General features: G+C 43.5%; 39 protein-coding genes, 1 tRNA gene and 1 pseudogene. 11 read left to right on the forward strand and 30 right to left on the reverse strand.

The window, feature by feature from the left end:
* Positions 1–88: 88 nt before the first annotated feature.
* From Q0C11_RS04440 to Q0C11_RS14680, 7 genes and pseudogenes are all read right to left on the reverse strand, one after another.
* Complete coding sequence (locus tag Q0C11_RS04440; RefSeq protein WP_293006112.1) at positions 89–1,090, reverse strand: DUF4832 domain-containing protein; 1,002 nt, start codon at positions 1,088–1,090, stop codon at positions 89–91.
* On the reverse strand, positions 994–1,707 hold the full coding sequence (locus tag Q0C11_RS04445) for a DUF4874 domain-containing protein (RefSeq protein ID WP_367273733.1): 714 nt from the start codon (positions 1,705–1,707) through the stop codon (positions 994–996). Before Q0C11_RS04445 ends, Q0C11_RS04440 begins: the two co-directional genes overlap by 97 nt.
* Entirely contained in the window at positions 1,704–1,958 is a 255-nt protein-coding gene (locus tag Q0C11_RS14675) for a tetratricopeptide repeat protein (RefSeq protein ID WP_367273734.1), read from the reverse strand. Before Q0C11_RS14675 ends, Q0C11_RS04445 begins: the two co-directional genes overlap by 4 nt.
* Positions 1,959–1,965: 7 nt before the next feature.
* Positions 1,966–3,813 (reverse strand): glutamine--fructose-6-phosphate transaminase (isomerizing), encoded by a 1,848-nt coding sequence (gene glmS / locus Q0C11_RS04450; RefSeq protein ID WP_293006114.1) that lies wholly within the window; start codon positions 3,811–3,813, stop codon positions 1,966–1,968.
* 253 nt (positions 3,814–4,066) lie between these two features.
* Positions 4,067–4,648 (reverse strand): M10 family metallopeptidase C-terminal domain-containing protein, encoded by a 582-nt coding sequence (locus Q0C11_RS04455; protein ID WP_293006115.1) that lies wholly within the window; start codon positions 4,646–4,648, stop codon positions 4,067–4,069.
* Positions 4,629–5,438, reverse strand: coding sequence for a calcium-binding protein (locus tag Q0C11_RS04460; protein WP_293006116.1), 810 nt, complete (start codon positions 5,436–5,438; stop codon positions 4,629–4,631). Before Q0C11_RS04460 ends, Q0C11_RS04455 begins: the two co-directional genes overlap by 20 nt.
* An 83-nt stretch (positions 5,439–5,521) precedes the next feature.
* Positions 5,522–5,602 (reverse strand): annotated as a pseudogene (locus Q0C11_RS14680) (KGG domain-containing protein); the annotation flags it as partial.
* Between the two features lie 247 nt (positions 5,603–5,849).
* On the opposite strand from Q0C11_RS14680, the gene Q0C11_RS04465 reads away from it, so the two are divergent.
* From Q0C11_RS04465 to Q0C11_RS04485, 5 genes are all read left to right on the forward strand, one after another.
* A complete protein-coding gene (locus Q0C11_RS04465) occupies positions 5,850–6,002 on the forward strand; it encodes a hypothetical protein (RefSeq protein ID WP_293006118.1) in 153 nt (50 codons plus the stop codon).
* 68 nt (positions 6,003–6,070) lie between these two features.
* On the forward strand, positions 6,071–6,283 hold the full coding sequence (locus Q0C11_RS04470) for a hypothetical protein (RefSeq protein WP_293006119.1): 213 nt from the start codon (positions 6,071–6,073) through the stop codon (positions 6,281–6,283).
* A gap of 403 nt (positions 6,284–6,686) precedes the next feature.
* Positions 6,687–7,031 (forward strand): hypothetical protein, encoded by a 345-nt coding sequence (locus tag Q0C11_RS04475; protein WP_293006121.1) that lies wholly within the window; start codon positions 6,687–6,689, stop codon positions 7,029–7,031.
* A 112-nt stretch (positions 7,032–7,143) separates the two neighbouring features.
* On the forward strand, positions 7,144–7,272 hold the full coding sequence (locus Q0C11_RS04480) for a hypothetical protein (protein WP_293006123.1): 129 nt from the start codon (positions 7,144–7,146) through the stop codon (positions 7,270–7,272).
* A gap of 622 nt (positions 7,273–7,894) precedes the next feature.
* Positions 7,895–8,134 carry a hypothetical protein gene (locus Q0C11_RS04485; protein ID WP_293006125.1) on the forward strand — a complete coding sequence of 80 codons (240 nt, stop codon included), beginning with the start codon at positions 7,895–7,897 and terminating at the stop codon, positions 8,132–8,134.
* Between the two features lie 338 nt (positions 8,135–8,472).
* Here the strand turns inward: Q0C11_RS04485 and Q0C11_RS04490 are convergent, their stop codons facing one another.
* The 6 genes from Q0C11_RS04490 to Q0C11_RS04515 all read right to left on the reverse strand — a co-directional run bounded on the left by Q0C11_RS04490 (position 8,473) and on the right by Q0C11_RS04515 (position 18,230).
* Positions 8,473–8,799, reverse strand: coding sequence for a helix-turn-helix transcriptional regulator (locus tag Q0C11_RS04490; protein ID WP_293006127.1), 327 nt, complete (start codon positions 8,797–8,799; stop codon positions 8,473–8,475).
* A 182-nt stretch (positions 8,800–8,981) separates the two neighbouring features.
* Positions 8,982–10,952 (reverse strand): integrin alpha, encoded by a 1,971-nt coding sequence (locus tag Q0C11_RS04495; RefSeq protein ID WP_293006128.1) that lies wholly within the window; start codon positions 10,950–10,952, stop codon positions 8,982–8,984.
* A 119-nt stretch (positions 10,953–11,071) separates the two neighbouring features.
* A complete protein-coding gene (locus Q0C11_RS04500) occupies positions 11,072–12,292 on the reverse strand; it encodes a PEP-CTERM sorting domain-containing protein (protein WP_293006130.1) in 1,221 nt (406 codons plus the stop codon).
* 320 nt (positions 12,293–12,612) lie between these two features.
* A complete protein-coding gene (locus Q0C11_RS04505) occupies positions 12,613–15,786 on the reverse strand; it encodes a BTAD domain-containing putative transcriptional regulator (RefSeq protein WP_293006132.1) in 3,174 nt (1,057 codons plus the stop codon).
* 163 nt (positions 15,787–15,949) lie between these two features.
* The gene (locus Q0C11_RS04510; protein ID WP_293006134.1) at positions 15,950–17,233 is read right to left on the reverse strand and encodes a dicarboxylate/amino acid:cation symporter; all 1,284 of its coding nucleotides are present in this window, start codon (positions 17,231–17,233) and stop codon (positions 15,950–15,952) included.
* A 166-nt stretch (positions 17,234–17,399) separates the two neighbouring features.
* Complete coding sequence (locus tag Q0C11_RS04515) at positions 17,400–18,230, reverse strand: inositol monophosphatase family protein (protein ID WP_293006136.1); 831 nt, start codon at positions 18,228–18,230, stop codon at positions 17,400–17,402.
* A 456-nt stretch (positions 18,231–18,686) separates the two neighbouring features.
* Between Q0C11_RS04515 and Q0C11_RS04520 the strand changes: the two genes are divergently transcribed.
* From Q0C11_RS04520 to Q0C11_RS04540, 5 genes are all read left to right on the forward strand, one after another.
* On the forward strand, positions 18,687–19,412 hold the full coding sequence (locus Q0C11_RS04520; RefSeq protein WP_293006138.1) for a response regulator transcription factor: 726 nt from the start codon (positions 18,687–18,689) through the stop codon (positions 19,410–19,412).
* A 224-nt stretch (positions 19,413–19,636) separates the two neighbouring features.
* Positions 19,637–20,632, forward strand: coding sequence for a multicopper oxidase domain-containing protein (locus Q0C11_RS04525; RefSeq protein WP_293006140.1), 996 nt, complete (start codon positions 19,637–19,639; stop codon positions 20,630–20,632).
* Positions 20,633–20,667: 35 nt separating this feature from the next.
* On the forward strand, positions 20,668–23,433 hold the full coding sequence (locus Q0C11_RS04530) for a multicopper oxidase domain-containing protein (protein ID WP_293006142.1): 2,766 nt from the start codon (positions 20,668–20,670) through the stop codon (positions 23,431–23,433).
* Between the two features lie 640 nt (positions 23,434–24,073).
* Positions 24,074–24,457 carry a hypothetical protein gene (locus tag Q0C11_RS04535; protein ID WP_293006144.1) on the forward strand — a complete coding sequence of 128 codons (384 nt, stop codon included), beginning with the start codon at positions 24,074–24,076 and terminating at the stop codon, positions 24,455–24,457.
* 355 nt (positions 24,458–24,812) lie between these two features.
* Positions 24,813–26,195, forward strand: a complete 1,383-nt coding sequence (locus Q0C11_RS04540; RefSeq protein ID WP_293006146.1) for an SLC13 family permease — start codon at positions 24,813–24,815, stop codon at positions 26,193–26,195.
* A gap of 59 nt (positions 26,196–26,254) precedes the next feature.
* Here Q0C11_RS04540 and Q0C11_RS04545 read toward each other — a convergent pair whose 3' ends face one another.
* The 16 genes from Q0C11_RS04545 to Q0C11_RS04620 all read right to left on the reverse strand — a co-directional run bounded on the left by Q0C11_RS04545 (position 26,255) and on the right by Q0C11_RS04620 (position 42,649).
* Positions 26,255–26,803 carry a phosphatidylglycerophosphatase A gene (locus Q0C11_RS04545; RefSeq protein WP_293006148.1) on the reverse strand — a complete coding sequence of 183 codons (549 nt, stop codon included), beginning with the start codon at positions 26,801–26,803 and terminating at the stop codon, positions 26,255–26,257.
* Positions 26,784–27,755, reverse strand: a complete 972-nt coding sequence (thiL, locus tag Q0C11_RS04550; RefSeq protein WP_293006150.1) for a thiamine-phosphate kinase — start codon at positions 27,753–27,755, stop codon at positions 26,784–26,786. Before thiL ends, Q0C11_RS04545 begins: the two co-directional genes overlap by 20 nt.
* 9 nt (positions 27,756–27,764) lie before the next feature.
* Positions 27,765–28,265, reverse strand: a complete 501-nt coding sequence (gene nusB, locus Q0C11_RS04555) for a transcription antitermination factor NusB (RefSeq protein WP_293006152.1) — start codon at positions 28,263–28,265, stop codon at positions 27,765–27,767.
* Positions 28,262–28,744 (reverse strand): 6,7-dimethyl-8-ribityllumazine synthase, encoded by a 483-nt coding sequence (ribH, locus tag Q0C11_RS04560; RefSeq protein WP_293006154.1) that lies wholly within the window; start codon positions 28,742–28,744, stop codon positions 28,262–28,264. Before ribH ends, nusB begins: the two co-directional genes overlap by 4 nt.
* 50 nt (positions 28,745–28,794) lie before the next feature.
* A complete protein-coding gene (gene ribBA, locus Q0C11_RS04565; RefSeq protein WP_293006156.1) occupies positions 28,795–29,895 on the reverse strand; it encodes a bifunctional 3,4-dihydroxy-2-butanone-4-phosphate synthase/GTP cyclohydrolase II in 1,101 nt (366 codons plus the stop codon).
* 21 nt (positions 29,896–29,916) lie between these two features.
* Positions 29,917–30,516 (reverse strand): riboflavin synthase, encoded by a 600-nt coding sequence (locus tag Q0C11_RS04570; protein WP_293006158.1) that lies wholly within the window; start codon positions 30,514–30,516, stop codon positions 29,917–29,919.
* A 268-nt stretch (positions 30,517–30,784) separates the two neighbouring features.
* Positions 30,785–32,737 carry an amylosucrase gene (locus Q0C11_RS04575; RefSeq protein WP_293006160.1) on the reverse strand — a complete coding sequence of 651 codons (1,953 nt, stop codon included), beginning with the start codon at positions 32,735–32,737 and terminating at the stop codon, positions 30,785–30,787.
* 21 nt (positions 32,738–32,758) lie between these two features.
* A complete protein-coding gene (locus Q0C11_RS04580) occupies positions 32,759–34,918 on the reverse strand; it encodes an HAD-IIB family hydrolase (RefSeq protein WP_293006162.1) in 2,160 nt (719 codons plus the stop codon).
* Between the two features lie 2 nt (positions 34,919–34,920).
* Positions 34,921–35,835 carry a carbohydrate kinase gene (locus Q0C11_RS04585; RefSeq protein ID WP_293006164.1) on the reverse strand — a complete coding sequence of 305 codons (915 nt, stop codon included), beginning with the start codon at positions 35,833–35,835 and terminating at the stop codon, positions 34,921–34,923.
* 431 nt (positions 35,836–36,266) lie between these two features.
* Positions 36,267–36,343 (reverse strand) — tRNA-Arg (locus tag Q0C11_RS04590).
* Positions 36,344–36,479: 136 nt separating this feature from the next.
* Positions 36,480–37,763, reverse strand: a complete 1,284-nt coding sequence (locus tag Q0C11_RS04595; RefSeq protein WP_293006166.1) for an HlyC/CorC family transporter — start codon at positions 37,761–37,763, stop codon at positions 36,480–36,482.
* A 191-nt stretch (positions 37,764–37,954) separates the two neighbouring features.
* Positions 37,955–38,710, reverse strand: a complete 756-nt coding sequence (gene zapD, locus Q0C11_RS04600) for a cell division protein ZapD (RefSeq protein WP_293006168.1) — start codon at positions 38,708–38,710, stop codon at positions 37,955–37,957.
* Between the two features lie 121 nt (positions 38,711–38,831).
* Positions 38,832–39,428, reverse strand: coding sequence for a dephospho-CoA kinase (gene coaE, locus Q0C11_RS04605; protein WP_293006170.1), 597 nt, complete (start codon positions 39,426–39,428; stop codon positions 38,832–38,834).
* A gap of 3 nt (positions 39,429–39,431) precedes the next feature.
* Entirely contained in the window at positions 39,432–40,292 is an 861-nt protein-coding gene (locus Q0C11_RS04610; RefSeq protein WP_293006172.1) for an A24 family peptidase, read from the reverse strand.
* A gap of 36 nt (positions 40,293–40,328) precedes the next feature.
* Positions 40,329–41,552: a type II secretion system F family protein gene (locus Q0C11_RS04615; protein ID WP_293006174.1), complete on the reverse strand. Its 1,224-nt coding sequence runs from the start codon at positions 41,550–41,552 to the stop codon at positions 40,329–40,331.
* A 200-nt stretch (positions 41,553–41,752) separates the two neighbouring features.
* Entirely contained in the window at positions 41,753–42,649 is an 897-nt protein-coding gene (locus Q0C11_RS04620) for an SDR family oxidoreductase (RefSeq protein WP_293006176.1), read from the reverse strand.
* A 52-nt stretch (positions 42,650–42,701) separates the two neighbouring features.
* On the opposite strand from Q0C11_RS04620, the gene Q0C11_RS04625 reads away from it, so the two are divergent.
* Complete coding sequence (locus tag Q0C11_RS04625; protein ID WP_293006178.1) at positions 42,702–43,766, forward strand: CDP-6-deoxy-delta-3,4-glucoseen reductase; 1,065 nt, start codon at positions 42,702–42,704, stop codon at positions 43,764–43,766.
* A 168-nt stretch (positions 43,767–43,934) separates the two neighbouring features.
* Here the strand turns inward: Q0C11_RS04625 and Q0C11_RS04630 are convergent.
* Positions 43,935–44,472: heme biosynthesis protein HemY (locus tag Q0C11_RS04630; protein WP_367273732.1), on the reverse strand; the 538-nt coding region annotated here is incomplete at its 5' end.

A 44,472-nucleotide genomic window follows, 5' to 3' on the forward strand; every position in this document is an offset into this window, starting at 1 on the left:
ATAACGAATCATAGTGCACGGTTTTTGGTGTTAATTCACATATTTAAGTGCACTATTCTACCAAAATATACACTATTATTCAATTCAATCAGTTATTTATGATTTTTGAGTAAGCTCTACCTACGCTACGAGTGTCCATCAGATCCCAGTTTGCACTATTATAGTTGTACAAATAGATTTTCTGCTTCACACTTTTCTTGGAATATTGTCCCCCATAGATTAAATTAAGTTCCGAAACCTTGTCGGGTGGAAGAGCTGTGATGCTAGTCGTGGCGTACCAATCGGTAGCTTTGCCGCCAGATACATTGAGGGCTTTAATATCATAGGTATCAGCATCGATATCCTTGAAACTAGCGAGACTACCCGTGTCATATTTACCAACTGTAATCCCAACTGAGTCTGCGTAATAAATAGGGGGCTCAGAGATGGATATATGATTTAACCTGTTATAACCTGTCGCCGCTTCCCAAATGTTTGCATTAGCTAGTTGGATGGCGTACTCCGGTCTTGGGTATAGTTTAGGCTCAGGATCAGGCAAATTAAGTAGCAACTCATAATCACCCGCCCGAAAATCCGCTGGAATACTGATCTCACCGGCGATGGTATGTATCTTGCCAGGCAACCATAATCTTGGGTCAGTTGATAACTTAAATGTATGCAATGATCCATTGGTGTGTCGCAAGATTAACTCCGCCGCACGAGGATTAAATGGCGCAGAAAATCCCTCATTCTTTAGTTGTAAACTGAATCTGAATTTATTGCCTGGTATGATTTGGTTATCGAAAACGCTTTGCAAAAGGATCAGGCGATAGCCCAGCCGCTGCTCGATTTCAGCATAACAACTACCATCTACCCATTTCCGCAATAGCGGCTTATACCAATCAAGATTGAGAAACGACCAATGAAACCTAGCTAGTTCATTTAATGCAGTCGCACAACTAAGTCGGGCAGGATCCGGATCAGAAAGAGAATTATAGTCACACGTTTCGCCACTCATAGGCACCCATTTTGTCTCCTCTTCAAGATAAGAATACTCTGTAGCGTTGACAAATGTCCCACCATCCGATTTACTAGAAACAAAACAATCCAATCGTTATGGTGCCCGATACGAGCCAAGTAGGAACCATTATGGGCTGCATCTAGATCTACCGGCGAGGTATTACTGAGAATATTTTGCTTGTAACGCGGCGTTCTGAGTAGGATCATACGGTTGGCAGGTAACATATCAAGCATACCAAAGATTACATCGGCGCGATCATTCCAGTCCGCATCGGGTTGAAAATGGTCCGAATACCACCACTCCCCCCAAAGCCCAATGAAACCCGCTTCCATTACAGCAATCAAATCACTATTGTTGTTGAGCGTACTGGATAATTGATTTAAGTGAGACAATATCCTTTCTTTGGATGCATCATTATAAGGCGGAGTTAGGTTTGGTCCCGAAGATTCAGAATAAGAAAACCGGGGAATCACTTTTAATCCTGCTTGGCGGATTTTATTAAAATCAGCTTGCATCAAATCCAGATACTGTTGACTGATATCGCTGTTTACAAAATCTTCAAGATAGAAATAGCGGTGAATTAGACTAATTCCCTCATTTTTACGGTAACACTGAAGGGTGGCTAAATCGAGCGGTTTATAATTGCCAGATTTCACTTTAGCGCTTGCAAAGAAACCGCGTTCAGGATTTGCAATAACTCCCTTTATGGGTGTGTAGTTAAAGCTATACGTATTAAAACCGCCTGCATCTCCTTGAAAACCACTATCTGGATAGAAATTCTATGATAACCGCCGGATAGTCTGCCCAGGCAACCCAATGCGATGCCATAAACACCCCATAACGACTGATTTTCTGATGCAGCCTCTCGCCAAGTTTTAATGTAAGTTTGTAGTGATCGCTTATCATCCTGGTCAATGAGATTCCACAGAATTCCTTCTTTAGCGTATGAGTAAGTAATCTTTTGATTATTCCACTGTTACTGCTTTAGCCAGATTTCTTGGTTTGTCAACATCAGTACCTTTCTGCAAAGCAACATGATAAGCAAGTAACTGTAGTGGAATCGTGTGGAGTATAGGGCTAAACATTCCGGCGTGTTCTGCAAGCCGAATAATATGCACTCCTTCACTTTCCTGGATGCTAGAATCCGCATCAGCAATAACATACAATTCTCCACCTCTTGCGCGAACTTCTTGCAAATTCGACTTGAGTTTCTCCTGTAGTGAATCATTGGGTGCAATCGCTACTACTGGCATTTCTTTATCTACTAATGCAAGTGGCCCGTGTTTCAGCTCCCCCGCAGCATAGGCTTCAGCATGAATATAGGAAATTTCTTTGAGCTTGAGCGCACCTTCCATAGCAATAGGATAATGTACACCCCGCCCAAGAAATAAGGCATGTCGTTTATGTGAAAAATTCTTTGCCCATTCTATTATCTGCGGTTCAATCTGGAGCGCCAACTGCATTGCTATGGGTAAATGTCGTAATCCATCAATCAATTTTTGTTCTAGTTTTTCCGAGATTTTTTTACGTAGCTTTGCAAAAACTGCCGCTAGTAACATCAACGCAACCAATTGAGTGGTAAATGCCTTGGTTGAAGCCACTCCTATCTCAGGTCCTGCACGAGTAAGAAAGCGTAAATCGGTTTGCCGCATTAAAGCACTTTCCGGAACATTGCAAATAGCTAAGCTATACCGATGTCCCCGTGATTTTGCATATTTTAGTGCAGCTAGTGTATCAGCAGTTTCACCTGACTGCGAAATTCCCACAACAAGCGTATCAGGATTGGCTATCGGCTCTCGATAGCGGTACTCACTTGCTATTTCAACACTACAGGGCAATCCAGAAATGGCTTCCAGCCAGTGCATAGCTACAAGGCCTGCGTGATAGCTGGTTCCACAAGCAAGTATTAGAATACCGGAAGTCTTCTGGAAAACTGACTCAGCTTCACTACCAAACAACCGGGGTGACAAAGAATGCGCATTAAAAACCATTTCCAATGTGTTTGCTATCGCAACAGGTTGCTCAAAAATTTCCTTTTGCATAAAATGTGCATAAGGTCCTAGCTCTACCGCTTCACGGGTCAAATCAGTTTCTAGTTCTACACGTCTTACTTTTTCACCTAATTTATTTTTAGTAATATTTATGACATGATAATTGCTACTAGTTAATTCCGCCACATCGCCTTCTTCTAGATAAACCATTCGTCGAGTTACCTGCAACAACGCTGAAGCATCCGAAGCAGCATAATTGCCATTTTTACTCAGACCTAGTAGCAAAGGCGCTCCATTACGTGCAGCTATAATGCGATCTGGACGTTCCTCTTCAATCACTACAATAGCATAGGCACCTTGCAATTCTGCAGCAGCCAAACAGACAGCTTCGCGTAAATCGCGCGTTATTTCGAGATGCAGTGAAATAAGGTGGCCAATCACCTCTGTGTCCGTATCAGAAAGAAATTCAAATCCTGCTTCTTGTAAACGTCGCCGTATAACCTCATGGTTCTCAATAATGCCATTATGTACAACAGCTATTTTTTTATCATTTCCAGCAAAATGTGGATGAGCATTACGCTCACAAGGCACTCCATGAGTTGCCCACCGTGTGTGCGCAATACCGGTTAGCCCCTCTGTTTTTTCGATACTGACAAGTTTTGCTAATTCTGCCACACGCTCTGTTGTTCGTACTCTATGCAATTTACCATTCGCAACAACTATGCCAGCAGAATCATAGCCTCGATATTCCAGTCTGAGCAGTCCTTCCAATAAAACCGGCACTATATTATCTTTTGCTACCGCACCAACTATTCCACACATACTACCACCCCTTTTTCTAATTTCATTTTATTCTTAGTTAGCTTCACTTCAAAGATGTCAATTCAGCGATATTTAACTTCATTTGGTCATATCTGTATTTTTATCCTCATGACTACGGCGGAATGTCCGTAAAAGTCTTTTGTCTAATCCAACTATCGCAAAAAACGTGAATAAACTCACTTGCAGCGGTTGCAAGCACTCATCACGACAATTACCGTCTGATTAGTGCGCGCAACAATGACTTATAAAATAATCAGGCAATCATATCGGTTGCAACGAATGTCGGAGCACCCGTCAATGTGATCGAGAAGTCGGCGGTATTGCCATTAGTTCCACCCACGTTAGCTTGCAACATACCACCCGCATAGCGCACTTGCCCGGCAGCCGTAAAAGCAGCATTACCAATAAAGATGAAAGCCTGATCACCGGCTACATTAGTGTTGGCATCAAGTGCACTGAGATCGATTTTATCCAATCCACTCGCAAAATTGGCGATACTGTCCCGATTCGTTGCATTAAAGGGAGATTGATTGAGCGCAGTATAAAGAAAAGTATCAGTTCCAGCCCCACCCACTAAAGTATCGGCCCCTAATCCACCAAACAATATGTCATCACCAGCGCCGCCTGAAAGCGTATTGACGCCATTATTACCGATCAAGATGTTGTTCTCACCATTGCCAGTACCGTTGATTGCACTACCACCTGTCAGCGTAAGGTTCTCAACGTTTGCAGCTGTCGCCAACGTAAATGTGACCGAGCTAAAAACTGTATCGTTACCACCCAGAGCGAGCTCTGTAACCGTGTCAGAGAGGCTATTAACTATATAGGTACACACCCATACCACCTTGCATGCTATCATTTCCGGCGCCGCCATCCAGGGTGTGATCACCGTCACCGCCAATGAGCGTGTCGTTGCCATTCGCTCCTATTAATTCATTATTGTTGGCATTGCCAGTGATAATGTTAGCCAGATCATTACCCGTACCATTAATAGCCAATGTTCCAATTAAATTGAGATTCTCAACATTGGCAGGCAATACATAGCTCGCGCTGCTTCTGACTAAATCAACACCTTCATTGCTATTCTCAATGACAATACCGTTCACATTGTCAATAACAAAAGTATCATCCCCCAATCCACCAATTAAAGTATCTGCTTCAGGGCCTCCATTGAGTATATCGTTGCCAGCTCCTCCATCCAGAATATTGGTCTTGAAATTTCCTCTCAAATTATCGTTATAATTACTGCCAATTAAATTCTCGATATCCGTAATAGTGTCTCTACCTGCACCAATCGTATTTTGCTGAGTAGTAATAGCTAGGGAAACTGTCACCCCAGCAGTAGCAGTAGCGTTAGCATAAGATACTGTATCGTTGTTGGATGACGTACCAGTCAGAAAATCTTTTCCTGCTGTACTAAATAACAATGCACCGTTGGAACTTAAAACCGCCGCTGTCGCTGCACTGGTCAGGCTTTCCAATGTTCCATGACCGTCGGTATAGCGAGCTTGAACACTGATGTTTTTACCAACGTCGGCATTGATCAGCATATAGTTACTGTTAATGGCATTGGCAATGGGTGCACCATTGCGTATCCATTGATAACCAAGGCGGCTGCGCCGCAACTTCGTTCTTGCGGTCGCATCCGCTCCCGCTCAAACGCATTTTGCTATGCCTAATGGTCGGCGATTTATCCGCTGTACATTTTTCAATACGCCATTGACACAGTTCTTTCGTGTGCAGTATTTCCTCCTTTTCTCGCAATTTCTCTTTGCTTATCTGCATCCCTTCAAGCAAAACTATTGTTTAATTCATTAACATTTGTGCTAGTAGATCGAGAAGTAATCTTATTAATTTTCCAAAAAAAACATAATAACCCTTAAAGAATCACATTTAATATATTCCTTCATATTTCAATCATATATGCAGATTTCAATATTACAAAGACATTAAAAAAACTTTCTAAGTTAGCAATCGCACATACATTTTTTGTAGAAATAATCATGATAAGCCTCTTGCTGAAAAAGGAGGATTTTATGTTAACCCGAGACAAAATCTTTGAGTTCGATTTCGCAGATTCTAATTCTTATTTTGATAACTCAGCACTTAGCTTTGACATACCACCTCTTGAAGTACACGCAGAAGAAGATTTTATTTCATTAGATGGCAAATATCATATTGAAGAGTAATAGATATATTTATCAAAGCTATGGCGATAAAAACCACTTATTTACAATTTTTTCAGGAGTAAGCTAGTATGAAAAATAAAAGAGAACTTAACGATAATAAGAAAATATTTATAGAAAAAAATGATTATAAATCAGCTTTTTCGATGATTGGATCGATGGATTTTATGCCTTCAGCCCTTCCGCAAAAAAAGAATTATACAAATAGTAATTTCTCTAAAATAAGACCTGTTAGCTATTCTTACGGAAAATATCAGTCTTGTATAAAATGCACTCCTTCATAAGAAGCTACGATGAGGGCAGGATGTAAGAAAAGGAATCCTCTCTAAATTATCTAACAAAAAACTTCACAAATAATCAGAAGAATGAACGACATAATTAACCCGCTTCGGCGGTTTTTTATTTCTAGCAGGTAATGAAAGCTGTACGGAGGCATAAAGATATAAGTCCATTTTCGCACAGAAGCAAGATTATGAATTCCCAATTCATTAAAAGGATACATATCATGCAATGTACGAATTGGTTTCTATAAACCTTCACACAAGAAAATCTTTCAACTCAATAAAATTGAACAAATAAATTTACGGCATCAAATCAATGTTATCTACCGCACAGATAGTACTTCAATATACGAGCATGATTCTAGGGTACTTTTTCGTACAATTTTAATCATGGAGATATACTGAAATGAAAATATTTAATTTGTTATTAATAATAACTGCAGGCTTATTCTTTGCTTCACCTTTAATTTCTGCTGCTGAAAAAGATCCCGATTTTCAAACTGAAAAAAATAGAGAAATCGGAAATGTAAAAGAAAGAATACAGATAATAGAAGGGCGACTAAATTGTATGCAAAAATCGAATGATTTTGAATCTTTGAAAACTTGCAATCAAGGTGCCGACAAAAAAATGGATGCTTTAGAAGCTAAAATTAATGCTCAAGAGCGTAATAAAAAACAAGCTGATAACAAAACACCCGCTAATCAACAACAAGATAACAAAAAACTCGATGCTGATATTAAGCCTAACTAATTTATAGCAAGAAAATCTTAGGAAAAACTCCAGCTCTAATGCTGGTTTTTTTTCAATTAGTTTTTTTTAAATTGTGCAATTCATTGTCAACAAATATAAGGATAAGATATGAATGAAAGGTTCGAGACTGAAAGGATTGATGTGGCTTTTACGCCATGCAACAGCAGCTTCAAAGTTTTCAGTATCCGCGCTCTTTCTCTCAATTACAGAATTGGTGGCTTATGCCAAGCTGCTTTACTAATTCTTTTGTTTCCATAGTTTGATTGCCCCGTGAAACATTATGGTGAAACCAATTTGTAAAACTGGTGGACTAAAATTTTGATGACCGTCGAATTACTCCCGCCACAAAACACCCGATCAGTACCTTTTCATTCAGGGATTTTCTAATCTCTACATTGTTTTCGTAAGTAATTCTACTAGAAACTGATATAACCACGATCCACCGTAGGCTATAACGATGATCATTAATATCGCTGTAATGCCGTATAAAATATTGTTAATCATTTAATGGATTCCTATTCTTGCATGTGCCGATTTCATTTTATTCAGATTATAGATTTTTTATTAACATGATTTTACCTATGAAAAAAAATAATTTGAAACAGTTACATAATACTTATCAAGGGCTTGCCGTTCTTGAGAACAGTTTCTTATTATGCTGATTTACTTGCTCTTAAAAGACTGCCACCCCTCAAAGTGCAACTCGTTCAATAATATAGAGATTCCCTATATTCCATATAGGAAAATTAAGAAATGTGAATATTTCATAAATATATTGTGAACTTTTTGTGAAGTATGCTATCTTAAATATAACAAGTAAATTTTGAAGATAGCATCGATAAACATCCCACCAGGAGATTCACATGAAAACAAGTCAAAATACAATTTACTCAGCAGCAAAAATTACGTTCGTTTTATTTGTCATTGTGCCTCTGATTGGACTTATGATGGTTGGAGATTCACCCTCGTTTACAGTAATGCAAACTGAAGTATCCTGGATTGAAGCTGATATCGTTTTAGGAACACTATTTTTTATAGGCTACCTTGTATTTGCCAGCGTATCTAATAAAGCACGTGCTTCGCAGAAAAAAATTCATGCCTAAATTTTCTTAGGCTAAAAGAAGGCCAATGTTGTTATACATTGGCCTTTTTCTATTTGGAAACGAAGGAATGTAGAATTTCTTTGCAAGAATAGGGTAGATATATGCTCAATTGGTTTTCATAAACGTTCTACATCGTTGACGATAAAACTTGCGATCACACCGTTGATCATTTTTTGATTCACCAACCGTTTGAGTGCAAAAATTGGAATCTCAATACTCTTAGCGATGCGCTTCAATCAGATAACCTGCTGTTCCATAACCAACCACAACATATTCACAATCTGTCTCAGCCTTTCGAGGCCAAGGCCAAGCATAAAAAATAGGATTTAACTAGATATTCACACTCTGTGAATAGCATTACTTGCCCGCTCAAGCATTTTATTGGTTATGTTGCTGCGGCGCTCAATCTGAGCTAACGCTTGACTGACGCCCAGCCGCTGTGCAAGTTGTTCTTGTGTGATACCTGCCTTAATGCGCGCCAAAGCCACAGGATTATCAACATAGTCCTCAAGGACAAATGGAACATAGGCTTGTTCCGCATCCTGATCGGCTTCATAAACAGTCAACTCTTTCTCAATTTGATCTTTCAGTGTGTGATAAACCGCTATAGGTAACAAGATATATTCATCTTTACCTTGAATGGATTTTATTTTTTGAAGTGTCATTTGCAAGCATCTCCACGCGGTATCAACAGCCAAGTGGAGCCGTCGAATCCACGCGAAAACCATTATTGCCATCGAGACTGGATAAATTAATTGTTGAGATAGCCATGATAAGAACTCCTTCAAAAGAATAATTCAATAAACTGCTTGAAGAATTGCCGCAACGCTGCTTTCACAGCTTTTCCCTAGGCAAAATCAGTCATCACATGAACCCCAACCAACAGCACAGCCGCACCATTGGTGAAAGTATGATAACCATCATCAATGCCGCCGTCCGTCCAGCCGCTGCTGAGTCCAACGACGCTATCATTGTTATTGCCGTCCACGGTCAAGGTATTGCTGGTACTCGACAGATTGAGCACATTCAGCGCGGTTAAGGTTAGCGTATTGTGACCGTTGCCCTTCATATCGATAGCTTCGATATCGCTGATCCTGCCGTACACGCTGGACAGATCCAAGTCCAGGTGGCTGCGGTCAAGCTTCAAGGTGTCGTAGCCGGCGCCGCCGTCCACTAATTGAAATTTAACATCGCGGATCTCAATCGTGTCGTCACCAGCACCGGCATGAAATACATCCGCGCCGCCACGGCCGATCAGCGTATCGTCGCCGTCACCGGCCACCATACGATCTACTGCCTTACTGCCCTTGAGTTTATCTGCGCCAGATGTGCCCAAAGCAGTCACCGCGCCGTTAAAGTTACCGCCAAACACCACGTAACTGGAGCCGGAAGCAATAACGCCACCCGGGCTAGCTTGAACTGCACCGACCATCACATCAGCAAACCCGTCGCCGTTGACATCTCCAGCACTGCTGACCGATTCGCTCGAGAAATCATACGCCGCCCCATCCAGGCGGAAACCGCTATCGCTGTCGAGGCTGGATAAATCCATCGTAGCGCCAAAACCGGAAGCCTTGCCAAACACCACGTAACTGGAGCCGGAATAACCGCCATTCAGGCTACCCCCAGGAGCACCGATAATCAAATCAGCAAAACCGTCGCCGTTCACATCCCCCGCGCCGCTGACTGAGAAACCTGCACCGTCTAACTCGCCTTCCAGGCGGAAACCGTTGCTGCCATCAAGACTGGATAGATCCAGCGTGGCACTGAAACCGGTAGCTTTACCAAACACTACGTAGCTGGACCCAGCATTAGGAGCACCAACAATCACATCAGCTAAACCGTCGCCGTTCACATCCCCAGCGCTGCTGAGTGAAGCACCCGATATGTCATATACCGCCGCTCCATCCAGACGGAAGCCGTTGCTGCCATCAAGACTGGCTAAATTCATCGTGGCATCGAAACCGGCAGCCTTGCCAAACACCACGTAACTGGAGCCGGAAAAATCACCGTTCGGGTCAGCACTAGCAGCACCGACAAACACATCAGCAAAACCGTCGCCGTTCACATCCCCTGCACTGCTGAGTGAACCACCTGAAACATCACCCGCCGCCACCCCATCGAGGCGAAAACCGTTGCTGCCATCCAGGCTGGATAGATCCAGTGTGGCAGCAAAACCAGAAGCTTTGCCAAACACCACGTAACTGGAGCCCGAAAAATCACCATTCGGGTCAGCTCCAAAGGCACCGACAAGCACATCAGCAAAGCCATCGCCGTTGACGTCCCCGGCATTGCTGACCGATTGGCCCGATAAATCACGCGCCGCCACTCCATCCAAGCGAAAACCGTTGCTGCCATCGAGACTAGATAAATCTAGTGTGGCGTCAAAACCGGAAGCCTTGCCAAACACCACATAACTGGAGCCGGAAGGGATGCCGTTCGGGGCAGCACCGAGAGCACCAACGATCACATCGGTAAACCCGTCGCCGTTGACATCTCCCGCACTGCTGACTGAACTTCCCAATGAGTCACTCGCCGCCACCCCATTCAGAGAGAAGCCATTGCTGCCATCGAGGCTGGACAAAGCTAGTGTGGCATCGAACCCGTCAGCCTTGCCAAACACCACGTAACTGGAGCCAGAATTATAGCCGTTCGAGTCAGCGGCAGCAGCACCGACAAGCACATCAGCAAACCCGTCGCCGTTGACATCCCCAGCACTGCTGACCGGTCTGCCTGAAAAATCAAATGCCGCCACTCCATCCAAGCGAAAGCCATTTTTGCCATTGAGACTGGATAAATTAATTGTTGAGATAGCCATGATTAAGTACTCCTTAAGAAAAAGTAAATTCACTACGATAATTCGCTGAGATTTCTCCTGCCAGTTTCAAAATAACTCATAGAGTAGGGTAAGGATTCCATCGTACAATGCGTCAATCGTCAGGATTTTTCAGTAGACAACTCATTAGTCTCGCTCCCTACCTTTCTACGCCGCGCCACGAATCCCAGCAGCCCTAAACCAGCCAGCAGCATCGCGTAGGTTTCTGGTTCGGGTACAGGAGGTATATAAATCGGTTTAGGATCAAATACAGTATCGGGGGTATACGACAGCAAAAATGCTTCTTGATTACCTTGACTATTAGTTCCAAATCCGACCATCTGGCCACTGTTATTGATGTCTCTGATGGTAAGATTAGTCCATTCGCCTGCAATGACAACATCCAGCAACGAAAGGTCGGTAATTCCGCCGTGGCTAAAGATGAAAGCATGGGTTTCGCTGTTATTAGTAGTACTCGCAAATCCTGCCGCTTCTCCGGCATCGTTGATGTCAGTGGCAAAACCGAGAGTTCCACCTAAAGTACCCAGATCGGTCATACCAACACCGTTTGGGCCGGTAATATAAGGGTGACTATCGCCACCCACAGCATCAGCACGCCCCACTACCTGTCCGGAATTATTTATGTCAAAGGCGGAGCTGGTAGGGCCACCCAAGGTGCCCAGATCGGTCATGCCGACACCATCAGGGCCCGTGATAAAGGCGCGAGCTGCTAACTGAGAACGATCAAATTCTTGAGCCCCTACCACTTGTCCGGAAGCATTGATGGCATTGGCAACGCTTTGTATTCCACCAATAGTAGTAGGCAGATCGGTCGCCCCAACACCATTAGGGCCTGTCTTGAAAGCCAGGAAGTTAAAATCAGCACCGATAGAGAATCCCACTATCTGCCCAGAGTCATTCATGCCTTGGATGGCGGTGTTAGCTTCACCGAATGTACCCACGAGGTCGGTCATGCCGACACCGTCAGGGCCGGTAATAAAAACGTGAGTAGCAGAGTCACCGGCAATTTGAGACTTTCCAACCACTTGCCCAGAATCGTTAATAGCATTGGCGCCACTGGATGTTCCACCCAAGGTGCCCAGATCGGTCATGCCGACACCGTTAGGGCCGGTAATAAAAGCGCGATTATCTCCACTCGCACTGGAAGTGTTTCCCACTATCTGCCCGGAATCATTGATACCTTGAGCGGTGCTGGATGTTTCACCTAAAGTACTCAGTCCAATAATTGACCAGTCCGCATGGGCCATTGCGGGTATTGAAACAACGGCGATGCTGATTAGAAAAATTACGACACGCTTGAATCCTGATTGTTGAGTATTCATGATTACCTCCAAAAGATGAGTCCGCTTGTTAATACAACCCATTGTTGTTACATCACAAAACATAAAACATCAGATCTCACAATAATTCATTGAGTGAAAACAGTTCGTAAGCCGCGTTGGGTTGCTTTGTTGAAATCAACCCTTAACGAAATCAGCATATCAACAAGGACGTTACAGATGAGTTACAGATTCGAAAATAATTTGCATTAAATTGATTTTAAGAAAAATAAGGTTAGTCGATGCAGGCGCAGATTCATCGGGAAACTCATGTTGTGGCTAAATCATGAAGGGAAAGCAAATTGACCTGAAAATGCGAGGAATTAATTTTTGACGAGTGTTTGATAGATGGCTTGAAAGCTTTGGGAGGGGTTAATACCCAAACGGGTCAACAGAGCCTGGTGGCAGCGTTGATAGATAGCCAGCGCTTCGATGCGCTGGCCCAGTTGCAAATAGACATTCATGAGACGGCAGTAGAACAGTTCTACGATAGGTTCAATCTCAATAGCTTTAAGGTAACACTCAGCTGCATTCAGCCAGTCGCCATCCTGCTCGAGCATAGCGCCATATTGCTCAATTAATCTCCGATAGTGGATACGCAGCCGGTCGCGAAAAGTTAATACCCAGGGTGAAGTATCACCCTCCAAAAAGTGGCCACGATACCAATTCAATGCACGCTGCAACGAAGCTCTATCAGTCATGTCTGGATGATGTGCGACGCGATCAAAGGCCAGGCAATCCACCCAGATATAGCCCCGATCCAAGGATAAGTGGCGGTCTTCGAATCGAACTGCCTCAGCATGTTGCAACAGTTTGCGCAAACGATGCAGTGTAGTCCTGAGTGCTTGTTCCGCGGTACCGCTTACTGAATCAGGCCACAGTGCGTCAATTATCCGATCCTGGTTAATTGCCTGGCCTCCATAGGAACATAAACATTTTAATAATTCCAACGGCTTGTGCTGGGCTTTTCCCGAAGTGCGGAATGGGTTGCCGTCGAATGTTATTTCAAACCGCCCGAGTGTGTAGATCTTGATTGGCCACGGCCAATTATCCGGTTCCGGCGGCTCGGCTTTGATGTTGCGTCGTCGAATCACACTTGTCACATAGGATTCCTCGATGCCGGATTTAAGAGCGAGGGAAAATAAGCGCGCCATAACTTGTGGGCGCCACCACAGATTGAGAACGATATAATCGTTCTCACGGCCAAGTTGCAGTCCTTCACTCAGCAGTGTCAAGGCTTTCGCCTCCTCTCCCTGTTTTAACCATGCATGCGCTTTTATTAACAAGCATTGATGTTCTAAAAATGTACTTTTCATCACACGACTGTACTGGATCACTTGATCAAGATGAGAATGAGCAATTTCAAATTGATTCAATTCAACCAGAATTTGCGCCAAACCAAACCGAGCTCCCTCGGTCAGAAATTGCCTTCCCATTTTTTCATGAAGATTAAACGATGTTGACGCGTCATCGAGTGCGCCCAGCAAATTTCCTTCCAGCAATTCAATGCCTGCTCGCAAGAATCGATATTCCGCTAAAGTATGTTTACCTTGTACATCCAATGTCGCTTCAACTTTCTCCAGAAAAAATTTCGCTTGGGTTAATTCACCAGCGGAAAGCGCGCTGTATACGGCATTTCCCCATTGCATACAATCCAAAATTGTAATACCCGCTTCACGCGATATATTAATACCTTCCAGAATCTTTATTTCTGCAATCTGATAAGACGCTGTAGTAGACCAGGCGTAGGCGGCCTCAATCACCCGCCAGCGGATAAGATCAAGAGGAGGCACTGTCATGGCAGTCATAAGAAGGTTGGTTTCTTCTATGATCTTCCGAGCCTTGTAAATATCACCACGCCAGAGTGGAAGCCATATGAATGCACAAGCAATTCCGAATCGCAAAAATGGATCAATCGCAGTTTCGACTACAATTTCTGCTCGCTTCTCAAGCATTTCTAACAGCGGGTGATGGGGCGCGGCATATATCAAACCTTGCATACTGGCTAATACCTTGGCCTCAACGTTAAGTGACGGGAAGCCGTGGTATTGAATCAAAAGATCTTTTAATTGCTCGGCCCACGTTAAGACGAGCGCCATATCATCTTCGATTAAAACATAGGCGTCGATTATGCTGCCACAGGTCAGAAACAGTCCGACAAGGTCATTTTCACGCTGAAACATAACATATGCCTGCTCAAAATCTGCAATAGCCTCCCGAGGATTCAGCAGGACATGACTCATTCCACGCCAGTAAAGCAACCAGGATGTGGTTTGGCTTACTTCAGCGGGTAGATAATCTATCAGATTTTGTAGAGTCTGATGCCGCCCTTGGCTGAGTAGAATGGTTGCGTGCCTGATGATCATTTCGACAAGCCTTGTCCATTCTTTTATCTCTGCATATAACTCAGCGGCGACTTTGAATTTGCCATTTTGCTCGGCGAGGCTAGCAGCCATGTGCTTGATGTCGAGAAGCTCAGATCCGGAAAAATGTTTATTCGCCCGAGCCAGCAAAAATTCACGGAACAAAGTGTGGTATTGATAACTGATTTCATCACCGTTACGCAGGTCAATAAATAGCCGACGACGATAGAGAAAATCAAGCAATTCATGGGCGCTTGTATTTCCGCTAATATCTTGCGCCATCTGAACAGTCAGGTACGGCAAAGTAGCAGTGCTCATCAGGAATCTCTGCATGTCCACAGATAATTTATCGAAGATCTGGTTAGCAAAATAATCAAATATGGGCTCCATGGTTTCTGTCTGGAGAACATAATTGACTGTACCCGCTAGCCTGAAACGTTCCAACATCAACACTAATCCTGCTGCCCAGCCATTAGTTTGAACTTTCAACAATTGCAGTGTGTTTTCATCGAATTCCTGTGGGCTGGATGCTGTAATAATTGCCTCAACTTCCATCGGTGTCAGGCGGAGAGCTTCCCAATCAATTTGCCCAATAAGGTTGCATGCCAGCGATCGTGCAAAATGAGGCGGAGATTCGAGGTGGCTGATGACAATGATGTGGATGCCTTTTGGTAGTTCTGCGATAGCACCTTGAATCGCATTATGGAATGCCGATGTTGGAATCATTTCCTGATAATTGTCGAATACCAGTATGGAGATTTCAGGAATTGCAGCGAAAAGTTTGCGAAAGAAGCGACGGAAAAATTCTGACAGATCTGGCAGATATTCTGGCATTAAAAGGGGCAATGAAAGGTGCTTGCTAGTGGAAGCTTGTTGTCCGGCCAACCTCATGTAATGAAAGAATGTCGCGAGATCAGAGTCGCCACTATCAACTTGATACCAGATGGCTGGCAACTGACGTTCTTCAAGATAGCTTGCCACAAGCGTTGTTTTCCCTGCTCCGGGCGGCCCCTTAATCCATACAACAGGATGATCGTTACATTCTTTATCTAACAGTATAAATAAACGATCGCGAGCAACAACTCTATAGAGATTTGGTCGGCTCAGCTTCGCAATATTAGACCATTTTGACATGAGATAATTGATTAGCTATGGATTCATCTTAAAAGATGATGCCATATTTATACTCAATGTGGTTGAGTATAAACTGAGGTGCTTCTTTGAATCGCTCCGACTGTTCCGGAGATAAAATGATAAGTTGAATATAACGTTTTGAGACGATACTAACCCGCCCGTTTTACTTTTTATCGTGTGGCAATTCTATCTGCGTCAATGTTCCCGCATCGGGATCATTAAATATTTCCATTGCCACATTGTTTTCACTGCGTGCAACAATTAGGGTTACAACAGCGTCTCCCGTGACATTGATCGCAGTGCGCATCATGTCCAGCAAACGATCCACGCCCATAATCAATGCAATGCCTTCCACCGGCAAACCCACTTGATTGAAAACCATGGCCAGCATAATGAGCCCGACGCCAGGCACGCCTGCAGTTCCGATAGATGCCAGCACCGACATGCCAATGACGGTCAGATAACCCATTAAGCCCAGCTCAATCCCATAAATATTGGCAATGAACACCGTTGCAACTCCTTGCATAATGGCTGTGCCATCCATGTTGATGGTTGCGCCAAAAGGCACAACAAATGAAGCCGTCGAATTATCCACGCCCATACGTTTTTCGACTGTTCTGAGTGTGACGGGTATGGTTGCATTGGAGCTGGATGTACTGAAAGCAAAAACCTGTGCAGTACGCATTTTCTTAAGAAACTGCATCGGACTGACCCGTCCAAAAAACTTCAGTAACAACATAAGCGTGCCGGTTACATGGCAGATTAACACCAGAATAACGATACCAAAATAACCGATCATTGGCAGAATTAGGTCTATTCCTTGTAACGCAAAAGTCTTCGCCATTAACGCAAACACACCATAAGGTGCAATAGACATAACAACGTTTACTAACTGCATCATGACATCATTCAGTTTTTCTGCGCCATCAACCAGGCTGCGCCCACGCTCACCGACCATCAGCAAGCAAATTGCAAACAGAATGGTAAAAAAAATGATTTGCAGCATGTTGCCTTCTGCAAAGGCTGTCACTGGATTACTGGGAATAAGATCAATAAAGACTTGTGAAATAAGTGGTGGCTCAGGTGCTACAAATTCCGTCTGAGTACTTTGAGTCAAATTAAAATCTTTGCCAGGGTTTATCGTGACAGAAACAAGGAGTGCTAATGAAATGGCAAGCGTAGTGGTTAGCAGAAAGAGACCGAAAGCTTTAATACCCACCCGGCCCAGTTTTTTAACATCGCCAATGCCGCAAACGCCGCAAATCAATGAAAAAGTCACCAATGGAACAACCAGCATTTTCAATAAATTAATGAAAATCGTACCTACCACATGAAACAAACCATGAACCAAATAATCCTGAATGAACGCGACATCGTAGGCGAAGGTATTAATCAAACTACCCAGCAATAAGCCAGCAATCATCCAAATTATTATTTTTGTGGTCATGTTCATGGGCTATTGGGAAGTGCAGCGCAACCTGTTATCGAGTAAGTGTCTGACAAACTATCAAACAGCCGGCTAAAGCCATCAAGAATGCCTGATACATGGGGATTGAGCACTCGGAATTGGATTATTCTGCGTGGATGCCGAATGCAGATCAACCGTCGTTATGCTAAATTGGCTTGGCAGAACGTTGCGCTTCGATCAACTCAGGCGTGAGATGCGGCGCAATCACCTGCAGCAATTGACTAAAAACTTTTGGATTTCCAGCAATAATTTGTCCGCTTTCCAATTGCGTGTCATTGCCTTCCAAATCACCCACCAATCCGCCCGCTTCAGTAATCAGCAAACAACCGGCGGCCATATCCCACGGCGCCAGTCCGATTTCCCAGAAACCATCATAACGCCCGGCCGCGACATAAGCCAAGTCCAGCGCAGCAGAGCCCGGTCGCCGAATTCCCGTGATACGGGGCACGATATCCCGTAGCATCGCAAAATAAGCATCAATGTGCGTCAAGTCACGGAATGGTAATCCGGTACCAATCAAGCACTCTTCAAGCTTGGTGCGTTTACTGACACGAATTCGGCGATCATTTAAAAAAGCGCCACTGCCTCGACTCGCGGTAAATAACTCATTATTGTTCGGATCGTAAACCACCGCATGCATCAGAACACCTTTATACCTCAATCCGATAGAAACCGAATATTTTGGAAAGCCATGCAGAAAATTAGTCGTGCCGTCCAGCGGATCAATGATCCACTGATATTCTGACTGCTTATGATCACCCTGGCGTCCACTTTCTTCCGCCAGAATTGCATGATTTGGGTAGGCCGCAAGCAAGACCTTGATAATAGCTTCTTCAGCTGCGCCATCCACTTCACTGACATAGTCACTGTGTGATTTTTTTGACACTGTAAGCAAATCCAGATTCTGGGAAGCCTTATTAATGATATTACCGGCACGACGTGCAGCTTTCACCGCAATACTCAACATTGGATGCATGATCTTGATTCAGAATTTAACGAAAGGAAAGGCTGTGATTTTAATATGAATTGCTCTCACCCGCTTTCATAATTCAAACGAAAGCGCAAATACCAGTGAAATAACCGACATCACCAATATCCTCCAAAATGCTTGCCGCTGGTTAGTGCCGCTGATTCTGCTTGTATTGACAAGAAGCAGCTCGAATTATAACAAAAATCACGCTTCGGAATTATTCCCACAATCCTGCAAAACCAGGGTGCTTAATCAGAAAATTACTAGGTAATTACGGTATATTCAGGGACAAACGCCTTCTATTTAACCATAAGTAAATCTGTTAGAATTTCAAGTAAGTGAGAATTAGATAGATAGCTACAATATGTCGCGCAGATAACCATCTGATTTAATTGAAATTTGATATGCTCAAATGCCGTCCTTTTAGCTAGGACTCTTTGTAACTTACGGACAATAAAAAACGTGATTGAGCATCCTGATTCAAGAATACGCGTTCTGGTAGCCGAGAGCTTCGAGCTCGTTCGTTTAGGACTGCGCTCGCTGTTTGAAAACCACGCTAACATCAACTTAGTTGCAGAAACCCATAAAATACAAGACTTATTCAATCTTGCAGAACAGCATAAGCCGGACATAATCCTTATGGATCTACTCTTGAGCGGCAATGACTACGTGGAACATGTTGCCCAGTTACTGCGTACTTGCCCGCAAAGTAAAATACTGGCTTTTTCTAATTACAATAACGAACAAACTCATTTACGAACTTTTCGCTCAGGCGTGGCAGGGGTGATCAGAAAAAGCCATTCAACAGATCTATTAATCAAGGCCATTATTGCAATCCATAAGGGTCATCTCTGGTTTGATCGCAATATCACCAAGTTGCTCTGGCAAGCGCAATTCGATTCCGATCCAGCTGCAGAAATCAAACCGCAAACTGATGCTTCAACATCTCAACAGCCCAGATTAAGCGATAGCGAACGTCACGTTGCCCATCTCGCATGCAAAGGTTTGTCCGCCAAGGAAATCGGCGCGCAACTGTCTGTAACAGAAAAGACCGTACGAAACCAATTATCTAGTATCTACAGAAAAACTGGCGTCAAGAAACAAATCGAACTATGTCTCAAAGCACCCTTATATGATTATTTTAAAGAATCCTGCTTGATCGGGACATTTATCCCAAAAGATAGCTAAATTTAGATAGGTTTTAAGGACAAATGCCTTCTATTTAGAAAAAAACAGTTTTGATACAATGCCGCCCAGCTTGGATTGCATTCCCCCTTTGCAATCAGCTTGCTAAATCTTACATTACAAGTGAATTGTGAACCCCAAATGAAATACCTGCATTGATCCACCAAGATGCATGTTCCATATACGCTTCACTTGATATGCACTTTTCACATGAGGAGGTTCATTAAATGCTGTTTCAATCCAACCGAGCCGAGTGCGACACGAAGCTCATAAAAAATTCCAATACCTCGCCGACTATCACACAAAGATCCTTAATAAAACTGGGTGCTATGACATTCGCACTTACCCTGACGCTATCTACTTTTTCTGCAAGTTTCGCAGCCGAACATATTATTCAACTGACCGCAGAAGAAACCCAAGACGATGGATTTGGTAACAAGTTACTGGCTTACAAAATGCTAAGCCATAAAGTTAACGGTACGGATATTACATCACGCTATAGCGCGGAAGCCACCATTCCCGGCCCTACCATTGAGCTAACTGAAGGAGACACGGTTAAGATATCGATTCAAAATGCAATTCCTGGCAATAATACGCCTATTCCTGGAATCAGCAGACAGGTCAGCATTCATGTGCATGGCGTACATTACGATATTCTTAGCGACGGAACCCTCAAGGTCATCAATAAAAACTTTGACGAGGGAGCAGGTGCCGGGCTTGAAGAAACCTATGTCATCTACGAATATCAATGGAATGTTGCAGCTGGAACTGCTGGCACCTGGGCCTACCACGATCATAATTTTGAAACCCATAATGGAGCAGAGCACAAAGGTCTTTTTGGAGCAATCATCGTCAACAAAATCGGCGCTCCAAATTTTGACAAAGATTATGTACTTTATTTAGGCGACGATGCTTTCTGGGGCATGGAAATCGACGGAGCAAGCAAAACTCAGTCAAAACATGGCACCAATCCAACATTGGCTGCAACAAAAAACTCCAATGTCAGGTTTCATCTGATTGCTTTAGGCACCGATATTCATACCTTTAAGCTAGACGGCTATAAATGGGTCGACCCCGGCACTACTAATCTTATTAATCACATTGCAATCGGTCCGCTTGAGAAACATGTTTTCAATGTTATCGCCAAAAATAGCGCTCATTACGAAGACAACGATTTCTCCAACAAGCTACTGGGTATGAGAGGAAAGTTTCTAGTCCGGTAAGCAAATGTTAGGCCCCTCAATAATAAGGATAGAACATGAAGATTAAAAATGCATTTAGTCTGAAGAAATCAATCACTACAATTTTGTTTCTTGTAATCACACTTTTAATTTCACAATTCGCTCTGGCTGCGACGCATAACATTGCGCTTACGGCCGAAACATTACCTAACGGACAGATAGCGTATGCACTGGCAGGAAACGAAGCAGTCATACCTGGACCAACTTTGTTCGTAAGGAAAGGTGATACAGTTAATGTGTCATTAACAAATAACACCAGCATCAAAATTGGGTTTAGGGTGCCTGATCTTGCGCGATCAGGCTCTGGTAGGATTCAACCCGGGAAAACAAAAAATTACAAGATTAAGGCTAGCAAAACGGGCAGCTTCGTTTATCACGGTGATAGTGATGGCAAAGAACTACTGGGTCTGTTTGGCGCAATCATTGTGGATAAAGCACATGGGCCTGTCGACAGTTATGTGAATGCAGATGGAAGCATAATTCCTGTCACATCAGCAGATATCGATAAACAATTTGTTCTATTCATGGTGGGTTCAACTTTCTGGGGAACCGAAATCTCCGGAGATGGTATGCAACAAAAACCCCTCTGGGCGAATCCTAATCCTGGCGCCGTTGAGAACGACATTATACGCTTTCACATCTTATCGATTGGGCCTGGACATACCTTTCACTTACATGCGCATCGATGGTTAAAAACAGGTACCAGCGAAGTGATTGATACCAAATTACTCGAAGAAAAAACCGATACCCATTCCTTTACCGTCAAAGCAGGCACCGGTGTCGGCACCGGGAGCTGGCAATATCATTGCCACTTAATTGCACATATGGAAGCCGGCATGCACGGTAGTTTCAGAGTTGACCCAATCGGCGGTGACGGGGCCAGTGAAGTCGGCGCATCACCTTATGGTCGAATTTTACTCGGGCCAAAGGATGAGCCAGGCTTGGTAACATTCGAAATAACTGATGAACCAGCCAGTTGGTTTAGAAGCGCACGTGGAGATGCACTCGTGGGACTGGGTCTGGGTATTAAAACTAAATCATTGGAAGTTATTGCTCCGGGTAGCAGCGTTAATTTTATCATGTCGGACACCAATGCCGTGCACACCATCAGTTCTTTGTTATGGCCTACGGGAGCGCATCATATGCCTTTCAATCAAACCGATGCTTACCGGGGAGGCGGAATCCTCAGATTAGATACGCCGGGCCTGTATGTATTTACTTGTAAGGTTCACCCCTATATGTTTGGTGCAGTGATTGTTGATGATCCTGAAACTACGCACGCGGAAGGAATACTTGGTCTTGCACTTGACTTAGGTGATAAAGCTTCGGATTTTAAAATCGATCTCGTGACTGGAATTAAAGGATTACCCACCAATAGCGATTTAGCCATTCGGTTATTGCGAACATTCTTTGTCGCTACTGCACCAGATAACTGGCAAGACTATTCATCCGGGAGTTGGAATGTCAAATTTCCTGATCTTTCAGTCGTGATCTCGGGAGCCCCATTCAGTAAGGAATTAACCGATGGAGGCGTTGCTGCTCCTTTAAGCATCTTGGATATCAGCGGTGAACTTCTTCCAACGCCAATTCCACCAACAGAACACGGTGTCGGTGAAGTATGGATTAATACACAGTTTGAGAAAACTGCAAGCAAATACAAACCAGGTACCATTACCGTGGTTGATGCAACTGATTGGACGGTTAAACGCAAGATTGGGCTACCTGAGATTGATATGAATAATCCACATAATATGTGGCCTAACCGAGATCAGTCAATCATTTATCAGACCCAGTGGTTTGATAACAAATTAACCATGATCAAGCGTAAGAACGGTCAATTGATCAAAAACATTCGAGTGGGATATGCACCTTCTCATGTTATGACATTACCTACGAACGATGACGCAACGATTGCTATCAATGGTGAAAACAGCATTGCAGTTATTCCTGCTGGGACTACGCATGTTACCAAAATGATGCCAACACAAGGACGCGGACATACCTCTGCAAATCCTCATGGGCATTGGGTCAGTGCAGATGGATCCAGAATCGTAACCCCCAACATCAATACGGGTGATATCGGAATTTATGCTGCCGATGGCGACATACACGCCAGAACCGTAACAGGTCAAGGTGCTCCCGGTGCACATCCAATCGCAATCGGTATGATGCCGGATTCCAGCAAAATTTATGCAACCAACCTTCTGCACCATTCATTAAGCGTACTGAATGGCAATACCGGAGAGCTGATCAAAACTGTTAATCTCATTGCCGATTACGACCCGATTGACGGTAGTTTTTCTGATAATGATGGGAATGGAGAAATTGCAGTCGGCGTATTACCCATCCAAACACCCGTTTCTCCCGATGGCAAAGCAGTTGTAATCGCCGCAACAGGCGGACAAATTGTTATCGTAGATACCGCTACCGATAGCATCGTTAAAATGCTCCCCTGCGATCCCGGTTGTCACGGTGCAAACTTTGGTGCCAAACAGGGTGGTGGATATTATGCCTACGTTACAAGCAAATTTTCCAATCGTCTGATCGTGGTAGATACTGATCCGAATGGCGATGGCAATCTGAGCGACGCGGCAATTGTAGGAACGATTTCTCTGGTTTCCAGAGAAGATACAGTTAGTGATGACGCGATAAGTCATCTGCCAGGATTTGGTGGTCAGGGAGTGCTTCCGATTCCCAATGTGTACAACGGTTGGGTACAAAATCTGCCAGAAAATTGGAAAGCTGGCTTAACTGCCGCACAAAGAAATCCGATCGGAGACTAATATCAATACAGCTACCAGGATGGAACTGGTAGCTGTATTTTTTGAGCACTCTCGCCTTATGTTACAAACAGGCAGCGCTTCAGTTTCCTCCAGCGAACAAGAAATTGCAGAAACATCGGCATCTTTTTAAAAAGCAACGTCCATTCATCACTCGAAGTAATCATTTCGTTTTTCGATTTACACATGAAGCGAAATGTGGTTAAGCAAACCTGAAAGTAAATTCAAATCGACCAATCGAGTTGCCGCAAAACCAAAACACACCAGCGATACCCTGATCGATTTCTTGGTCGCATAAAACGTAAAACTCAGACTCGACATACAATGCGAATTTTGCAAAGGTCTCAGCCTTTAAAAATAAATGCTAACCCACAGATAAACAAGCACCGAGGCAGGAAATCCGGTCAAAAGAGAAATTGCGGGTGCATGAGCTAGTCAATCATGCATTTGATTGATACCTCTATCAAGCCCGATAGCCCCATCATCGGGCAAAGATGACTACCAGATTAAGCCCAGAATAGCACCTTACAAACCTAGCTGCCAATGGAAACCATTAGATAAAAAACAGGGTTTCCCCAATATACTCATTGCATTAAGGGCAGTTATTATTACAGTCATCAATTTATCACTGAAGGAACTGATCATGAAAGCACAAAAATTCTTAGCATTAATCTCTGTTTTGACATTTAGCTTAACTATTTCGTCAGTATTCGCAGTAGAAGGTATTGACGACAACAACCATGCCGCATTGGCGCAATATTATGAAAGTGTTGCCAAGGAAGCCGAAACAAAATTACAAAAGAATATAGCAGCACTTGAAGATTACGAAGCACATCCTTATTACTATGGTAGACGAGGACAGGATTTTAAATCACACACCACCGCGAATATTCGCGAATACGAAGCAGTGTTGGCAGAAAGTCTGAATAGTGCAGACCTGCATAAGAAAATAGCAATGGATCAAGATAATCCAGCAGTCAACAAGGCGCGACTTAATCTTAATCAAGACGCATCAGCAATTAGATAATTTAGCCACAACTCGATTGGATCTGTAATAGATTCAGCTGGGAGCTAACAGCCGTCGGGCGACCGATGGCTGTTTTTTATTTCCGATAGCGATTTTCTCCATCACTATAATAGTGAAAATATTTTGACCTCCTCGCCGACATTTGGTTATCACGTATCCCCCGAAACCAAACATTTGGTCACAAATCAAATATTGACCTGAATTCTGCTCGAGTCGGTATGGCCGAACATTCAGTAACATATCATAAAAAAACCTAGTACCTACATTGCTTCAATCTCATGAAACATGATTGACGCACCTCCCCCACTCCGGCATGATGAAAATCCTTTGATACACAGCATCTGTTGCAGATTTTATGACCATTACTCCCAATCGCGAGTGGGCTTTGATTGCTGGTCCGTTGCTTGCAATCGCTATGTTTTTTGCCATGTCTCAGTTTGGTTGGGGAGAATACGCCTGCTGGACCGGAGCTGTGGCCATTCTGTGCGTGATTTGGTGGATTTTTGAGCCGATCCCGATTCCTGCAACATCCATGATTCCGTTAGCGGTTTTCCCGCTCCTTGGCGTATTACCCCAGGAAAAAATAGCCATGGCGTATGGCAACGAGCTCATTCTATTGATGCTCGGCGGATTCATTTTGTCGGCAGCAATGGAACGTTCCGGTGCACATCGGCGGATTGCGCTCGGGATGGTCAATCTGGTCGGTGGAACCAGTAGCCGCCGCATTGTACTGGGATTTATGGTGGCCTCTGCCGTATTAAGTATGTGGATATCGAATACTGCAACGACGTTAATGATGTTACCGATTGCACTGGCGGTCATTACACAGAGTCCGGATAAGAAGCTAGCCATACCCTTGCTATTAGCGATTGCCTACGGCAGCAATATCGGTGGCCTGGGAACGCCCATCGGTACACCACCGAACTTGGTCTTCATTCAACAGTATGAAAATTTCACCGGAATAGCGGTGAGTTTCTCACAGTGGATGAGTTGGGGACTACCCGTGGTGGTTATCTTTATCCCCATTGCCGGGCTATGGCTCACGCGCAAATTGGATTATCGCGGCGTATTGGTAATTCCTCCGGCGGGTGACTGGCGCCCCGAAGAACGCCGCGTACTAATTATTTTTGGTTTGACTGCCTTAGCGTGGATTACGCGCCTTGAACCATTCGGCGGTTGGAGTACTTGGTTTGACCTCAAAGGCGCGAATGATGCGATTGTTGCATTAGTTGCTGTGGTGATTTTGTTTTTGGTGCCTAACGGTCGCGGCAGCAAGTTGCTCGACTGGGAAACCGCAGAGAAAGTACCCTGGGGCATTCTCATCCTGTTTGCCGCAGGTATTTCCATTGCTCAAGCCTTTGTCGAATCTGGACTATCCCGTGCAATCGGCGATCAATTGGCGGTTCTCGCCAGCTTGCACCCACTGGTAATCATTGCCGTCATCACACTGAGCGTGACTTTTCTAACCGAAGCCACCAGTAACACCGCAACCACGATATTGTTGATGCCAATCCTGGCACCCGCTGCGCTGGCGGCAGACATTGAGCCAAGCCTGCTGATGGTGCCCGCTGCGATGAGCGCAAGTTGCGCCTTTATGCTGCCGGTTGCCACCGCACCAAACGCCATCGTCTTTGGAAGTGGTCACATCTCTATTGCCAATATGGTCAGAGAGGGGGCGGCATTGAATTTTATCGGTGCTATGGTGATTACGCTGGTGTGTTATTTTTTGGTTGCATAACAAATTCTAAGTTTGAATGAATGACGCGGATAATCGTTGAGCTTAAAAGACTAACAAAGTCAAAAATAGCCTTCAGATAACACCCACGCTTTCCATCCGGACAAGCATAGAAGTGTGAAGAACGCGGCTAATAAATCGTCGAACATGACGCCAAACCCACCTTTTATGTGGCGATCGTAATAACGAATGGGCTGGGGCTTGACGATATCAAACAGACGAAACAAAGCGAACGCAGCCAATTGCCAGGCCCAGTGATCCGGGGTGAAATATAATACCAAGAGAAATGCCACAGTTTCATCCCACACCATGCCGCTATGATCAGGTTCTCTCAGTGCTTTGCCAGTTAGACCACATGCCCAAATGCCTATAATAAAAAGGATATCAATCAGCAACAAAAAATAAAAAGGGCTCAGATAATGATTAAACAATGAGAATAACGGAAAAGCAACCAATGTTCCCACCGTTCCTGGTGCAATAGGGCTTAATCCGGCTCCACCCGAGAATGCGATCATATAGGCAGGATGGCTGTAGAGAAAATCCACATTCGGTCGAAATGGCGGGGGTGAACCACTGGATGGGCTGTGGATATCAGATTCTGAAATGGTCATATCCTTGAGTTTCCAAAGTCATTGTGTTTCCCTGCGCATCTTTCACAATTAAACCTTCGCCGGAATAAACCTTGCCGATGCGGGTGAGCGAGAGGGTCAACTCGGTGGCAAGCGTTTCAATCTTCCGGCGATTTATTTTCGGCGCCGTAAAACATAACTCATAATCATCGCCACCAGCCAACAAGCAACTCATTGCTACTTGTTGCTGGCGGTATTTCTTCAATACTGGGGAGCATGGTATATCGCTCAGATTAATCCAAGCTGCTTTTCCGGAAGCAGTCAAAATGTGCCCCAAATCGGCCATTAATCCATCCGAGATATCGACGGCACTATGCGCTAGGCCAATCAAACGCTGACCAAGCTCCACTCTAGCAGTCGGCGTCAGTAGCGCTGGCAAGCATTGCTCAATCTCAACGGGATGCAAAGTGAATTGCCGCAATTCATGTTGCAGTGCCAAGGCCGCATCACCTATTTGACCGGAGACCCAAATGTCATCGTCCAGCTTGGCGCCACTTCGACGTAATGCTTTACCTGCTGCAACCTCACCGATAATTTGTATCCCGATATTCAACGCCCCGGCGGTAGTGTCTCCTCCGATCAACTCGATTTGGTGTAAATCAGCCAGTGCAAAGAAACCACCACTGAATTTAGATAGCCAAGCAGTATTTTGATTTACCAGGTCATTCGGTAATGTTAGAGTCAATAATGCCCAGCGCGGTTTAGCGCCCATTGCGGCCATATCGGACAAATTAACTGCCAAGGATTTATGCCCGAGCTTGTAAGGATCAACTTCAGGAAAGAAATGTTTACCACACACCAATGTATCCGTTGAAATAGCTAATTCGATCCCTGTTGTTGCTGCAATCAGTGCTGCGTCATCACCGATTCCCAGTACTACACCAGTTGTAGACCGCTGGAAATAACGACGGATAATATCAAATTCTGAATGCATGCTGGAAAACTATACGCGATTCTTAGTCGCCTTTTGCGCTTGAATTTCAACGCTACGCAATCGAGCAGCTAGTTTATCCAGTACGCCATTTACGTATTTGTGTCCGTCACTACCCCCATAGGTTCTGGCTAATTCAATCGCTTCATTAAGAATGGCACGATAAGGGATTTCCGGATGATGACTTAACTCGAACGTACTCAATAATAAAATTGCAAACTCTACTGGACTCAGCTCATTGAGGGGTCGATCCAAGCAAGGTTGGATGATTTTTTCCAATTCATCCACGCTTTGCAATGCACCCTGCAACACATGGGTAAAATGTTTTTCGTCGACATGCTTGAATTCGTCAGACTCGCGCAACTGCTGTTCGATAAAACTCGTTGTACCGCCCGCAGTCCGCCATTGATAGATGCCCTGCAATATAAATTCACGCGCGATCCGACGACGGCTTTTATACTTCTCCGTTTTTTTGTCTGTGGGAGAGCTTGTGTCAAGAAGTGTACCGTTCATATCTCGAACTCATCAATTCTAATATGCAAATTGGCCACTTCCAGCGCAACTTGGGCTGCTTCCATGCCTTTAGTGCTCATCCGTGCAATCGCCTGATCTTCATTATCGGTCGTCAATATGCCATTAGCGATAGGAATTTCAACTTCGAGCTGCACCATAAGCAAGCCACGCGCGGATTCGTTGGCAACTACTTCGAAATGATAGGTATCGCCGCGTATCACCGCACCCAGTGCGATCATCGCATCAAATTGATCGGACATAGCCATTCTTTTCATCGTGAGTGGAATTTCTAATGCACCCGGTACCGTTACGATGAGAATATTCGAATCCTGCATACCCTTTTTTTTCAGCTCTGCGGTACAAGCACTCAACAGCCCTTCACCAATATCAATATTAAAACGGCTCATGACAATACCCACGCGTAAATCTGATCCATCCAGATTCGGTTCAAATTCAAGAATATTGTCATAATACGGCATACTAGACTCCTGTTTATTTAGCACAAAAATTGATCAATACAAATATAAAATTATTGCCCTTGTGTCTCAACATAACTCGTCACTTCCAATCCAAATCCTGTCACACTTGGCATTTTTCTTGGGGCTGCCATTAAACGCATTTTTCCTACACTAAGATCTTTAAGTATTTGGGCACCAATACCATGATCGCGTAAATCTGTCTTAATCGCGTTGGGGAAATGGGGTTCCTGCAACTGGATGCGTTCGATCAGTTTGGCTGAACTTTCTTTTCGATGCAACAGTACGATAACACCACACCCTGCCTCAGCAATCAATTTCATCGCAGCATGAATACTCCAGGAATGCGCACTGTCATTAATATCCAATAAATCAATTACCGACAATGGTTCATGCACACGTACCAATGTTTCGGTTGCGGGATTTATTTTACCTTTGACCAATGCCAAATGGGTCATATGCGTTATCTCATCACGGTAGGCCGCTAACTGAAATTCGCCATGCAGAGTTTGGATGACGCGCTCAGCAACACGGGTAACCAGGCTTTCGGTTTGATTACGGTATTCGATTAAATCCGAGATTGCACCAATTTTAAGTTGATGTTTATGCGCAAACGTTATGAGATCAGGCAACCGCGCCATACTGCCATCTTCTTTTAGAATTTCGCAAATTACCGAAGCCGCAGTCAAACCCGCCATCCTGGCTAAGTCGCAACCCGCCTCGGTGTGCCCGGCACGCATCAGTACCCCACCTTTCTGGGCCATCAGCGGAAAAATATGCCCGGGTTGTACAATGTCTTCTGGCTTCGCATCTTTTTTAACTGCAGCTTGAATGGTGTGTGCACGATCCGCCGCCGAAATGCCCGTAGTGACACCACTGGCGGATTCAATGGAAAGTGTAAAATTGGTACCCAGCGGCGCACGATTAGAAGATACCATTAAAGGTAGATCTAATTGATGACATCTTTCTTCGGTCAAGGTTAGGCAAATCAACCCACGGCCATGGGTAGCCATAAAATTGATGGCTTCCGGTGTTACAAAATCAGCAGCAAGAACCAAGTCGCCTTCATTCTCGCGATCTTCCTCATCAATAAGGATGACCATTTTACCCAGCTTCAAATCGGCAACGATCTCCTGAACCGCACTGATACTCATATTTATTTCTTCCGAATTACGTTAGATATTTAACAACTTTGCCACATAGCGCGCCAACATATCAGTTTCCAAATTTACACGTATTTCCGGCGCCAGCTCATTTAAAGTGGTCATCGCTAAAGTATGCGGAATAAGATTGATAGAAAACTCATTACCTTCAACTTGATTAATTGTCAGGCTAACTCCATTCACTGTGATCGAGCCTTTATGTGCCAAGTATCGCAATATTGAATCTGGCGCCCGAATGATCAACTCATAACTCTCCCCAGCGGGTTCAAATTTAATTACGATACCAATTCCATCCACATGACCACTAACCAAGTGGCCACCCAATCGGTCCGACAAGCGCAAAGCTTTTTCCAAATTGACGCGTATACCGGTCTGATTAAGTCCTTGAGTACAGTTTAGTGTTTCTTGCGAAACATTCACAGTGAATTTATTAACAGTCAATGAAGTAACCGTGAGACAAACACCGTTCACAGCAATACTATCACCGACATTCACATCGCTCAGATCCAACTCTCCAGTAAAAATACTTAAGGATAGCCCATTATTGCTATGATCCATATTGGGTTGAGTCTGAGTTATTTCACCCACTGCCTGTATGATTCCGGTAAACATCTCGCTACGTATTAATTCTGAATGGCAAAAAGAGGTATCAAGGACTGTGAATCAATGTTCATTCAACAAACAGTTTGCTAGAGCTGTTGCAAGTATACCTTGCTAAAATCGCAATTACTTATCTCTAGGAAACTTTTACTTGAAGCTAAATTATGATTGAAGCAAACCTCGGTTCTCAATGAATCAATGTAATTTGAAATCACCAGGTTCGGTGGAATATCATCTCTCCCTACTCGTGAGATGCAAAAATCTGATCGCATACTTTTTATTATGCTTGCAACCAATAAAAAGACCGTGCAGGACAAATTAAGCTCTCATCTGTCACATGCAGGGTTTCTCCGCTTACTAAATCTTTGATTAACTCGTGCTGAAAAAAACCCATATGTTGGAGCGGGGATAGCTTTAAAGGTTGCGGCTCATCATCAAAATTTCCAACCACCAGAACTCGTGGGCTGTTATTGATTTGATCAAATCGTGAAAACACAAAAAGATGGGGATTGTCTACGTTCAATAATTCGCGATTGTTTCTATCTGCAAAAGCTGGTACTTCCTTGCGCACAGCAATCATTTTCTTTACCGCACAAAAAATGCTGTATTCGACTGTTCCTGGCTGTGTTCTTAACATTGCTCTGTTCCAGTCCATTTTGGGGCGGTGTGCCCAACGATTATCCGTGCTCTTTGATTCATCATTAAGATAAGAATCATCATTGAGCGTTCCGATGGCATCCCCATAATAAAGCATCGGAATTCCGCCAAACGAAAGGATCATTCCGTGTAAAAGTAGAATAATCTTAATAGCCATATTCGTAGCATTAACGTCATTATTTTCCAGCGCGTGCTTAAGTCCTGCGAGCGAAGCGAGCGATCCCGAAATACGTGCATCGCCCGTCTCCAAATTTCTTCCAAAAGCAAGTCCGGCTGCCAGAGACCCTTCAAAGTTTCCAGTAAAATAATCAACCAGAAAACGTCGATGCGATAATGGTTCATATCCAGCAGAAACGATGTCGGAATCGCTAAACCCCAAGCCAATATCATCATGGCTACGTGCGTAATTGAGCCAAGTTGCTCGTTCAAGTTTCTGAGGAATATTCTGTATACCGATATTAAGCAGTATGGCCTTTTTTGTCGCTACAGCATCCCACAGCAGCGCCATATAAGTAGCATTGTAGGCAATCTCACACTCTTTCGCATTGATAGCATCTTCGCCAAAATACTTAATAATCTCGGTGGGCGAGACAATAGCTTCTGCAATAAACAACACGCCTGGGGCAGTAACTTGACAACAATCTTTCATTAGCTGCAAAATCAGATGAGCTTCACGCTCATTCTGGCAAGAACTACCTATTTTTTTCCAGAGAAATGCTACCGCATCAAGCCGTAGAATATCGGCGCCACGGTTAGCCCAAAACAAAAGAATGTCCAGCATTTCTATGAGTACTGACGGATTCTGATAATTTAAATCCCATTGATAGTGATTAAATACAGTCATCACCCATTTACCCATCTTTTCATCCCAAGTGAAGTTGCCCGGCGCAGTTTCCGGGAATACTTCCGGCATTGACTCTTCATAGATGTCAGGGATTGATCGATCATCAAAGGTGAAGTAGTAATCCTGATAGGTTTTATCACCTTCACGCGCTTTTTCAGCCCATTCATGCTGATCAGAAGTATGATTAACCACCACATCCAGCACTAACAACATGTCGCGCTTTTTCATGCTATCAACTAGTTTATCAAAATCCTTAAAGGTGCCGAATCGACTATCAATCTTGCGATAGTCTCTAACAGCATAGCCGCCATCGCTCTTGCCTTCAGGGCAATCACAAATAGGCATAATGTGTACCAAGTTAACACCTAATTCTTGCAGGTAACTTAATCTGGGTAGCATACCCTGCAGATTGTCGGCATATCCATCGCAATACAGTGCCATACCCACCCATTTCTGGCTTAGAAACCAATTGTGATCTTTTTCACGCTCCAAGTCTGTTTTCTTGAGATGGCTGGGTCTAGTAGCGTATTGGCGCATAAGTGTTTCTACCAGATTCCGCATCTGTTCTTTGAAATCTGGCCGATTCCCATAAAGCGTATTGAATAGCGAATAAATCGCATAGAAATTTGCGCCTAATCGCGTATAAAAGAGTTGCAGATTCTGTGGCTTTGATTTTTGCCTCAACTCAACCAAAATATCATTAAGCAATGAGTGCGAAATCTGTTCATACATGATTTTATATACCTAGAATTTTCAGCTATCCGTAGACCGCCAGCCGTAATGCGCCAGCCCTTCAAGAATGCCATCCGCGTGATGGCCCTGAGCAAAATATATTCGTTCCATACCGCGCAACTGCTCAAGTTCCGCACCATAGTTGCCAACCACTATACCCAGCGTATCACCCAGCAACATTTCCTTATCGTTACCTGAATCACCCGCGACCAAAAAATTTTCCAGAGGCAATCCCCACTTGTAAGCCAAATAGCGGATAGCATGCCCTTTGGAAGCACGTACTGGCAACACATCCAAAAATTCCTCATGCGAGTATATAAGCCGCGCGTGTAAATGATGTTCCTGCAGTAACTGGCAAAGATCATGCAAAGATGGCATCTGCTCTGGCGCCACGTTATAACTCAGCTTAAATTTACGTTGATTCTCGACAGGTTGAAGTGTCAACCCAGGAATATCGGACAATACTTGTTCCAGCGCCTCCCGTCGCCACAAGTGCGCGATACGATTTGCCCAGCCAATATCCGGTTGAAGCTTATAACTATAATTAATTTCACTTCCAACCGAGGTGATTAATACATTGGGGATTGGAACCCGCGCATTCTTGAGTACACTTACCGCGCTTTCCAGAGAGCGTCCAGTAGCAATACCGAAGACTATCGATCCTGTGTGATTTTTTAACCAGTCGACTAGTTGCAGCAATCCCTTTCTATTGCCTATCAAAGTGTTGTCTATATCGCTGATCAGCGCCTTACGCGCCAACGGCATCGGCGATTTACCATCTTGCATCGTGAACGCAATCTGACGGCGCATACGTTTGCGATCGCGGCGCAGCAACTTGCGCACCTCTTTCACATACTTACTGACGTGAGCATCCCAACTATAATGGCGGCGTGTTCCTGCGACACCATTCTTTGCCCACAATCGCCATTGCTGTTTATCCGACAGCACGCTGTCGAGTGCAGAAGCGATAGCGGCTGGATCAAGAGGATCTACCAGTAACCCGTTACAGCAATTGGCCACAATGTCCTGAGGCCCGCCGTCTTCCGTGGCCACAAAAGGCAGGCCGCTAGCGGCTGCTTCAATTAGGGTCAAGCCGAAAGGCTCGGTTAATGCCGGATTGACAAATACGCCGCGACGACGTGCAGCAAGTCGATACAACTCTGGAATGTCTTCAGCGCCGTGATGCTTAGGTATCGCAACCTTACCCCATATGTCATAGTGATCAATGTCCAGCAACAGCTCCCTCAGTACTTTTTGCGATGCCTCATCAAGTTCTCGTATATCGTCGCGATTGCCTGCGACGATGACCAGATTGGCCTTCTCTTGTAATGCTGGACTACTTCCGTAAGCATTGATCAATCCTTTCAGATTTTTATGAATGGCAGGACGACAGATTGCAAGTATCATCGGCTTGACAGGATCAGAAAGAAATTTATCCACCATATGAACGACATTGGAATTGATTTTCCTACGCCCCGGTGGTGAGAAACGAGCAATATCGGTACCCGGAGGGATCACGACAAAACGACCACTTACGTGATTGTGATACATACCGTACTGCTCGGTAACTTCCTGTCGGGTGCTAGTGATCACCATCGCAACGTTAACTAATAAATCCTCTTCTACCGTAATGCGGCGCTCAAAATTGAATTGACGATCAATAGCTTGTTTCTTACGGCCACTCGCCAGCAAGTGTAATTGTTTGGGACGTCCTAATGAGTGACCCGTGTGTACCTGAGGTATGCCAAGAAGCTGCGATAGCTGTTGACCTACGTATCCGGCATCCGCGTAATGTGTATGGATCAGATCCGGCAACCGGCCTTGTTGACGCAAAAAATGCAAGCTGCGATCCGCCAACTGATCAAGATGAGGCCACAGCAGTTCCTTGCGTACATAGTGCGATGGACCGAAAGGCAAGCGCAGAATACGCGCGCCATTACCAATATCTTCAACGGGTTGGGAATAATCTGACGACAGCGCAGGATCTTCTATCAATCGCGTCAACAAATCCACTTGTCCGACCTCGCGATGGCGGGCCAATGCACGCATCAGCTCCACTACATAGGTAATTTGCCCACCTGTGTCGGCATCACGCCCCAACTCCATATTATTTCCTCTGATCAATCCATGCGTACTGATCATCAAAATATACAAGGGATTCTCACTCTTTATCGAGTCCATCGTTATGTCTTCCAATCTGCAATAAACGGTCCATAAAAATCAGAAGAATCAGGAATAGCTCCTCGTATTTCGCACAAAGCAGCGGCAAAAGCGTTTGCGCGCGATAAGGTAAGCATGATAGGCCACCCGCGCAACAACCCAAGTATATACACAGAAGCAAAACCATCCCCGGCACCGACTGTATCCACCACAGGACGCGAAGACACCAATCCATTTATATTTGTCACTTTATTATCTTTGCCGAGTTGCCAGGCACCGTCTTCACCACAGGTGACCAACATGCTATCCAGATCAAAGTGTTTTATCAGCGCTGCTGCTTTTTGGACTCGATTTATGCCAGGTGGCCGGAAAAGTAGCGCCAATACATCCAGCTCTTCCTGATTTATTTTAACCAGGTCTGCGTGTATCAAGGAGTGCTTTATGGTGTGCGTGTCATACCAAGGTTTACGTAAATTGATATCCAGTAAGCGTGGCGCCTTGTTACTGTCAAACAAAGTTACCAGAGCATGAGCTGATATTGAGCTGCGCTGAGCCAAGGTACCAAAGTAAATTAATTGCGGGCACATGGCCGAAGAAATCCTGTGCGACATACCTGCATGGATGAAGTCATAAGCCTGTTCTGGCAAAATTTCAAAGCGATGTCCACGCCCTTCCATATGAACCATTACTTGCCCGGTGGGATGCAAATTATCACGCTGTATACCACAATCATCCATATTGGCATCTTTGATCTGAGCAAGTAGTTCGCAACCCAGTTCGTCATTTCCGATACGCGATATTAATACCGGATGCAGCCCAAATGCTTGCAAGTGACGTGCAACATTAAACGGAGCACCTCCAAACACTTTTCGGTCATCGAATATATCTACCAGAACTTCTCCGAATAATATTATCGTTTCTGATTTAATAGATGCCATGGATACCAACTACTCTTTTGGTTTAATTACATAGCGAAATCTTGAGGCTCACTTCACTTCAGAGCAAGATAACTCATAATGCAGCTGCTTCAAGCGGTACAGCTTTTGAGCCTACTTAAAAATAGCATTTTGTGTGGCACAGAAATTGCCAAAGAACGTCTCTTACACCTTACCATACCCAATACATAAATAGGAAATCATCAATCGATCAATAACTACCATGGGTTGCCAAGCTCAAGAAGTGACTCTAATTTCACCAGAGTCTCCTCTGTATTAACTCGACTACTCAATGCCACATAGATACTAGTGAAACTAAGCTTAAGGCCTGTTTTAGTTTAACTAAAGAGCTAATTAAGATTAAGCAGAGAAATAACTAGCAGTACATTTGCGCTTAAAAGCAAACACTTATGTTAGTAGTTTTTGACGGATTTTGGCGCGCCCAACACGATTCGAACGTGCGACCCCCGCCTTCGGAGGGCGGTACTCTATCCAGCTGAGCTATGGGCGCTCTGATAAACAAACTAGTTAATGTTTGCCGAGCGACAGAATAACTGCTTTTATTATTCCCGTCCAACCGGGATTGTTCAGGGTGTGACAATCAGATTGTAATATTAGCGCTAAATTAATGTGTTTCTCCAATCTAATTACTCAGATTGCTTTGTCTCAACCTCAGCAGAAGCAGGAAAAATTTTAACAGTTTTTACAGTTCTATTTTTGGTTTGAACAACCTCAATTGGATAACCAGCAATATTGAGACCCGTGCCCGCCTCGGGGATATCCTCAAAATATTCTAGAATTAATCCGTTTAGAGTTTTCGGCCCATCTAGCGGAAACTGAAAATCAAGTTTGCGATTTAATTCTCGCAGCAATGTTCTTCCTTCGACAAGGATACTGCCATCTTCCTGTTTCAAAAAAATACTGGTTTGGGTAGGTGCTTGAGTAGTAAACTCACCAATAATTTCTTCCATAATATCTTCCAGTGTAACCAACCCCATCCATTCCCCATATTCATCAACGACCAATCCAACCCTTTTCTGGTTTTCCTGAAATAGCTGGAGTTGCGAAAATAATGAAGTGCCAGAAGGAATAAAATAAGGTTTACGCATGACTTTCTCCAATGTGGATGCCGTGATTTTTCCTCCTTGCATCTGATTCAAAACCTTACGCACGTGCACAAGACCAACTATGTTATCCATACGCTCACGGTAAATTGGCAGACGGGTGTGGTGACAAGTTAGCAATTGTGCGTGAATAACCTCATCGTCAGCATTGAGATCAATTGCTTCAACTTGATTCCGTGGAACAATGACATCGTCAACCGTAATTTCTTCAAGATCAAACAGATTTAACAACATGCTTTGGTGCTTATGCTGTATGAAGTGCCCTCCTTCCAACACCAACATCTTAAGTTCTTCCGTACTTATTTTTTGCTCAAGTTCTACGCTCTGGGGCTTCAATCGAAATAGGACTAATAATCCACTCACAAACAAGTTAACAAACCACACAATAGGGTAACAAATAATCAGCAGGGGCGTCAGCACATAACTTGCTGCCAAAGCGATGCGCTCAGGATAAGCAGCAGCAATCACTTTCGGAGTGATCTCGCTAAACACGAGAATGGCAAAGGTTACCGCTATTGTTCCCATAAGCAACGCAAACTCATCTTGCACAAAAAGCGTGGCAACAATGACTGCCACCAGCGTAGCAGAAGCAGTATTCAGCAAGTTGTTTCCGAGTAATATGACACCCAACAGTCGATCTGTTTTTTCAAGTAATTTTACCGTTAATCGGGCACCACGATGGCCTTGCTTGGCTAGATGCCTTAATCGATAGCGGTTAATTGCCATCATACTGGTTTCAGATAACGAGAAAAAACCTGACACAATTAACAGAATCGCCAATGCAATCAGCATGATGTGCAACGGCATATCTTCCAAGGAGCACCTCTACTTGATGTAATGAATTGATAGTAATTTTAAACAAACTTTCGTTATTTTGAATTTAAACGAATATTTGTCAATAAGGAAACAACCAGTTGGGCAAATTAATAATCGTATCGCATCAGCGATGGTAGTTCCAGCACCATTATTCTGTTAAATTCAAAAATTTTTAACAGAAACTAAAGATTGCAGAAGGTTATTTCAAATGTCACATCGCCTTCATAAACTCTATTTTTTTGTACTGATTGTGTCGGAATAAAGCGAATGTTTAGTGCATATTTGTTGGCGCTGATTTCGGGCACACAGGGAAGCTGATCGCTTATGTTAATTCTTAGCATCTGCGCTGAGTATTCTGAGCCATTATGCTGAAAAACGCCTTGATTCGCAACAACCCTCAGAGTTCTCCCACTCTTTCGTAATAGTAGCAAGACAATTTTGAATGCGTTACGTATAGGTTGAAATGGAGACAACCATTCATTAAGATCCTCATGCCGATGTACAGGATCTAAATTGAGCCAATAATGATAGGATGGCAAATCAAACACACAACAACCGCCAGGTATTCCAATTCGCTGTTTAATCGCCATCAGCCAGTCATTTCCACGCAGGTGTTCGCCAACTTTTCCGGGAAAATCCAGCATTTCCCTAAAAGTGACTTTTATGTCATTTAGGACGCTATCAAGCGCTTCCTCAGAAACATCTGGATTTTTTCGCAACATTTCGAGTATCAGTTTTTGCCGTTCCAGTTCTTGCAATAAATCTGATTTAATATCTGCACGATTGGTGATTTCTAGTACTTCAAATAAAGCCATGAGCGAAGCATGATGTTCATAAGCACTCTCTTTAGTTGAAAAAAAATCAATTCTATTAAACAGGTCTTCAAGTCGTAGGAGGGTGCGTATACGCTCACTAAGCGGGTGTTCATAACAAATCACGGTAACTATGCGTCCACAACAAGGGTTAGAAATATTAGGTCTTGCCCGAGAAGGATTATTTCACAAAAGAAGCAAGTTTCACAGTTAAATTCTTGACCACTATGTTGCAACATATTGTTTATTATGACAAAGACAGATATTTCCTGTGTAGTTGAACTACCTGTGCTTTTAGATATGCAAGATCTTGGCTGTTGTCAATCACATCGTCCGCTTTTTGTAAGCGATCCTTTCGTGATACCTGCGTTGCAATGATCGCTTTTACTTGATGTTCAGTCAGCTTGCTACGTTCCATCGTACGTAATATTTGTTGTTGCTCTTCACAATCAACAACTAAGCTGCGTTGAACCACTTTGTCGTAATCATCCGTTTCAAATAAAAGCGGGATGACGACTATGATATAGGGTGATCGAGTTTTTTTGACTTGCTGCAGAGTTTCCGCAAGAATGAGTGGATGAAGAATTTTTTCCAATGTAATTCTTTGATTAATATCAGAGAAAATTGAATCTCTCATCTTTTTCCTATCTAGAGAACCATCTGCAGCCATCATGGTGTCTCCAAAAGAATTTTTAATTGAGCTCATTGCCAAACCGTGAGGCTTAGTAAGCATCCTAGCAATTACATCAGTATCAATAACATCAGCACCCAAATCCCCAAAACATTGACTAGCGCTTGATTTCCCACAACCAATTCCTCCAGTTAGTCCTACAATAAAGGTCATTGATTAGAACAATCCAAAGTAGGCATGATTAAGCTTTTCTCCCCAGAATAATGCGATAAGCGCTCCGCCAACTAGATAAGGACCAAATGGGATAGGAATATTCTTATTGAGTTTTGCTGCTATGATCAACCCAACACCTACGGTGGTAGCAACCAGTGAAGAGAAAAGCATTACCAGCGGTAGCATACTCCAGCCCAACCAGGCACCAATTGCGGATAGTAATTTAAAATCACCAAATCCTATCCCTTCTTTCCCGGTTATCAATTTAAAACACCAATAAATTGACCACAAGGAAAAATAGCCTACTGCAGCACCAATAACTGCTGATTGAATATCGGTAAAACCATTATTAATATTAACCAATAACCCCAACCATAATAACGGTAAAGTTATATCATCCGGCAATAGTTGCGTATTGAGATCAATCACCGCCAAGGTAATGAGCGCCCATACAAAGACCAATGCCGCGATTGTTGTCAAACCGTACCCAAAATGCCAGGCAACTATGCCACTCATTAAGGCTGTTAACGCTTCTACAATAGGGTAACGAGAAGAAATGTGCACGTTGCACTGGGAGCAACGACCGCGTAAAAATAGATAGCTAACCAGTGGAATGTTTTCCCATAGGCTCAGCTTGTGTCCGCAATGAACACAAGCTGAGCGCGGGGTAACAAGATTAAAATTTGGTAATGTTTCGTTTGCTTGACCCTGTAACTCAGCACATTGCTGCAGCCAACTTCTTTTAAGCATCTCGGGCAGTCGATAAATCACGACATTCAAAAAGCTACCTATCATCAAACCAAGAAGCATGATCAAGGAGATAAAAAAAGCAGGTGAATCTTGCAGCATGGTGAGTAAGGTCATGGTTGTTTTGTATAAACTGAATTATCTAAGATCGCGCTAACTAACAACCATGCCCATCTTAAAGATAGGCAAATACATTGCGACTACCATGCCACCAATAAGTGTTCCAAGAACAACCATGATCATAGGCTCCATTAAGCTTGAAAGTGCGGCAACAGCATCGTCAACTTCCGCTTCATAGAAATCGGCTATTTTACCGAGCATAGAATCCAGCGACCCTGCTTCTTCACCAATAGCTACCATTTGAATAACCATGTTTGGAAATACATTGCTGTTAGCCATAGATGACATTAGGCTATTACCTGTGCTAACTTCAAGCTGTATATTCTTTGTAGCCTCATAATAGATATAATTTCCAGCAGCACCTGCGACGGAATCTAATGATTCTACCAAAGGAACACCTGCCGCAAACATCGTTGAAAGCGTGCGCGACCAACGCGCAATAGTAGCTTTACGAATTACTTCTCCGAAAACAGGAATCTTAAGTGCAACACGATCAATAAATCGCTGCATAGGAATAGATCTTTTCCAGGTATAAAAAAAAGCATAAATCCCCCCCCACACAATCCCAAAGATTGCCCACCAATAGGCGACAAAGAAATCCGAGATCGTCATTACAAAGAGTGTTGGAGCGGGCAAATCGGCACCGAAACCCTCAAATAAATCTTTAAAAGCCGGGATCACAAAAATCATTATTATCGCTGTAATGACAAATGCAACTACAATAATCGAAATAGGATAAAAAAGGGCTGATTTAATTTTTCCCTTGATAGCTTGAATTTTTTCTTTATAAGTAGCCAGGCGATCTAAAATAGTATCAAGAATACCCGCAGCCTCTCCTGCACCAACAAGATTACAATATAAAGCATCGAAATAAAGTGGGTATTTGCGAAATGCATCCGTCAAGTTACTACCAGTTTCAACATCAGCTTTAATATCCATCAACAACTTACTCAAAGCCCTGTTACTATGGCCTTTCCCTATAATCTCAAACGCCTGCAACAGTGGCACACCCGATTTCATCATGGTTGCCAGTTGACGCGTAAATAACGTTATGTCTTTCTCTATGATTCTGCCATTGGATCGCATTTTTTCTATTTTTGTAACTTTGATGCCCTGACGACGCAGGGTGGAAGTTACAACCACAGTTCCTGCTGCGCGCATTTCACCTTTTAGTTGCTTTCCAGACTTATCTTTTCCTTCCCAAGAATAATTAATTTCTTTTATTTTTTTTTCAGCGTTTGCGGTTATGGTAGCCATAATCAGTTCCTTTAAAACTCAGTATATTCTTGATAGTTAAGTATTCTTAACCAGAGTTACAAAAATTCTAATTTTGTTCTTTCTTGGCAACAAAATTAGAAAATTGTTTTTAATTTGTGCGAATTAAACGGCATTGATTGATTATTACTTAGCGCAAACTAAAAATTTGATGATTGATACCAGACTGAGTGCTGATTAATTTACTGATTAGTGATCAATGCTGCTTTAACACCGTCATGGACTGTCGGATAGAGTAAGCTAACGTGTAATTCTTTTTTTATTCTGAAGTTTCTAAGTCGCCTGGATTCCTTCATAAAAGAAAACATACCGGGTGTTATTTGTTCTTGAGCTTGATTTCGAGTGATACGAGGAGGACGTGGCAAAGCAAAATGATCAGCAACTAAGTCAAAATACTCACCCATTTTGAGATGAGAATCGTCACAAGCGTGATAAATTCTATTTGTTTTGGCAAACCGTATAGCAGCAAAAATAATCTGAGCAAGGTCATCTGCATGTATATGATTAGTATAACTATCTTCCACGTCCAATAATGCGGGATGGCCATCTCGCAGACGTTGCAAAGGTAATCTACTAGGTGCATAGATCCCAGGTACGCGCACTATACACGTTGAAATGTGATTACGTTTTCCCCAGTTACGTATTTGCCTTTCAGCAAAGACACGTCGTATAGCTCGATCATTTTCAGGATGAACAGGATGAGTTTCATCAATTAAATCCCCATCGCAATTACCGTAAACCCCGCTGGTACTGATATAGATAAGCCGTTGTGGTAAAATCATCGAATTGATTTTCGTTTGTTTTGTTAGAGCAGACAATAAATGTAGCGTTCTTGTGTCCCGTTTCCCATGATTGGGTGGAGGAACCAAGTGCAATACCAGATGTGCTATTCCCGCGAGCTTCTTAAGACTTTTTGGGCAATCTAAATTACCGTAAATTGGAGTAATGCCATTTTCACGTAACAGATCAGCACGATCTACGCTGCGGTATAAACCGAGGATACGGTAATGTTCTTTTAACAGGGGCACTGTCCGCAAAGCAACATCGCCGCAGCCGATAATTAACAGTTTTCTTTTCATACAATCTATTTATTCTATCTAGAAATAATATTTATTATTTATCTGCTACTCAATGTCGTACCAAATCCTTATTCATCCCAGTGGACATATATTAACAGTAAAACCGGGAGAAACCATTCTCGATGCGGCTCAACGAGAAGGATTCTCACTACCTTACGGCTGTCGTAACGGTTCCTGCGGAATTTGTAAAGGAAAAATCATACAAGGATCGGTAAACTACGGTCGTCATAGTGAAGAAGCCTTGACTGAGGAAGAAAAAAAAGCTGGTAACGCGTTGTTCTGCTGCGCTTCTCCATTGACCGACTTGATCATTGAATGCCAGGAAATCAACGCAATTAAAGATATCGAAATAAAGACCTTGCCTTGTCGCGTACATAAACTGGATCTTGTCGCTCCCGATGTCATGGTTATTTCATTAAAACTTCCTGCCAAGCAGCGGCTACAATTTTTGCCAGGTCAATATATCGACATCTTGCTCAAAGATGGAAAACGCCGGAGCTTTTCTTTGGCAAATGCGCCTCATAATGATGAATTTCTGCAATTACATGTACGCAATTACCCTGGAGGTGCATTTACAGAATATGTTTTTAACCAAATGAGGGTTAAAGATATTGTTCGATTTATCGGACCGCTTGGATCGTTCTTTCTGCGCGATGCACCCGAACGTACTGCAATTATTTTTCTAGCGAGTGGAACAGGATTTGCGCCAGTAAAAAGTATTCTTGAACACGTTTTATATCAAGAAAAAAACCGAAGTAGCAAAAGAAAAATGGTTCTCTACTGGGGTGCACGTACAAAAGCCGATTTATATTTAGCTGAATTAGCTAGCAGCTGGCAGCAACAGCATGAAAACTTCACCTTTGTACCTGTATTATCCGAACCTCTGTCAACTGATAACTGGACAGGGAAAACAGGATTAGTTCATGAGGCCGTGATGCAGGATTTCGAGAATCTGGAAAAATATCAAGTATACGCATGTGGCATCCCTACTATGATAAAAGCAGCGTACCATGACTTTACCCTTTATTGTAAGCTACCTAAAAATGCTTTTTTCTCAGATGTATTCACACCCTCGACAAACAATCCTTCAATAACTAAGGAATCTGAGTCCATATAAAGCAAAGCCAATGAGTAGCTAGCTGAAGTCACGACAATGAGGTTAAAACGAAACAAATTTAAGTTCTTTTAGCACTACACTTCCATCTGTCCTTGCTTTTGCAGTCCCCATTGGAAATCCCCAACGGCCTAGTTAATAAGCCGTTTAGGAATAATTCGGGCCCTTTATTTAATGATTCATAGCCAATTCATGTTTACCCAGCTTCTCGTTTAGTTGTGCTAATGCAAAATGTGCTTTATAACTTGGTTCAACCGATAAGCTAGCTTCTAAATAGTTTTGCGCTTTACCCCAAAGCTCACAATGAGTGCAGAGTTTACCAAGTGTCAACAACAATTGTGCATTGTTAGGTCGTGATTTCAGCCAAACTTCTGCGCATTCAATCTGCCTATTGACATGAGAACCCAAGCATTCCGCATAAAGTTCAATTAAGTTGTTATCCCATGTGATCGGAACATTTTGTTCAATAATCCGATTTGCTGCTGCGCAGTCTCCTAGAGAACTGTAGGCACGCACTGCAGCTGCACAAAGTTTACTATCCATCTTTTCCATTAGCGGTATGTGCAGCCAATATTGATTCAAGGACTGCAAATCGGTTGCTTTGCTTCTAATATTTTCTATTTGCGCATCGTGTCTTAACTGCTTTATGTGTGTTTTATTAGCCGATTGACGTTTCGCCAGCACTTCAGTTAACTCCAATACTGCATCC

Source organism: Nitrosomonas sp. (genome assembly GCF_022842015.1).
Taxonomy (GTDB): Bacteria; Pseudomonadota; Gammaproteobacteria; order Burkholderiales; family Nitrosomonadaceae; genus Nitrosomonas.

Bases quoted from the DNA above. Each gene is read 5' to 3' on its own strand.
- glmS (WP_293006114.1), bottom strand. From the start codon at position 3,813: ATGTGTGGAATAGTTGGTGCGGTAGCAAAAGATAATATAGTGCCGGTT.
- Q0C11_RS04465 (WP_293006118.1), top strand. From the start codon at position 5,850: ATGTTAACCCGAGACAAAATCTTTGAGTTCGATTTCGCAGATTCTAAT.
- Q0C11_RS04470 (WP_293006119.1), top strand. From the start codon at position 6,071: ATGAAAAATAAAAGAGAACTTAACGATAATAAGAAAATATTTATAGAA.
- Q0C11_RS04475 (WP_293006121.1), top strand. From the start codon at position 6,687: ATGAAAATATTTAATTTGTTATTAATAATAACTGCAGGCTTATTCTTT.
- Q0C11_RS04480 (WP_293006123.1), top strand. From the start codon at position 7,144: ATGAAAGGTTCGAGACTGAAAGGATTGATGTGGCTTTTACGCCATGCA.
- Q0C11_RS04485 (WP_293006125.1), top strand. From the start codon at position 7,895: ATGAAAACAAGTCAAAATACAATTTACTCAGCAGCAAAAATTACGTTC.
- Q0C11_RS04490 (WP_293006127.1), bottom strand. From the start codon at position 8,799: ATGACACTTCAAAAAATAAAATCCATTCAAGGTAAAGATGAATATATC.
- Q0C11_RS04495 (WP_293006128.1), bottom strand. From the start codon at position 10,952: ATGGCTATCTCAACAATTAATTTATCCAGTCTCAATGGCAAAAATGGC.
- Q0C11_RS04500 (WP_293006130.1), bottom strand. From the start codon at position 12,292: ATGAATACTCAACAATCAGGATTCAAGCGTGTCGTAATTTTTCTAATC.
- Q0C11_RS04505 (WP_293006132.1), bottom strand. From the start codon at position 15,786: ATGTCAAAATGGTCTAATATTGCGAAGCTGAGCCGACCAAATCTCTAT.
- Q0C11_RS04510 (WP_293006134.1), bottom strand. From the start codon at position 17,233: ATGACCACAAAAATAATAATTTGGATGATTGCTGGCTTATTGCTGGGT.
- Q0C11_RS04515 (WP_293006136.1), bottom strand. From the start codon at position 18,230: ATGCATCCAATGTTGAGTATTGCGGTGAAAGCTGCACGTCGTGCCGGT.
- Q0C11_RS04525 (WP_293006140.1), top strand. From the start codon at position 19,637: ATGCTGTTTCAATCCAACCGAGCCGAGTGCGACACGAAGCTCATAAAA.
- Q0C11_RS04530 (WP_293006142.1), top strand. From the start codon at position 20,668: ATGAAGATTAAAAATGCATTTAGTCTGAAGAAATCAATCACTACAATT.
- Q0C11_RS04535 (WP_293006144.1), top strand. From the start codon at position 24,074: ATGAAAGCACAAAAATTCTTAGCATTAATCTCTGTTTTGACATTTAGC.
- Q0C11_RS04540 (WP_293006146.1), top strand. From the start codon at position 24,813: ATGACCATTACTCCCAATCGCGAGTGGGCTTTGATTGCTGGTCCGTTG.
- Q0C11_RS04545 (WP_293006148.1), bottom strand. From the start codon at position 26,803: ATGACCATTTCAGAATCTGATATCCACAGCCCATCCAGTGGTTCACCC.
- thiL (WP_293006150.1), bottom strand. From the start codon at position 27,755: ATGCATTCAGAATTTGATATTATCCGTCGTTATTTCCAGCGGTCTACA.
- nusB (WP_293006152.1), bottom strand. From the start codon at position 28,265: ATGAACGGTACACTTCTTGACACAAGCTCTCCCACAGACAAAAAAACG.
- ribH (WP_293006154.1), bottom strand. From the start codon at position 28,744: ATGCCGTATTATGACAATATTCTTGAATTTGAACCGAATCTGGATGGA.
- ribBA (WP_293006156.1), bottom strand. From the start codon at position 29,895: ATGAGTATCAGTGCGGTTCAGGAGATCGTTGCCGATTTGAAGCTGGGT.
- Q0C11_RS04570 (WP_293006158.1), bottom strand. From the start codon at position 30,516: ATGTTTACCGGAATCATACAGGCAGTGGGTGAAATAACTCAGACTCAA.
- Q0C11_RS04575 (WP_293006160.1), bottom strand. From the start codon at position 32,737: ATGTATGAACAGATTTCGCACTCATTGCTTAATGATATTTTGGTTGAG.
- Q0C11_RS04580 (WP_293006162.1), bottom strand. From the start codon at position 34,918: ATGGACTCGATAAAGAGTGAGAATCCCTTGTATATTTTGATGATCAGT.
- Q0C11_RS04585 (WP_293006164.1), bottom strand. From the start codon at position 35,835: ATGGCATCTATTAAATCAGAAACGATAATATTATTCGGAGAAGTTCTG.
- Q0C11_RS04595 (WP_293006166.1), bottom strand. From the start codon at position 37,763: ATGCCGTTGCACATCATGCTGATTGCATTGGCGATTCTGTTAATTGTG.
- coaE (WP_293006170.1), bottom strand. From the start codon at position 39,428: ATGACCTTTATTGTAGGACTAACTGGAGGAATTGGTTGTGGGAAATCA.
- Q0C11_RS04610 (WP_293006172.1), bottom strand. From the start codon at position 40,292: ATGACCTTACTCACCATGCTGCAAGATTCACCTGCTTTTTTTATCTCC.
- Q0C11_RS04615 (WP_293006174.1), bottom strand. From the start codon at position 41,552: ATGGCTACCATAACCGCAAACGCTGAAAAAAAAATAAAAGAAATTAAT.
- Q0C11_RS04620 (WP_293006176.1), bottom strand. From the start codon at position 42,649: ATGAAAAGAAAACTGTTAATTATCGGCTGCGGCGATGTTGCTTTGCGG.
- Q0C11_RS04625 (WP_293006178.1), top strand. From the start codon at position 42,702: ATGTCGTACCAAATCCTTATTCATCCCAGTGGACATATATTAACAGTA.